Consider the following 55,313-nt stretch of genomic DNA (forward strand, 5'->3'; position numbering starts at 1 on the left):
GCGAATACTAGCACAGCCACCCGCCTCGCCAAACACACGGGTGTTACCCGGGTTGGATAGACGTGTGCCCCACAGCCGGAACGAAGCGTGCGGCATCCCGTTTTGCACTATCGAGGAGGCAGCGATGGCAACCACCACGCTTATTGGCGCCCTGCTTGTGGCCGCCGGTCTGATTTATATGGCATTGGCGGCGATCTTTCGCGGTCGGATGACTGACCCGCACGCCTCCGCCAACGACCCCGCCGGTCGGACACTGGAGCCGCGCCGCCGTGGCATGGGCTTTCTTGGCCTCAAGGCCAATTGGCCGGGCCTGCTCATCGCCGCGATCGGCGTGATCTTACTGCTCGCCCCGGCTTTTTCGGGCTAAGCCTTCTTCTGGCACACCGGACAAAAGAACGTGGATCGCCCCGATTGGACGATGCGCTGGATCGTGCCCGTACAGAGCGGGGTGGGGCAGGGTTCGCCTTCCCGGTCATAGACGGCAAAGCGGTGCTGGAAATAGCCGGAGCCGCCTTCGGCATTGCGGAAATCGCGCAGGGTGGAGCCGCCCACTTCGATGGCTTCGATCAGCACCTGGCGGACGGCATGGGCGAGGTCTTCCAGCACCGGCTTGGGCTTGCCCTTGGCGGTGACCAGGGTGCCGGCGAGCACCGTGGGCAGGATATGGGCGCGGTGCAGGGCTTCGGCGACATAGATATTGCCTAGCCCCGCCACGACGCGCTGATCGAGCAGGGCCGCCTTGATCGGGGTCTTTTTGCCGGTGAATTTCTCGGCCATTTCATCGGCGTTGAAATCATTGCCCAAGGGCTCTGGCCCCAGACCCTTAAGATAGGGGCTGTCCTCGACGTGATCATAGAGATCGACAAAGCCGAAGCGGCGGGGGTCGGCATAGATGAGGTGGGATTTGCCATGCTTGGGGTGGGAAATGTCCCAGACCATATGGTCGTGCTTGGGCGTGGGTTCGACTTCATAATAGCGCGGCGGCTTGTCGATGCCGTGTTCGGCAAAGCGATAGCTGCCGGTCATGCCCAGATGGCTGAGCACTGTCTTGCCATTGGACAGCCCGATCAGCAGATATTTGGCGCGGCGACCCACCGAGACTATTTTTTGCCCCTCAAGGGCCGACTGCAAATCCTTGGGGAAGGGGAAGCGCAGGTCGGGGCGGTTGAGCGTGACCTTGTCGATGGTGGCGCCCTCGATCCAGGGCTCAAGACCACGCCGGACAGTTTCGACCTCGGGCAGTTCGGGCATCTCAACCTCGTGTCCACTGTGCCGCTTTGCGCAATTGGCAAAGCATGGAACGCTTCTATATGGTGCGCGCGAAACGCAAAAGAGAAGCGAGCAATGCCATGAATGGTGCGCGTGAAACCACCCATTTCGGCGAACAGACCGTGGCGCTCGAAGACAAGCAGGGCCTGGTCAACAAGGTCTTTCACGACGTGGCCGACCGCTACGACCTGATGAACGACCTGATGAGCGGGGGCATTCACCGCATCTGGAAGGATGCCATGGTGGCTGATCTCGCCCCGCCCAAGACCGGTTCGCGCCCCTATAAGGTGCTCGATATGGCCGGCGGCACGGGGGACGTGGCCGAACGCATCATCAATGCCTCGGTGGGCTATGCCGAGGTCGTGGTCTCCGACATCAATTCGGATATGCTGCGGGTCGGCGCCGAGCGGGCCAAGGCCTGGCGCTTTCCGGCGCAGGCCAGTTTCGTCGAAGCCAATGCGGAGGAATTGCCGTTCCCGGACAACAGCTTTGACGCCTATACGATCGCGTTCGGCATCCGCAATGTGCCGCGTATCCAGCAGGCTTTGGGCGAGGCGCATCGCGTGCTCAAGCGCGGCGGGCGCATCCTGGTGCTCGAATTTTCCCAGGTCGACGTGCCCGGGCTCGATAGCCTCTACAATGCCTTTTCCGACCGGGTGATCCCGCCCATGGGCAAGATGGTGACCGGGGACGGCCAGCCCTATCAGTATCTCGTCGAATCGATCCGCAAATTCCCCAGCCCGCCAATATTCTCGGGCATGCTGGCCGAAGCGGGGTTCAAGCGGGTCAAGCACACGCCCTATACCGGCAATATCGCGGCGCTGTTTTCGGGGTGGAAGATTTGAGCTCGATGCTGCAACGCGCCTCGGCCGTTCCCACCCAAGCCCCTCACCGCCACAATGTCATCCCCGCGCAAGCGGGGACCTCTGTTTGCTTGGGGAGCCCGGTTAACGGAGGTTCCCGCTTTCGCGGGAATGACACTGTGATTGTATTGGCGAAAAACGCATGCTGATCTCCGCCTATTACCGGCTGGCGCGGGCCGGCTATGTGCTGGCGCGCGAGGGGGCGCTGTCGATTGTTTCGGCCAAGGACCTGCCGGGGCCGCTCAAGCTCGGGATCTGGCTGGGGCGGTTGATCGAGCGGCCCAGCGTGCGCAAGACCGGGCATGTCGAACGGCTGAACAAGGCGCTCAACCTGCTGGGGCCGACCTATGTCAAATTCGGCCAGACGCTGGCCACCCGGCCCGATGTGGTGGGGCCGCAGATCGCCAACGATCTGGCGGGCCTGCAGGACAAGATGGACCCGTTCGATGCCACGCTGGTGCCGGCCATCCTCAGCGAGGCGCTGGAAAGCAAGGCGGCGGAGCTGACTGAACTCAGCCCGCCCATTGCCGCGGCCTCGATTGCCCAGGTGCACAAGGCGCGGCTGGTGCCGGCCAATGGGCTGCCCAGGACCGTGGCGGTCAAGATCCTGCGGCCCGGCGTGGCGCAGCGCTTCATGGCCGATATCGAAAGCTATTATGCCGGCGCGGCTCTGGCCGAACGCTTCGTGCTCTCCACCAAGCGGCTCAAGCCGACCCAGGTGGTGGAAACGCTGGACCGCTCGGCGCGGCTGGAACTCGACCTGCGGCTCGAAGCCGCCGCCATTTCGGAAATGGCCGAGAATATCAAGGACGATACCGGCTTCGTCATCCCGACCGTCAGCTGGGACCATGTGGCGCAGAATGTGCTGACCACGACCTGGGTTGATGGCATTCCGATCCGCGATCATGCCGCGCTCGATGCGGCCGGGGTGGACCGCAAGGCGCTGGCGGCCAAGGTGCTGCAGAGCTTTTTGCGCCATGCCATTCGCGACGGCTTTTTCCATGCCGACATGCATCCGGGCAACCTGTTTGCCGATCCGCGCACCGGGAACGTGATCGCGGTGGATTTCGGCATTATGGGCCGCATCAATCGCCGGGAACGCCGGTTCCTCGCCGATATCCTTTACGGCTTCATCACCCGCAATTATCGCCTGGTGGCCGAACGCCATTTCGATATCGGCTATGTGCCCAAGGACCAGTCGGTCGACGATTTTGCCCTCGCCATCCGCTCCATCGGCGAGCCGCTGCATGGCCGCACCGCGCAGGACATTTCCATGGCGCGGGTGCTCGGACAACTCTTTGTCATCACCGACCTGTTCAACATGCAGACCCGGCCCGAACTGGTGCTGCTGCAGAAATCCATGGTGCTGGTGGAGGGCGTCGCGCGGGCGCTCGACCCGTCGCTGGACATCTGGACCGTGGCCGAGCCGGTGGTGGGCGATTGGCTGCGCAAGGAGGAAGGCCCGCTCGGCCGGGTGCAGGATATCAGGGATCAGCTCAGCATTTTTGCCGAGGCGGCGCAGCGCGTGCCGGTCATTCTGGGGCAGGCCGAACTGGCGCTGAACGATTATCACGCCAATAAGCGCCCGCCCGACCGGCTGACGCGCTGGGCGCTGCTGCTGGTGGCGGCGGCGGGCACGATTTTCTTTGCCGTGGCCACGGTGCGCGTGCTGCTCTCGACCTCCTGACTTGCCCTCCCCGATAGCGGTCCCTAGATTGCCGGCACTTTTCAAGAGGACGATCATGGCCGCCCAAATGCTTGCCAAGCTCGCCGCCATGGTCGGGCTGGGCCTGATGCTCACCGGCTGTATCGACGCCAAGGTGGATATCGCGCTGACCAGCCCGACCACGGCCAAGGCCAGCCTCACCCAGGTCATGGCGGCCGATTTCTATGCCATGCTCAAGATGAATTCGGGCCCCGCCGGCAGCAAGGACGATGACCGTTTCTGCACCCGCGGCAAGCTCACCGAAAACCCGGATGGCAGCGCCACCTGTCTGGTCGATCAGGAAGGGCGCTTTGCCAGCCTCGACCTCGGCGAAGTGGAAGCGCCGGTGCATTTCCGCAGCGCCGGACGCGGGCTGGTGCGGATCTCGGTTTCAACCACCGAGATGAAGACCGAAGTGGATATGGGCGAGGAGCTGGATGCCGAGACCAAGCAGATGCTCGATGCTTTCTTTGCCAAGCGCACCATCACCCTGCGCTTTTCCGGCCTTTCCGTCACCGAGACCAATATGAAACGCTCCCCCGATGGCTCGTCCGCCGAAATGGTCATCCCGATTCTCGACCTGATCGATGGCACCGCCGTGCTGCCCGACGAGATCTATGCCGTGGTGCGCGCGCCATGAATGTCCGGATTGGCTTGCGCTTTTTCAAGGACGGAGTGCAGTGATGGCTGAGGCCCCATTTTCCATCGGTCTGGTCTGGCTTGCCCATGGCGAGGGCCTGCCCTTGCCGGCGCGGCAAAGCGCGGGGGCGGCGGGGATGGACCTTGTCGCGGCCTTGCCCCAAGGCGACACTCTGGTGCTGGCGCCCGGCAAGCGGGCCTTGGTGCCCTGCGGCTTTGCCATGGCCCTGCCCGAGGGCTACGAGGCGCAGGTGCGGCCGCGCTCCGGCCTCGCGGTCAAGTTTGGCATTACCGTGCTCAATGCGCCCGGGACGATCGACGCCGATTATCGCGGTGAGGTCATGGTACCCCTGATCAACCTGGGCGAAGATGATTTCGCGGTGCGGCGCGGCGACCGCATCGCCCAGATGGTGGTCGCGCCGGTCAGTGACGTGCGGTTCAGGCTTGAGGAGACGCTGGATGAAACGGAACGCGGCGCCAATGGATTTGGCTCGACTGGCCGTAGCCTGGGCTAGCGCCCTGCTGATGCTGCTGGCCGTGCCCGCCTGGGCCGGTGATCGGGCGGGCATCGACTTCATCGGCTTTTCCGAGGATGGCGGTTTTTTTGCCTTTGAGGAATTCGGCATCCAGGATGGCTCGGGCTTTGCCTATGCCAATCTCTATGTGATCGACATGGCGCGCGACGCTTGGGTCAAGGATACCCCAGTCCGCATCCGAGTGGACGACGAGACCATTAGCCTGGCCGAAGTCCGCAAACGGGCGCAACGCCAGGCCAAGCCGGTGCTGGATCGGCTGGGGATCGATGGGGCGGTCGAAGTGCTGGCGCTCAATGGCGATGGTGCGCTGGACAGCAATCCGGGTGAGTTGAATTTCGGCCTGCCCGGCTATGGCCGCGACGAGCCGCGCGGCGATTATCGGCTCAGCCTGGCCAGCCATATCGTCACCTCCCCGCTGCCCTGCGCCGACTGGTTCAGCATGCCGCCCATGGGCTATCAGCTGACATTGAGCGAGGGTGAGAACGCGCGCCTGGTGCATGACGAGGACAGCATCCCCGAATCGCGCGGCTGTGCGCAGGAATATCGGCTCTATGCGGTGCTGCAGCCCTTCTGGGCGCAGGAGATCGACAAGGCCGTGGCCATTGTCGCTGTCTATCCCGGCGGCTTTGAGGGGCCCGACCGGCGCTTCATCGCCGTGCCGCTGGGCGACTAGCATGGTGTTTTCGCCCGAGGAAAGCCGCCGCTATGCCCGCCACCTGGTGCTCAAGGGCATGGGCGGGGGCGGCCAGCAGGCACTGCAACGCGCCCGCGTGCTGGTAGTGGGCGCCGGCGGGCTGGGCAGCCCGGTCATCGCCTATCTCGCGGGAGCGGGCGTGGGGGCGCTGGGTATTGTCGATCACGACAGCGTCTCGCTCTCCAACCTGCAGCGGCAGGTGATCCACACTACGGCGGGCATCGGCACCGGCAAGGTGGTGAGCGCCGCCGCCTTTGCCCAGGGGCTCAATCCCCATGCCGGCATCGTGCCCCATGCCGAGCGGCTGGATGCCAGCAATGTCGATCGGCTGGTGGAGGCTTATGACCTGGTGCTCGACGGCACCGATAATCTGGTTACTCGCCGCATCGTGGCGGCAGCAGCCGAGCGCCTGGGCAAGCCGCTGGTCTCCGGCGCCGTCTCGATGTTTGACGGCCAGGTCACGGTCTTCGCGCCGGGTGGACCCGGCTTTGCCGCGCTCTATCCCGAGGACGCCAGCGATGATGACCTGCCAAGCTGCGAGGCCACCGGCATATTGGGGCCGCTGACCGGGGTGATCGGCACGCTGATGGCCATGGAAGCCATCAAGCTCATCACCGGCATCGGCACGCCACTGATCGGGCGGGTGTTGACCTATGATGGCAAGGATGCCCGGTTTTCGGAGTTTTCGTATTAGGCCGGTGCTTGCGGAAGCATCGCACCCCTCACCCTGTAATTTCTTCTGGACGAAGAAATCACTGTCCCTCTCCCACAAGGGGCGAGGGTTGGCTCCGCGTTCAGCCTAACCACCAAGCCCCCTTCTCCCCTCGTGGGAGAAGGTGCCCGAAGGGCGGATGAGGGGGCCCACTTCTAGTGCCTCGCGGGTAGACTAAGCATCAATATGCTTGAACACCAGCGCGGCATTGGTGCCGCCAAAGCCGAATGAATTGCTCAACACCACACCCAGATCCACATCGTCGCGGCGCTGGCGCAGGATGGGCATGTCTTCAAAGGCCGGGTCGAGATTTTCGATATTGGCGCTGGCCGCGATGAAACGATGCTTCATCATCAGGATCGAATAGATCGCTTCATGCACGCCGGTGGCGCCCTGGCTGTGCCCGGTCAGCGATTTGGTGGCCGAAATGGGCGGGCATTTGCCGGCATCGCCGAAGACCGCGCGGATGGCCTCGATTTCCTTGAGGTCGCCCACCGGGGTCGAGGTGGCGTGCGGATTGATATAGTCGACCTTGGGGCCGACATTTTTCAGCGCCATCTGCATGCAGCGCGCCGCGCCCTCGCCTGAGGGGGCGACCATGTCGAGGCCGTCCGAGGTCGCGCCATAGCCGACCAGTTCCGCCCAGATCCTGGCGCCGCGCGCCTTGGCGTGTTCGTATTCCTCGAGTACCAGAACGCCCGCGCCGCCCGAGATGACAAAGCCGTCGCGTGCCACGTCATAGCAGCGCGAGGCCTTTTCCGGCGTGTCGTTGAAATTGGAGCTCATGGCGCCCATGGCGTCGAACAGGTTGGACAGCGTCCAGTCGAGATCTTCATGGCCACCGGCAAACACCACGTCCTGCTTGCCCAGCATAATCTGTTCCATGCCATTGCCGATGCAATGCTTGGAGGTCGCACAGGCGGCAGTGATGGAATAATTGACGCCCTTGATGCCGAACGCGGTGGCCAATGTGGCCGAGGCGGTCGAGCCCATGGCCTTGGGCACGGCGAGCGGCCCGATGCGCTTGGGGCTGGTATTCTTGCGGGTCGTGTCGGCCGCTTCGACAATGGTGCGGGTGGAGGAGCCGCCCGAGCCCATGACAATGCCGGTCATGGGGTTGGAAATGTCGCTCTCTTCGAGCCCTGCATCGGCAATGGCCTGCTGCATGGCCAGGTAATTCCAGGCGGCGCCACGGCCCATGAAGCGGGTGACACGGCGGTCGAGCAATTCGAACGGATCGAGGTGCGGATCGCCCTTGACCTGGCTGCGGAAGCCCAGTTCGGCCTGGTCCTCGGCAAACACAATGCCGGGCTTGGCGGCCTTTAGGCTGGCGGTGACCTCGTCCAGGCTATTGCCGATCGAGGAAATGATACCCATGCCGGTGACGACAACTCGTCTCATTGCAACCTCGCTCCGTCAAGTTCGGGGCGCCCTTAAGCTGGGCGCTTCGTATCGGTTTTCAAGTGAGGCGGATTGTCCGCCCCAAGCCATCAGGCGCCCTTCTGGTCCTTGAGCTGGCTATCGCTGAACAGGCCCACCCGCAGGTCCTTGGCCTCATAGATCACCTTGCCGTCGGCCTTGACCCAGCCATCGGCAATGCCCAGCGTCAGACGAGAGCGCATGACGCGCTTGATGTCGATACCGTACTCGACCAATTTGACATCATCGGTCACTTGACCGGTAAACTTAATTTCACCGCCAAGGGCGCGGCCCTTGCCGGGCTGGCCGATCCAGCCGAGGAAAAAGCCGGTCATCTGCCACACCGCGTCGAGCCCCAGGCATCCCGGCATCACCGGATCGCCGATGAAATGGCATTTGAAGAACCACAGGTCCGGATTGACGTCGAGCTCGGCCCGCACCTGGCCCTTGCCATAGGCGCCCCCGGTCTCGTCGATCTGGGTGATGCGGTCGAACATCAGCATGGGCGGGGCGGGCAGGCGGGCATCCATCTGGCCCGGCAATTCGCCGCGGCCATGCGCCAAAAGCTCTTCATACCCAAATGCACTCTGCCGATCGGCCATCAAAAGTCCCTCGGTTAACCCTAGGGCACGTCTCGTATAGAGGGCGGCCCGGAGGGTCAATAGAGCCGCCATACCGCCTTTGGCCGCACCATTGCCCCTGCGGCGCCTGTGACGCTTGTGCGAAAAAGCCGCCATAGCTATAAGGAGCTTAGGTTTTCCGGCCCTTTGGTGAAGTAAAAGGACCCAATGTCAGATCGTACCCAGACCGCCCGGTCCGTTCCCTCGCGCAAGCCCTGCCTTACGGCCGTGTTGCGCATGGCCGGTCTCCGTCCGACCCGGCAGCGCGTGGCGCTGGCCGAATTGCTGTTCGGCGGCCCGCACCGCCATGTCAGCGCCGAGCAATTGCATGACGAGGCGAGCCAGTCGCGCGTCAATGTTTCGCTCGCCACCATCTACAATACGCTGCACCAGTTCCACGAAGCGGGCCTGTTGCGCGAGGTGGCGGTGGATGCCTCGCGCTCCTATTTCGATACCGACACCTCCGACCACCACCACTTCTATGTGGAAGACGAGCAGCGGATGATCGACATCCCCGCCAGCTCCGTCGAATTCGCCGCCCTCCCCGACGCCCCCAAGGGCATGAAGGTGAGCCATGTCGACGTGGTCATCCGGGTGCGCAAGGCGCAGTAGGGGCTGGGCGCTGCCCTCCTCCGGGAGGGGCCTCTCTTCCCACAGGGTCATTCCCGCGAAAGCGGGAACCTCTATTTTATCCAGCAATTTCAAACGGAGGTCCCCGCTTTCGCCGGGATGACACCGTGGCAGGCGCTTCGCTTTCGATAGATTTCGGCCGGCTTGACGCTCGAACCAGTCATGTAACATTATAAGTTACATTTAATGTCGAGTGGAGTCATGCGTATGAAGCCGAACGCCTTTGATGGCCACGCCACCAGCGCCTATGCCGAGGGCCCACCGCGGCAGGTGCCGGGTTTTGCGAGCCTGCATCGCATGGTGGCGCTGCTGCTGGCGGAACGAGTGCCGGCAGATGGGCGCGTGCTGGTGCTGGGCGCAGGCGGCGGGTTGGAGCTCAAGGCACTGGCCGAGGCGCAGCCAGGCTGGTCCTTCCTGGGCGTCGATCCCTCGGCCGATATGCTGGCCTTGGCCAAACAGGCCATCGAGCCGCATGCCGGCCGCATGCAATTGCATCATGGCTATATCGAGGGCGCCCCGGATGGAGAATGCGACGGCGCCACGTGTCTCCTCACCTTCCATTTTATTCCGCGCGCAGAGCGGCTGGAGACGCTCCGCCAGATCCGCCGCCGCCTGAAGCCCGGCGCGCCTCTCCTGCTGGTCCATATCAGCTTTCCCCAGAGCGAGCCGGAGCGCAGCCAGTGGATCGCCCGCCACGTCGCCTATTCGGCCGCTCCAGGGACGGACCCGGCCCAGCTCGAAGCATCCCGGCAGGCCATCGGCAGCCGGCTCACCATTCTGGCGCCCGATGAAGAAGAAGCCATGCTGCGTGAAGCGGGATTTTCGGGTGTCAGCCTGTTCTATGCCGGGCTCAGTTTCAAAGGCTGGGTGGCCTATGCCGGCTGACCCACCCTATTTCCGCAGGGTCTTGGCATAGGATTCCAGCACCGCGTTCATGCGGGTCTGGTAGCCCTTGCCGGTGGCCTTATAGGCCTCGAGAACTGACTTCTTGACGCGCAATGTCACCTGCTGCGTGCCGTCCGGCTCGACCAATTGGGCATTGGCCCAAAATTGTTCGTCCAGTTCGGGGATGTCGCTATAGTCGATCTGCTCGTCGCGGCGCTTGGCCAGTTCGGCCAGACGTTTATCGGAGATGGTCGTCATAAATCGTCCTTTCCCGCTGGTTGGCCAGTCGCGCTGAGATGATGCGAGTGGTGCCATTACGGTCGGTATGCACCACCGTGACCGCCACGATTCCGCTTATCAGGCCGATGCTCACAATTCTGGTCTCGCCATAGTCGAGACGGGTATCGACCCAGGAAAAGACCGGACCGGCGAAAATCAGTTGCGCTTCCTCAAAGCTGATACCGTGCTTGAGCCGGTTGGCGCGGTTCTTGGCCTCGTCCCATTCATATGGCATGAAATGTACCTACTATTGTAGTTACAATCAAGGTCGGGCGCATTATTTACCTGCGTTTGAAAACAATAGCAATGCCATGGCTGGGGCAGGAAAGCCTGCGAGCCAGAGTGACAAAGCCCACCTTCATCGCCCATATTGCGCCGGCGACGGAAACAGCCTCAAGGGTGGCCGATGAGCCAAAAGGTCAATCTCAACGCCTATTTCGAGCGAATCGGATTTGCCGGATCGATTGCGCCCAGCCTGGCGACACTGGAATTGCTGCATGCGTTGCATCCTGCCGCCATCCCGTTTGAAAATCTGAGCCCCCTGCTCGGCCTGCCGGTGGCTTTGGACCAGCAGAGCCTGGAGAAGAAGCTGCTCGGCGAAAAGCGGGGCGGCTATTGCTTCGAGCACAATATGCTGCTCAAGCGCATGCTGGCCGAGCTCGATTATCCCGTGCGCGGGCTGGCCGCCAAGGTGCTGTGGAATGACCCTGAGGCGATCAAGGAGCGGCCCGACCATATGCTGGTCGCGGTCGATATCAATGCGGCCACCTATATTGCCGATGTCGGCTTTGGCGGACTAACGCTGACCGCGCCGCTGCGCCTGCGCGCCGATGTGGAGCAACAGACCCCGCACGAAACCTATCGCCTCACCGGGGGCGATCCAGAATGGCGGCTCGAGGTGAAGCTGGGGGACGAATGGCGCGTGCTCTATAGCTTCACCACGCAGGAACGGGCCGACGCCGATTACGAACCGCTCAACGCAGTGCTCGCGGGCGATCCGGCTTCGCCCTTCACCAGGCAATTGCGGGTGGCATTGTCGCCCAAGGGGCAGCGCATCAGCCTGTTGAACAACCGCCTGACCATTGAACCGCTCGAGGGCGAGCCCGAGCAGCGATTGCTGACCAGTGTCGTGGAAATGCGCGAAGTGCTGAGCGATATTTTTGGCATCGCCCTGCCGGTGGCCGATCTGCTCGACCCCAGGCTCGAAGTCATCCTGGCTGATGCCGGCGTGGCGGAGGTCTAGATGGCGCCCGTCGTCGTCCATCCCGACCGCGTCAAGGAATTTGCCGATTTCGACGCCTTCTATGACTGGCTCAAGGCCAATCATGACAGCGCCGAGGAAGTGTGGATCCGCATTTTCAAAAAGGCCAGCGGCATCCCGACCATCAGTCCGGTCGAGGCGATCGACGCGGTGCTGTGCTGGGGCTGGATCGATGGCATCCGCAAGAGCTGGGACGATGTCTCCTTCGTGCAGCGCTATTGCCCGCGCCGCGGCAAGAGCGTGTGGAGCCAGATCAATCGCGACAATGTTGCCCGCATGATCGCCGCCGGGAAGATGACCGAACATGGCCTGGCCCAGGTCGAAAAAGCCAAGGCCGACGGGCGCTGGGACGCCGCCTATACGATGAGCATGGAGCCGCCCGCCGAGCTGCTGGCCGCCATCGCCGCCAGCCCCAAGGCGCAGGCGGCCTATCAGACGCTGTCGGCGCAGAACCGGTTCGCGCTGACCTTTCGCACCCACAATATGAAGACCCCGGCCGGGCGCGCCAAAAAGATTGCCGATCTCGTCGCCATGCTGGAGCGGGGCGAGACGGTCTATCCGCAAAAGGGAAAGCCGTGAGCCGCCACGTGGCGCTGCTGCGCGGCGTCAATCTGGGCAAACGGCAGGTCAAATCAGCGGACCTTGTCACAGCGTTCGAAGCGATGGGTTTTGCCAATGTCAAAACCCTGCTGGCCAGCGGCAATGTGCTGTTCGATGGCGAGGCGCCTGAACGCGACAGAATCGAGGCGGCACTGGAACGCCATTTCGGCTTCGAGATCGGCACCGTGCTGCGCAGCCAGGAGGAGATGCGGGCGCTGGTGGCGCGCGATCCGTTCAAGGGCCGCCTCGAGGATGCCGATACCAAGCTTTATGTGACGTTCCTGGCCGAGCCCGATGCGCGCACCCTGCCCATGCCCTGCGGCATTGCCGGCGATTTCGAAGTGGTCGACCTGACCGAGCGGGAAGTGTTCATGCTGGCCTTTCGCCTACCCAATGGGCGGTTTGGCCTCGGCATGGATCAGGTCAGCAAACATTTTGGCAGCAAGCGGCTCTGGACCTCGCGCAATTTCAATACCGTGCTAAAAGCCGCCGCATAATGCGCCAGGGAGGCCCCATATGATCACCGTTTTCGGCTCAACAAATCTGGATCAGGTCGGCACGGTCAGCCGCCTGCCCAAGCCGGGCGAGACGGTTGCCGGCGGCACCTTCTCGATGGCGGCCGGCGGCAAGGGGGCCAATCAGGCCCTGGCGGCGCGGCGGGCTGGCGCCGAAGTGCGGCATTTTTCAGCAGTGGGCGCCGACGCCTTTGCCGAAATGGCGCTCGAATTGCTCAAGGCGGATGGCGTCGATCTCAGCGATCTCAAAATTTCCAGCGGCCCGACCGGCATTGCCATGATCTTTGTCGACAGCCATGGCGAAAATGTCATCGCCGTGCTGCCCGGCGCCAATGGCACGCTGACCCCGGCCGATGCCGACAAGGCGCTGGCCGGATTGGGCGATGGCGCGGTGTTGCTGCTGCAGCAGGAAATCCCCCAGGACGCGACCGAGCGGGCGCTGGACCTGGCGCGGGCGCAGAATGTCACCTCAATTCTCAACACCGCGCCCTTCCTCGACAGCACCAAGGCCATCGCGCCCAAGGCCGCCATCCTGGTCGCCAACGAGACCGAATTTGGCCTGCTGACCGGTACGGGGATCGACCTGCTCGATGCCGCCATGCTGGAATGGTCGACCAGGCATGACCAGACGGTGATCGTGACGCTTGGCCCCGATGGGGCGAAAGCGGCAACGCGGACCGGCTTCATCCATGTGCCGGCCATGAAGGTCAAGCCGGTCGATACGGTGGGCGCCGGCGACACGTTCTGCGGCTATCTGGCGGCGGGGCTCGATAGCGGCCTGGATCTCGAAGCGGCCATGAAGCGCGCGGCGGTGGCGGCGAGTCTCGCCTGTCTCAAGCCCGGCGCACAGCCCGCCATTCCCTATGCGAGGGATGTCGCGGCGGCGCTGGGTTAGCCCACCGCATCTCCCACACCGGCCCAAAGGGTCAAAAAAGAAAAAAGGCAGGCCCCTTGGGACCTGCCTTTTTGCATTAGCTTGGCCGAGCGCTCACTTGGGCGCCAGCACCATGACCATCTGGCGGCCTTCGGAACGGGGCTGGCTTTCGACCTTGGCCACGGGCTCCATCATGTCCTTGACCTTGATCAACAGCTGCATGCCCAGTTCCTGGTGCGCCATTTCGCGGCCACGGAAGCGCATGGTCACCTTGACCCGGTCGCCATCGTCGAGGAAGCGCTGGACGGCCTTCATCTTGGTCTCGTAGTCGTGCGTATCGATATTGGGACGCAGCTGGACTTCCTTGACCTCGATCACCTTCTGCTTCTTGCGCGCCTCGGCAGCTTTTTTCTGCGCGGCATATTTGAAGCGGCCAAGATCGAGCATCTTGGCGACGGGGGGCTGGGCGTTCGGAGAAATCAGGACAAGGTCAAGGCCCTGCTCCTGCGCTTCTGCAAGAGCCGCACGGGTGTTGACGATCCCGCGGTTTTCACCCTCGGCATCGATCAGCTGTACGTCGGGGCTGGCAATATCCTCGTTCGAGAGCGGCCCATCTTTCTGGGGCGCGACGGGTCTCATGGGACGGCGAATGGCAGGGATCCTTGTATTGTTAAGCCAAGTGGTGAAATCGGCCATAAAATCGTGTTAGCGGGAACATAAGTCAACTGGCAAACGGGGTATATTGCGCCCTGTTGCGTTGTTGAAACGCTTCCGCCCAGTCAATCGCAGAGTGCCGGCCTTATGTCCACCATCAACGCTTTCTCCCTTGCAGTCGGTTCGGATGCTGCGCGCCGCGATATTGCGGTCGAACAGCGCCCCGGAACGGGTCCGGGCCTGTTCTGGCTGGGCGGTTTCCGCTCCGACATGACGGGCAGCAAGGCGATGGCGCTGGATGGTCTGGGCGCACAAAAGGGCCTTTGCGTGACGCGGTTCGATTATTCCGGCCACGGCGCCTCGGGCGGCGACTTCGACCACGGCACGATCAGCCGCTGGCTCGAAGAGGCCGAAGCGGTGTTTGCCACCACCAGTGGGCCGCAGATTATCGTTGGCTCATCCATGGGCGGCTGGCTGGCTTTGCTATTGGTGCAGGCCCTACGGCGCCGCGGCGACAATCGCTGCACGGGTCTGGTGCTGATTGCCCCGGCCGTGGACATGACGCGCGAATTGATGCTGCCCGGCTTTACCCCGGCCGAGCATGAAAGCCTGCAGAACCATGGCCATATCGACCAGCCCAGCCAATATTCCGACACTCCCTACCGCATCACCCGCGCGCTGATCGAAGATGGGCAAAAGCACCTGCTATTCGGCAGCGTGATCGAAACGGGCTGTCCGGTGACCATATTGCAGGGCGGGCAGGACCCCGACGTGCCCCAGGCCCAGGCGATCAAGCTGGTGACCCATATCCTGCACGATCCGGTGACGCTGACCCTGATCCCCGATGGGGATCACCGGCTGAGCCGGGACGAGGATTTGGCACGGCTGCGGGATGCGGTAATGCATCTGGTGGAGGGGATTTAGGCCCCGCGGATCGCACAATCCCATCCCACCCACGATGTCATCCCGGCGCAGGCCGGGATCCATGCTGAAGGTTCGCCGCACCAACTGAGTTCACAGCATGGATTCCGGCCTGCGCCGGAATGACCCTGTGGAGGTGGTGGGAGCGAAGCAAACTACCGCGTCTGCAGCTTGCTCTTCTGCATCCCATCGGCGTCAAAATTGTCCGGGCTCAGCCAGCGCTCATATTCGGCTCGCAGGGCCGGCCATTCATCGTCGATCATGGAATACCAATCCGTGTCGCGGCTCTGGCCCTTGAAGATACGGTCTTTGCGGAACCGCCCCTCATATTGAAAGCCGAAGCGCTCGGCTGCCGCCTTCGAAGGCAGGTTGAGCGCGTTGCATTTCCATTCGAAGCGCCGATAGCCCAGATCGTCGAAGGCGTGGCGGGCGAACAGGAACAGCGCTTCGGTGGCCACCCGCGAACGGGCCATGGCCAGCCCCCAATAGACGCCGCCGATTTCGATGGAGGCATGCTCGGGGAAAATGCGCAGCCAGGCGTGTCGGCCAACGGCCCGCCCACTGCTCCGGTCGATCACCGCCACCCAGGCCTGGTCGTCCAGCAGAAGCACGCGATCGATCCAGGCTTCGACATCAGCCTGGCTCTGCGGCGGATATTCAAACAGCCAGCGATAGCGCTCGGGCGCGCCCTCGCCGATCGAGGCAGCAAACAGATCGGCGGTGTGGTGCAGATCAAGCGGCTCGAGCCTGGTATAACGGCCTTCAAGCACAATGCGTTCGGGCGCCGATTTCGCGGGCTGGGGCGCGCTCATGGTTGTTCACTCTCCAGAATTGCGGCAAGGCCGGTGCGATAATTGGGATAGAGCAGCTCGATTCCCAAAGCCCGCTTGATCGCGGCATTGGAGACGCGCTTATTGTCGGCGTAAAAGCTGCGCTGCATGGGGGTGAGGTCGGCCGTGTCGAAATCGATCGCGGGCGGCGGCTCCACGCCGAACAGCTTGGCCGCGTGGGTTACCAGGTCCTGCGGCGCCGCGGGTTCGTCATCGGCGAGATTAAAGGTACCATCGAGGCGCTGCCGGGCGGCCAAGGCAGTGACCCGGCCGATATCGGCGACATGAATGCGGTTGAACACCTGATCGGGTTTGACGATGCGATGGGCAGTGCCGTCGCGCAGCTTGTCGAAAGCCGAGCGGCCGGGGCCGTAAATGCCGGCCAGCCGCAGGATGGTCAGCGGCACGCCGCGCCGTGCGGCATAATTGCGCCAGGCCTGTTCGGCCGACAGGCGGCGATCGCTGCGCTGATTGCGCGGCACGAGCGGGGCGGTTTCATCGATCCAATTACCGCCAAAATCGCCATAGACCCCGACCGTGGAATAATAGCAGAGCCATTGCAGGTTCTGTGCCGCTTCGAGATCAGCCCGGTGCTGCAGCAGCGCCGGATCGCCATCCGTACCGGGGGCGATGGAGAGGATGAGGTGGCTGGCCTGCTGCAGGTCCGGACCCAGGGTAGGGCCGGGAGCCGTGCCGTCGAAGAGGTGGACATGATCGGCCGAGGCGGCGAGGGCATCAGCTTTTTCGGGCGTGCGCACAGTGCCTGAAATACTGATCCCGGGTTCGGCCGTCTTGAGGGCCAAAGCCGCTGCCTGGGAGGAAAAGCCCAAGCCGAAAAAGAAGGCGCGCATTCACATATCCCCGGTCCATTCCGCTTGCACGCTCTTGTCGCTTTCGGCGGGCAAATAGTCCAGCCGCAAGCGCTCGCTCCGCTCCGGATCGAGTTTTCGCAGCGCCCAGATGGCAGCCCCGCGCACCAGCGGGTCCTCGGCATCGAGCCGCGCCTGGGCCAACGGCACCAGCGACAGATCGCCCGAATTGCCGATGGCGATCAGCACATTGCGCAGGAAGCGGCCATGGCCGATCCGTTTGACCGGGGAGCCAGCGAATAGAGCGCGGAACTGGGCATCGTCGAGCGCCGCGAGATCCGCCAGGGCGGGACGTTCAAGGTCTTCGCGGGCGCGCAGCTTGGCCTCGCGGCTGACGCTGGCAAATTTGTTCCAGGGGCAGACGGCCAGGCAATCATCGCACCCATAGATGCGGTTGCCCATCGGCGCGCGGAACTCGACCGGAATGGGGCCCTTATGCTCGACCGAGAGATAGGCGAGGCACCGCCGCGAATCGAGTTGGAACGGCGCAGGAAACGCCTTGGTCGGGCAGATATCGAGGCAGCGCGTGCAGGAGCCGCAGCTTTCGGCATGTGGCTTGTCTGCCGGCAATTCGGCCGCGGTGAAAATAGCCCCCAAAAACAGCCAGGAGCCGAATTCGCGGCTGACCAGAACCGTATGCTTGCCCTGCCAGCCCAGCCCCGCCGCCTCGGCCAAGGGCTTTTCCATGACGGGAGCGGTATCGACGAACACCTTCACATCGGCCCCGGCGCGGCGGGCAAGCAGGCCCGCCAGCTCCTTGAGCTTGCCCTTGATCAGCTCGTGATAATCGCGATTGCGGGCATAGACGGAAATGGAGCCGAGCGATTTTTCGCCCAGAATGGCGAGTGGGTCACTTTCGGGGCCATAATTCACGCCAAGCAGAATGATCGAGCGCACCTCAGGCCAGAGTTCGCTGGGGCTGGCGCGGCGAATGGCGGTCTCGGCCATCCAGTCCATATCGCCATGCCAGCCAGCCTCCAGCGCCGCCTGCAGCTTTTGCGGCAAGTCGGGCCGCGCACTCGCCGGGGCGATGCCAAAGCTGTCAAAGCCCAACGCCGTGGCGCGGGCGCGCAGCTCGGCGATCAGTTTTTCGGCTGGCAATGTCGTTGCAGCACCCAATGAGACCTCATGGTGAGCTTGTCGAACCACGAGGTCGGGTCCTCCGATCTCGCCACGACCTCGTCCTTCGACGGGCTCAGGATGAGGTCTACTGCATTATCGCACCCGGCGGCAAAGACTCAGAAATCCAGATCCGCATAGCCCTTTTGCGGGGGCATGGAGACGACCCGGTCGTTGAGCAGGGTGCGGAAGGCGGGGCGGGATTTGATGCGGGAATACCAGTCGCGGGTTTCTCCCGCCTTGCCCCAATCGATATCGCCCAGATAATCGAGCGTGGACAGATGCGCCGCCAGAGCAAAATCGGCCAGGGTCATGATGTCGCCGGCCAGCCATGAGCGGGTGGCGAACAGCCAGTTGAAATAAAGCATGTGCTCGTTGAGGTTCGCCTTGGCCACCCGCAGCACGGCGGGGTCGGGGGTGGCGCCGCGCTGGTCGCGCTTGAAGATTTTTTCCTCGAGCACATAGCGGGTCACTTCGTCATTGAGCTTGAAAATGACCCATTCGATCAGCCGCCACATTTCGGCGCGCGAGCCCGGATCGGGCGGGATCAGTCCGGCCACGATGGCGGGGGTATAGAGGTCTTCGATGGTGTGGATATTGGCCAGGATGCCGATCACCGCAATGTCATCTTCCCCCATGAAGATGGGCAGCGTCGCGGCCGGATTGAGTTCGAGCAGTTCGGGCGTGCGCAGCCAGGGCTTGATCTCTTCCATATCGAGCGGAACGCCATATTCGGCGCACATCAGACGGATAATGCGGGAAGACGGATCCAGGGGATGATGGAGCAATGTCGGCATGGGCAATTGCGCTCTTGTTGTTTTGGAGCCGTGTGTCCCGCCGCGGCTTGGCGCATGACGCGAACAGCGCTAGAGCTTTGCCGAGGGAGAGGCCCGTCGGAATGACTTAGGAGATCAAATGAACGTCGATCAAGGTCTTTTTGTGCCGCTGATCCTTGGAATCCTCGAAGGCCTTACAGAATTCCTGCCTGTCAGTTCCACCGGCCACCTGCTGCTGGCCGGTCATTTTTTTGGCCTGAGCCAGCCGGCCACCTTCATCGTGCTGATCCAGCTGGGGGCAATCCTGGCCGTCATCACCGTCTATTTCGCCAAATTGGGCTTGTTGATCCGCGATGCGCTGACCGGCAAGGCCTATGCCTGGCGCTTTGCCATCGGGGTGATCCTGGCCTGTCTGCCCGCCATTATCGTGGGCGTGCTGGCGCGCGAATACATTCAGCAGGTGATCTATGAATCCCCGATCACCATCTGCATCAGCCTGCTCATCGGCGGCATTGTCCTGCTCATTGTCGATCGCATGCCCAAGCAGGAAAAATACGACGATATCTACCAGTTTCCCTGGCATCTGGCGCTGATTGTCGGGCTGTTCCAGATGCTCAGCCTCATTCCGGGCGTGTCGCGCTCGGGCTCCACCGTAGTGGGCGCCATGCTGTTTGGCGCGACCAAGCGCAGCGCGGCCGAATTCACCTTCTTCATCGCCCTGCCGATCATGGTGGGTGCCTTCGGCTATGACCTCTACAAGAGCCGCGAACTGATCGACATGAGCCTGGGGCTCAACATCGCCATCGGCTTTGCCGCCTCGTTCGTCGTGGGCACCATCGTGGTCAAATACCTGCTCGGCTTTGTCACCAAGCACGGCTTTGCCCCCTTCGCCTGGTGGCGCATTGCCGTCGGCGCCGCAGGCCTGGTGGCAATCCTGGCGTTCGGGCGGTAGCGGCTGGCACGGTCGGCGCCCTCCCCCTCGAGGGGGAGGGAGGCGCAGAATGCTGCCATGTTGTAGGCGGCAAGCTCACCATGAGGTCTACTCGTAATGTACGGCCCAACAGTAGGCCGCCGCATCCTAAGCCTGTCAAAGGACGAGGTCGTGCCACTGGGCCTACCACCTACCCCCATAAGCCATCAACTGCCGTCCATGCGCCTTGAGCCACGCCCGGCCCCGCTCCATGTCGGGCAGCGTCCGCTTGACCGTCGCCCAGAACGCCGCCGAATGGTTCATTTCCACCAGATGGGCCACTTCATGGGCGGCCACGTAATCCAGCACGAAGGGCGGCGCCAGGATCAGGCGCCAATTGTAATTGATGTTCCCGCTCGATGAGCACGAGCCCCAGCGGCTCTTCTGTTCGCGCAGCTTGACCGCCTTGACCACGACGCCCAGCCGGGCGGCATGTATGGCGCTCTGGCGCACCAGATCGGCCTCCGCCTCGCTTTTGAGCCAGTCGGTCAGCCGCCGCGCCTGATGGGCCGCATCCCCCGGCACCAGCACAGCCGGCGCGCCGTCGATTTCGGCCAGTTCCACCCGCCCGCGCAGCTTGCCGGTCGCCACGATCCGGTGCTCCACCCCGCGCAGCGTCACCACTTCGCCATCGGTAAACGGCGTCGCCTCGGGCGCCCGCTTCAGCCGGGCCGCCAGCCAATTGTGCTGTCGGTGCAGGAAATTCTCGGCCTCGACCCATTTGCCATGCGGCGGCAGCGTCAACACCGGCCCGCCATTATGGGGAATCGACAGCCGATAGCTGCGCGCCCGCGCATGCACGCGGACGGTGACAATCACCGCCTGCCCGTCGATCTCGATCACGGTCGATGCCGGGATTTTCGGCTTTGACTTGAAAAAGAGGTTCATGGTCATCCGGGAATCAGCAGAGCTGAGTATATCACGCCACAAAAAAAGCGCCCCAAAGCGGGGCGCCAGTTGCCGTGTCGTTGGGAAACGACTGGCCTCAGGAGGGAGCTGTCGGCTGGGGATTAGCCGTTATTGTTGCCCCAGCCATTGTTCGGATCATTGTTGGTCGGCTTGTTGTCGTCGGTATAGCCCTGGCGATTGCCGCGGCGTTCGTTCATGAAGCGGTCGAATTCTTCACGATCCTTGGCCTTGTTCAGGTTCGCCATATATTCGTGGAAGGCATCGATTTCGGCGTCGAGGCGGGCGCGTTCTTCTTCCAGGCGGCGCAGCTGTTCGGCACGATAGTCGTCAAAGGCGGCATTGCCGCTCGAATGGGCCGTGGAGGCAAAGCCATGGCGGCGGAACTGGCCCTTGTTGGACGAGCACCAGCTGCGGCCCTTGTTCCAATAGGCCTGGGCCTTTTCCGGCGAGCCGCCGAATTTTTCGCCCCAGATGATATAGGCGAGGACGGCGAGGCCCAGCGGCCAGAAGGCGATAAAGCCCACAACCATGAGTGCGATGGTCAGGGGCGAGAATTGCGGTTTGATGATTGCTGTGGTCATTTCGGTTTCATTCTCCCAGTCACGATGAGCATAACGTGGCCCCTCGAGGGACAGGATCAAGCATGTGCCTGCCGATTTTTGCCCTTGAAATGGAATTTGTGATCACCATAAAGCCGCGGTTTCCCCGGTCCGAAAGGCTGAAAACATGAGCTTGACCCAGGCCGATGGCCTGCCTTTGCCCTCCACCTGGCGTCCGCTGCGCCAGCAAAGCCTGGTTCTGCTGCGCTGGCTGGCGGTGATCGGGCAGACCATTGGCGTGTTGTTTGTCGATTTTGGCCTGGGCTTTCCCCTGCCTTTGCTGCAATGCCTGCTGCTGATCGGCGCGTCCGTCGCGCTCAATATCTGGCTGGTCGTGCGCTTCGGCGCTGCCCACCGCCCCTCCTCGCTGTTCACCGCCGGCCAGATCGCCTTTGACCTCTGCCAACTCGGGTGCCTCTTGGCGCTGACCGGCGGCCTGCACAATCCCTTCGCGCTGCTGCTGCTGGCCCCCGTCTCGGTCTCGGCCACCACGCTGCCCCAGCGCGCCAGCACGATCATTGCGATCCTCGCCGCTGCCATCGCCTCGCTCTTGGCCGTCTGGCACCTGCCCCTCCCCTGGACGCCGGGCGAGGAACTGGTGTTCAACCGCATCTATGTCATCGGCATCTGGGTCTCGATCGTCTGCGGCGTGGTGTTCATCTCCGCCTATACCAGCCGCGTCGCCCACGACGCCCGCCAGATGGCCGACGCCCTCGCCGCCACCGAATTGGCCCTCTCGCACAAGGAACAGCTCTCCGCCCTCGATGGCTTGGCCGCTGCTGCCGCCCATGAGCTCGGCACGCCGCTCTCCACCATTGCGCTCGCCGCCAAGGAAATGCGCGCCGATGCCGTGCCGGGCACCGATCTGGCCGCCGATGTCGAATTGATCATCGAACAGGCCGCCCGCTGCCGCGCCATCCTGGCCAAGCTGCGCAATCTGGGCAATGAAGCCGGCGACCCCTTCGCCGCCGTGCCGCTCACCGACCTGCTCGCCGAAGTCGCCCGCCCCCATGACGGACGCGGCAAGGCGATCCTGTTCGACGCCGCTAACACCGCCGGCCCGCCCCCGGTCTTCACCCGCAGTGTCGGGCTGCTCTATGGGCTGGGGAATCTGATCGAAAACGCCGCAGATTTCGCCATCAGCACGGTGCGCATCGAAGCCGCCTGGGACGCCACCGCCGTTTCGGTTTCCATCACCGATGACGGCCCCGGCTTTGCCCCCGAGCTGATCGCGCGCCTCGGCGAACCCTATCTCACCAGCCGCCCCCGCGACGCCCAGGGCGCCGACGCCCACAAGCCGGGGGGCCTGGGCCTCGGCATCTTCATCGCCAAAACCCTCCTCGAACGCACCGGCGCGCGCCTCGCCTTCCAGAACATTGCGCCCAATGGCCACGCCCAGGTGCGGATCGTCTGGCCACGGAGCGCGGTGGAGTAGGGGCGCCCCGCCCCATATCGCCGCACCCCCTGCCATATTTTGACCTTTTCTGCCGGAACGCCTATGTCAATGCCATGAGCACGATCGAAGACCTTCTGGCCACCGACCCCAGCCTGCTGCTCGTCGATGACGATGTGGCATTCCTGCAGCGCCTTGAGCGCGCCATGGCGCGCCGGGGCTTTGATGTCCGCAGCGCCTCGAGCGTGGCCGATGGCCTGGCCGCCGTCGCCAGCAAGCCCCCCGCCTATGCCGTCGTCGATCTGCGCCTCGAAGACGGCAATGGCCTGCAGGTCGTATCCGCCCTGCATCAGGCCCGCCCCGATGCCCGCGCCGTGGTGCTGACCGGCTATGGCAATATCGCCACCGCCGTCACCGCGGTCAAACTCGGCGCCATCGATTACCTGAGCAAGCCCGCCGACGCCGACGACGTCATCAATGCGCTGCTCGCCACCGGCGAAGACAAGCCCGAGCCGCCGGAAAACCCGATGTCGGCCGATCGCGTACGCTGGGAACATATCCAGCGCGTCTATGAGCTGTGCGACCGCAACGTCTCGGAAACCGCCCGCCGCCTCAACATGCACCGCCGCACCCTGCAGCGCATTTTGGCCAAGCGCGCGCCGAAGTAAGAGAGCCACGATCTGCCTCCCTCCCCCTTGAGGGGAGGGATTGAGGGTGGGGGTGCTGAGGCCCCCACGCGCATTGAGCAATTGGTGATCGCAGCGCCCCCACCCAAGCCCTCCCCTCAAGGGGGAGGGGAACGCTCCACTCCCGGAACGGGATCGCGGCCCCAACCAGCGGCGGCCAAGAGGGGGTATCCCCCTCCAACACAAACAAACTTCCGCCGTCATCAAATCGCGTTACTCTGTGCTCCAAATAGCCATCAGGCGAGGAGCCCAGCATGACCGTCACCCTGCATTTCCATGGCGCCTCCGGCACGGTGACCGGCTCCTGCTATCGGGTGGTTCACCCCGCCGGTCAATTCCTCGTCGATTGCGGCCTGTTCCAGGGCAATAAATCGGTCCGCGATCTCAATCTCAAACCCACCCCCTTTGATCCCCGCGCGGTGGATTTCCTGCTCCTCACCCACGCCCATATCGATCACGCCGGCCTCCTGCCAAAACTTTATCGCGAACGCTGGCGCGGCCCGATGTGGATGACCGAGCCCACTGCGGGCCTGCTCGAATATCTTCTGCCCGACAGCGCCGGCATTCAGGAAAGCGAAGCCGAGCGCGAAACCAAAAAGCGCGGCCGCCGTGGCGACGAACCCGCTGCCCCGCTCTACACCATGGCCGATGCCGAAGAGGCGCTCAAACACCGCAAGACCTGCAATTACGGCGAATGGATCAATCCCGGCCCCGGCGTGCGCGCCCGCTATTGGAATGCCGGCCACATTATCGGCTCGGCCTCCATCGAGGTGGAAGTGGCCAATGGCGATGGCAAGCCCGTCCGCCTGATGTTCTCGGGCGATATCGGGCCCGACGAAAAGGTCTTCTACAACGAGCCCGAAGGTCCGGCCGGTTTCGATTACATCCTGTGCGAATCCACCTATGGCGGCCGCGAACGCGTCGATTACACGCTGGTACAGCGCCGCGAAGCCCTCAAAGCCGAGATCAACACCGCCCTGGCGCGGGGCGGCAATCTGGTCATCCCCGCCTTTGCCGTCGAGCGCAGCCAGGAATTGCTGCACGATATCGGCTATCTCATCAAAACCGGCGAGATCGATCCGCGCCTGGTGTTTCTGGATTCCCCGCTCGCCAGCAAGGTCACCGGCGTCTATCGCAAATATGCGAAAATGTTCGACGATGTCGAACTGGGCGCCGATGAGCTGTTCAACGATCCCCGCTTCCGCATCATCGAGGCGGTGGAGGACAGCAAGGCCATCAACACCATTCGCGGCGGCGCCATCATAATGTCCGCCTCCGGCATGGCCGATGCCGGCCGCATCAAGCATCACCTGCGCAACAATCTGATCCGCGCCAATGCGACGGTGCTGTTTGTCGGCTACCAGGCCCCCGGCACTTTGGGCCAGATCATCCTTTCCGGCGCCAAGGAAGTGCGTATCCATGGCACTTTGGTGCCGGTCCGCGCCACCATCCGCTCCATGGGCAATTACTCCGCCCATGCCGATCATTCCGAACTCATGGCCTGGATCAAGGCCCGCCTGCCCGCCCATGGCGCGATCTTCCTGACCCATGGTGAAGATGAAGAACGCACGGCTCTCCGCGCCGCCCTCATGGCCACGGGCCTCTCCGGCGACCAGATCATCCTGCCCCAGCTAGACGATTATTTCGAACTCACCGCCACCGGCATATCTGCCAAGGCCCGTCCCACGACGCCCCGCATCGACCCGGCCCAGCTGCCGTCCGATTGGCACAACGCCTTTGCCGATTTCACCATCCGCCTCAGCCAGGCCCTCCAGACTGGCAGCGACGCGGAAAAACTCGCGCTCATGCGGAGCCTGCAATCGCAGCTCTCAAGCCTGGGCGCTGCGCCCTCGCCGGGGCATGTGCCCAGCCCGATCACCCCGGTCGAGACCCAGGGATTTGACGAATAGGGGCTCCCATACCCCACCTACCCTCCCCCTGATAGGGGGAGGGACCGCGCGGTGGTTGCGCGACGCTCGATCCATTCCCACCCACAATGTCATTCCGGCGCAGGCCGGAATCCATGTCCGTGGTCAGTCGCTACATCCAGCGCCGGGATGGCCTTCAGCATGGATTCCGGCCTCCGCCGGAATGACACCGTGGTTGATGAAGTATCGGTGGCCCACCCAACTCTCCCCACCCACCGCATCTCCCTCGGGCTCGACCCGAGGGCCCCTCTCAACCCGGCACAAACGGCGTGCGGCCCCGGGGTCAAGCCCGAGGGAAAGCGATTGTGGCGTTCTGGAATGGTGCGCACCCGTTGAGAGGAAAGTGGCCCCGCCTCACCCCCGCGACTGATACACATATCCCCGCACCGAAGCCGGTACCTCCGCCTCCAGCCACTCGCGAAACAACCGCGTCTTGCGCGGTTCCCGCCGCCCCTTGGCGATGGCCAGCCAATAGCCATGCGGCCCGCTCACCGGCAGCTCGAACGGCCGCACCAGCCGGCCGTCGCTCACCGGATCGGCGCTCATCATATCCACCGCCATCAGCACGCCCTGCTCGGAAATGGCTGCGTCAAAGGCCAGGGACGGATCGGAATAGGTCGGCCCCGGGGGCAAGCCATCGCGTGCCAGCCCCGCCGCATCCAGCCACAGGTCCCAACTCAGCATCGTGGTCTGGTCGCGGATCATCGGCACATGCAGTAAATCGGCCGGCGTCTTGAGCTGCTGCGCCACGGGAGGCGCACAGACCGGCTGAAACGCCTGCCCGCCAATCATCGTTGCCGTCACCCCCGGCCATTTGCCCAGCCCAAAGCGAATGCCGCAATCCATGTCCGGCCGGCTGAGGTCGATCATCTGCGCCGTCACGGTCAGCCGCACTTCGATATCAGGATGCAGACTGGTGAATTTGTTGATCCGCCAGATCAGCCAGCGGCTGGCGAACACGCCGCCCACGGTCAGGTTCAGCACGCCCTCGTCACTGCCCTTGAGCGTGGTCAGCCCATCCTGCAGCGCCGCAAACCCGGCCGTCAGCTGCGGCAATGCCTGTTTGAGCGCCGGCAAGGGCACGAGCCCGCTCGGCGTGCGCTCGAACAATTCCATGCCCAGCCGCTCCTCGGCCCGCCGCACATGCTGGCTGACCGCGCCCATGGTCACGCCCAATTCCTCGGCCGCCGGGGCGAGCGAGCCGCGTCGCGCCACGATTTCGATGGCCCGCAAGGCATTGAGGGGGATAGAAAACAGCGCACTCATATAGATTTTCTATAGGAGAGCCCAGCTCTTGTCCATTGTGGCAGCCTGACAGAAGGCGCATTGGTTTCGGTATCAAATAGATACTGACCGAAAGGAGGTCACAAAATGTCAAACCTGCTTGCAATGCTCCGTCACCTGCTTTCCTGGCTTACCCCGCGCGATGGCATCAAAACCCATCCCGACCAGATGAGCCTGCAGGAATGGGCCGATTTGCCGCCTTATCACCCGATCGCCGACCGGGCGCCGTGCTGAGGCCATAATCAGGCGCTTGAAGGGGAGGGAACCAGCCCGCATGGGCGCCCGCCTTCAAGGAGATCTCTGATGATCCGCACCTTCACCGCGCTGACCCTGCTGCTGGCCGGCACCGCTGCGCTCGCCGCCCAGGAAGCCGCCCCTGCGGCGCCCGCCACCCCGCCGGCCGCCAATATCGTGGTCGATCCGCTGGCGCCGATCGACAATACGCCCAAAAATGCCAACCTGCTGACCGGTCTTTACGCCACCAAGGCGGTGATCGAATTGTGCAGCGTCACCGTCGATCCCGCCGTGCTCACGCGCATGACCAATGACCAGAAGCGCTTCGAAGCCGGCATGGGCATGGACGAAGCCACCGGCCAAAAGGCCTATACCCAGGTCAAGGGCGACGTCGAAAAGACGACGCCCGACTGCGCCGAAGGCAGCACCGACCGCCAGAGCGTCGACGCCGTCGTCTCCATCTACGCCACCCAAGGCGCCGCTGCGGCTGCCCCGGCAACAGCGCCTGCCTCGTCAACGCCCGCGGCTCCGGCCACGCCAGCAGCACCCGCTGAGACAACACCTTCGGCTCCCCCGGCGCAGTAAAGCCCCCTTATCCCAACCGAATTTGTCTTCGCGAATTCGGTGGCCCTGCGGGCACCTTCTCCCACAGGGGGAGAAGGCGGCTCCGGGGCATGCGAAGCACAATGCCAACCCTCGCCCCTTGTGGGAGAGGGACAGCAATTTCTGCGTTCAGCAGAAATTGCAGGGTGAGGGGTGCGATCTCCCCGCAACCACTGCACCCCACTCCTACTCACAAATCCGCGCCGTACACGTCTTCCCATGGCACCCCAGATCGAGGTGCAAATGATCATGGTGCTCGGCATTGGCCTCCGGCCCGAGCACCGTGGTAAATCCCGTACACCCCGCATCATGGGCAAACCGCAGCAACCGCCCCTCCGGCGCCGCTGCCGGCATCCAGTCCCCCTCGACCCCGATGCTGCGCCCATCCTCCAGCGTAAAACCCGTCACATCCACCGCATTGGCAAAGCCATGCTCGGAGGTGAACCCGTTCTCCGCCCCATTCCGCTTGCGGCACATGTAGCTGGTCCCCGTCACCACCTCAGCCAGCGGGCTATCCAGCGCCGATGTCGCATACCCATCCACCGCCGCCACCCAGCCGGGCAGAGCGCTCGCCATTTCGCAATTGGTGATCACGGGCGAAGACAGCGGCACCATCCGCCCATTGGCCAAAACAGCCGTCACCGTCAGCGGCGAGCGCTCCCCGCACATATCCTCGCTCAGCGGTGGATTCGCCTGCGCCTCCACCAGCCCCAGCAACACCGCCGGGCAGGCCGTCTGATACACCCGATCCGTCACCACATCTTCGGCGGGCTTGGCTTCAGGCGCTGCACTCTCCTCCACGACCGGCGCGTCGTGTTCCTCCGGCCGCTTCTGCGGCAAAGGCGGCGGTGCCTCGCCTTCCGCCGCTTCCGGTCGTGGTCGCGGCGCCACCGGCTCAGCCTCCGCAGCCTGCGGCGGCGGCTCTGTCAGCCCCTCCACCATATCCTGCAGCGGCTTGAATACATCCTGCGCGGCCACCGGCATGGCAAGGCTCAGGACGGCGGCGAAGGCGACGGCGCGGGGCAAATGCATGCTCTCCCAACGCCCGGCGCCGCCACCCGTTGCAAAAAGCCCCGGTTAACCCCGCTTAAACCATCTTTGCGGGTCCTGCGGCATCTGCTATCAGCGGCCCATGACAACGCCGCTCTCCCATATCCGCAATTTCTCCATCGTCGCCCATATCGACCATGGCAAATCCACCCTGGCCGATCGCCTGATCCAGACCACGGGTGGTCTCGATCTGCGCGAGATGAAGGAGCAGGTGCTCGATTCGATGGATATCGAACGCGAGCGCGGCATTACCATCAAGGCGCAAACCGTCCGGCTGACCTATAAGGCCAATGACGGGGAGACCTATATTCTCAACCTCATCGACACGCCCGGCCACGTCGACTTCGCCTATGAAGTCAGCCGCTCCATGGCCGCGGTCGAAGGCAGCCTGCTGGTCGTTGACGCCTCCCAGGGCGTCGAGGCGCAGACGCTGGCCAATGTCTACCACGCGCTCGACGCCAATCACGAGATCGTGCCGGTCCTCAACAAGGTCGATCTGCCCGCAGCGGACATTCCGCGCGTCAAGCAACAGATCGAGGACGTTATCGGCATCGATGCCTCCGAGGCCGTCGAAATCTCCGCCAAAACCGGCCTTAATATCGAGGGCGTGCTCGAAGCCATCGTCACCCGCCTGCCTGCGCCCAAGGGCGACATCAATGCCCCGCTCAAGGCGCTGCTGGTCGATTCCTGGTACGACACTTATCTCGGCGTCGTCGTCCTCGTCCGCATCATTGATGGCGTGATGAAAAAGGGCCAGCGCATCCGCATGATGGCCTCCGGCGCCGTCTATGAGCTGGATCGCGTCGCCGTCAACACGCCCAAACTGGTCGAGGTCAAGGAACTGACCCCCGGCGAGCTCGGCGTCTTCACCGCCTCGATCAAGGAAGTGGCCGATACCAATGTCGGCGACACCATCACCGACGACAAAAAGCCCACCGCCCATGCCCTGCCGGACTTCCGCCCGGCCCAACCCGTGGTGTTCTGCGGCCTCTTCCCGGTCGATGCCAGCGATTTCGACGAGCTGCGCGCCGCCATGGGCAAGCTGCGGCTCAACGACGCCAGCTTCTCCTTCGAAATGGAAACTTCGGCCGCGCTGGGTTTTGGCTTCCGCTGCGGGTTCCTCGGGCTGCTGCATCTGGAAATCATCCAGGAGCGCCTAAGCCGCGAATTCGATCTCGATCTGATCGCTACCGCCCCCTCGGTGGTCTATGAAATCGTCATGCGCGATGGCGAAACGCTTCAGCTGCACAATCCGGCCGATCTGCCCGACGTGATGCAGATCGAGGAAATCCGCGAGCCCTGGATCAAGGCCACCATTCTCACCCCCGACGAATATCTCGGCAGCATCCTCAAACTCTGCCAGGATCGCCGTGGCATCCAGTCGAACCTGAGCTATGTCGGCAATCGCGCCATGGTCGAATATGACCTGCCGCTCAATGAAGTCGTGTTCGATTTCTACGATCGCCTGAAGTCCATTTCCAAGGGCTATGCCAGCTTCGACTACAAGCTCGATACCCACCGCCCCGGCGATCTGGTCAAGCTGACCATCCTGGTCAATGCCGAGCCCGTCGACGCGCTAAGCATGCTGGTGCACCGCTCCGTTGCCGAAACCCGCGGCCGCGTCATGTGCGAAAAGCTCAAGGAACTGATCCCCCCGCATCTGTTCGTCATCCCGATCCAGGCTGCCATCGGCGGCAAGATCATCGCCCGCGAAACCGTCCGCGCCATGCGCAAGGACGTGACGGCCAAATGCTATGGCGGCGACGCGACGCGCAAGCGCAAGCTGCTCGACAAGCAGAAAAAAGGCAAAGCCAAGATGCGCCAATACGGCAGCGTCAACATCCCACAAGAGGCGTTTATCAAGGCGTTGAAGATGGGTGATGATTAGTCTGAAACGGATTTAAGTGATTGCGACTAACGTGCTGAAAGTTGCAATTGGCTGAGGAGTCGATGACCGACAGGGACGACATTGTCGCACGTTACTTAGCAGGGGATCTCCCTCAACTGCTCGTGGAACGCGCGCGTCGACATCTTACGTCTGAGGACGGCAGGGCATTTCGCGCAGCGCTTGAGGAACTCCACAATGACGGCACGATAGACCTACTGGAGATCGCAAACACGATTTCTAGCTCTACGATAGGCCAGCATGACTTTTTCATTGTCATGCACCTTTATTGCGATCTCATTCCAAACCTAGACGCCGAGGTACCTGTGATGCTTGGCGCGGTAAAGGCTCTTGTCGCGCGCGCTGGCAATGACCTCATGTCCAGCATGCCCAACGGCGTATATCGAACTTGGGCGGAACTAGGCGATCGAGCGCGGTTAACTCTTATTGAGATCGACGAGAACGATCCCGAAGACTCGGCCTACGTCTTCCTTAGCCTCCAGGCGCTCGCCAAAAATTCGCCCGATGAAGCTCTTACGAAGGCGATCTCCTACGTTGAAGGTGCAGCGGCGCCAGCGCGCTCCGCCGGAGCCAAGGCGATTGGCACGATGGCACTAGAAACGCCCGTAGCACGAGAACGTGTGGCCGACGCGCTCGCTACGGCTAGCGGCAAAGCCGATGATAACTCCCTAGGTCACATCCTTGTCGCCATATGCGAGATCGCACGTTCAAATAACGATATGCAGCCCTCGGCTGTCGCGTTGATCCGTACTGCGACGCCAAACGTTGGCGACCACGCGATTCATCAGCTTTCGCTTGAGCTCATGTTCCATGGCGAGGAACTGCCGGCTGGTATCGTGGCAGGCCTGACGGCGGTCATGCACAAGGTCGCCATCACCAATTCTGCAACGCTGGATAATATCGATTCCGCTGGCGTGAAACTACTCACGAACGGACGGATGAGCGAAGCGCTCGCACTAATCACGCCACTGATTGCAAGGCATGATGAGCTCGCCTCACTTGAGGCGCTCGATGGCTTTTCCTATGCTTTGCGCCAACTTGCACCAAACGTACTGGGCGAGGTGATTGTTAGTTGGCTCCTCTCATCCGAGTTCAATCTAGGTCACGCGGCTCTGTCGCTGGTCGGAAATCATAATGGCGATGCTCCTCTGGTCCTAGAGGTCGCCCGCGCCACCCTCGGATTAGCAGACAGCGACAAAGTCCTGCTCGCCCATCGCGCGATCGGCTATCTCTTCATCCACCCCATTACAGCCGCTTCACTGGTGCTTGGAATTATTCCTGGCGTCACCGAGACCTCGCGCAAGGTGATAGTGGAAATTCTCTTCGACCCGCTGCTAGTAAATTATTCGGGCGAACTCGCGAGTTGGCTGACCGAACGTGCCCAGACTGCGAGCGCCCCTCTTCAGCCCATTTTGAGAGAACTGCTTGCTCAGCTTGAAGTTTATCTCGAAGGCCTTGGGAAGGTCGGTTGGCTCAAGGAACTGCGCCCGTCAGAACGCGAGCGCCTAATCGAAAACCACCGCCAGCATGAGTCCGCGCGTCAGGTACACAAGCAGGCCGAAAAACGGTCCATACTCTTCTCACTCGTGAGCCGGTCAGTCATCCTCTATGGCAATGGCTCCATTAGCTACTACAAGGGGCCAGACGGAGAAAATCAGCGCAACGAGATGAAGCTGCACAGCTTCAGTCATAGCTTCGAAGCGCCACGCCTCGATATTCTGGAACCGTTTGACCTAGATTACAAATTGCGAGTCTTTCGAACGATGACCCTGTCGAAATCATGAAACTTGTCATCCGCGAATATGTCGCCTCTTTGCGAGAGCGCGGTGAGCTTGACGCGGTACTGCCTGATTTACTGACTGAGCTTGGGTTTACCGTCTATTCGCGCCCAGCGCGGGGCACACGCCAATACGGCGTGGATGTTGCTGCGGTAGGCATGGGGCGTGATGGCGTTCGGCGTGTTCATCTGTTCTCGGTCAAATCGGGGGACCTTAACCGCACCGAGTGGAATACAGCCTCGCCGCAGAGTCTCAGGCCATCGCTCGATGAGATTCTAGATCATTATATATCGAGCCGAATCCCGCCCGAGTATGCCGCACTCCCGATCGCAATCTGCCTCACGTTCGGCGGTGCGATAGACGAGCAGGTCCGTGCCGAAGTGACCGGCTATATGAACCGCAACACGACAGAGCGCATCAGCTATGAGGAGTGGAATGGTGACCGGCTCGCAGACGTAATCCTCGACGGCATCCTACGCGAAGACTTACTACCGTCGCCATTCCGAAGTCACTTGCGTAAGAGTGTTGCGATGGTCGAAGAACCCGACATTTCGCTTGACCATTTTTCAAGGCTACTGCGCGCTTTGGGCGACGCGCCCGGGACGACCCCAGCAGCGAGGCTATCCCAAGCACGGATGATCAATATCTGCTTGTGGATCATGTTTGTATGGGCACGTGAGGCAAACAATGTGGAAGCTCCTTATCGAGCTAGTGAACACGTGCAGCTCGAAGTTTGGCACCTTCTAAAGGCCGACGTTGCGCGCTCAGGCGCGGCTGCTGAGGCCGCGGGATACGTCATCAACGAAATGTTTGAGTTGCATTTTGCAATCTGGGAAGAGCTGTTCGGGGGCAAAATACTGCCACATGCCGGTGTTCGGCACGCGCTGTCCTCAGCGGTCAGGTCGCATTCTGCAGTCGACGTAAACCTCAAGTTATTCGAGGTTGTTGGGCGCTTAGCATTACGTGGACTATGGTTGGTTTGGGAGCTCGCCCCGTCTAGTGGACCCACTGTCCTTACGGACGACTACCTCCGCGCGCACCCGGCGGCTCCCGCTGAGATCACAAGGGCAACTATCGACCGCATCGACGCTCTTTGTTCGCAGCTGGCGCAGATTGTCAGTAACAATCGGGCGCTACTTTCCCCAATCGGCGATTGGCAAGCGATCGACATTGGACTGGCATTCACGCTTCTAGCTTGCCGCCCTGCTAGCCATGGCGCATTGAACGATTGGTGCGAGGAGTTAGCGAGACGGAGTATCTTTGCCTTCAAAGTGCATGGTCGCTATCCGATAGTAAGTCACTCCTATTGGGATGTGGTCGCCCACCCGACTGAACGCACGGAGGAGCATCGAAAGAGTTTGACCGAAGGCAGCATACTGTACCCCATGCTGGCACTCTGGGCCGCGTCGGGAGGCAAACAGCGATTGTTCGACGAGCTGGCAGTGTTCAAAGCCGAGTCGCTCGACCATTGCACTTTCCAAACTTGGCTGCCAGACGAGGATAGTGAAAACGAACTCTATCTTGGCCGCGAAGTGCACGGCGCAGCACTGACCGGCATTCCAGTTACTGAAGGCACACAAGATACGCTAGACTACGTTCTGCAAGAAACCGCCAACAACCCACATTATGACGCCCTTTCGGCCGTCCGCTTGGGGCATTGGCCGATAGTGCTCACCGCATGTCGCTGCCATCGACTGCCAGTTCCGCCGCAAGTCTGGCGCGACCTTTTATCCCAGAGCCATGGATCGTCAGGTGACTGAGAGGGAAAGCACGCGGAACTAGAGTTGGGGAATGCCGTGGTCCCTACTTGGCGGCCAAAAAACTAATCCCCGCCCCTCCACCCCGCCTTACCCTCTCCTGTCCGGCATCCCGCCGCTTCAGGAGTTTCCACCTTGCCCCAGCCCAAAAAACTGCCCCGTGTCACCCATGCCCTGGCTGCGCGCCATGAGGCGCTTTGGTTGCGGCTGACGGCGTTGCATGCCCAGATTGCCACCGTGGCGGCGCGGCGGCCGCAGGCGCCGGTTTCGGGGCAGACGATCAGCGTGGCCGAGGTGCTGTTGCGTGATGCGCAGGTCTTTCTCGCCCAGGGCGACAGCCTGCCCATGGCGGCGCCCGATCATGGGGGGCTGCTGACCCAGCTTGGCCAGGCGCTGGCCGGGCTCGATGCCTGGGAGGCGGTCAATGCCGAGTGGCGCGGGGAGCTCAATGCCTTTGTCTGGAAAGTGGTGGGCGATCCGGTTCTGCCGGTGCAGCGACTGCGGCCCAAACTGGTCGCCGCCGCGGCGCCGCATGCCGATCCCGCTTATGCCGCCTATAAGGCCAAAATGGCCGATCTGCGCGACAAGCTCGCCCTGCGCATCGACCAGTTCCGCAACCGATAAGGCAAAACTTATCCCGCTTATGCCCGGCCGCGCAAATCGCGGCTAGAATGCTGCCCAGCTTTCGGGATACGGGCGGCGCTGCAGCGACCGGTGTCCGAAGGCCAGCCGGGGAAGGGCGGGTCGCGCCGCCTTTCGGGTCGAGCGGGGGTGACTTTCGGGCGGGGCGCTACGGCAAGCCGCTGGGGTTGCGATCGCGCCGTCCGATAAAGTCCCGGCGCCCCGAGGCGGCGCTCGTCTCACTATTAAAATTACCAGAGGCGACACCGCCTCGGGGCCCGCTCGTCAAAATCTCCCCGGAGGCGCCGCGCCGGCCGGCGCCTTGGCGCGCCTTCTCGCGCCGCGCGCGAACCGCTATGCTGGCAGCCGACTCGTTCCCGGATATTTCGATGACCCAGCTCGCCGATTTCACCCTTCCTTTGCTCGATGGCACGCCCCAGCCGCTTGCCGCCTATGCCGGCCAGCCCGTGCTGATCGTCAATACCGCCAGCAAATGCGGGCTGACCCCGCAATATGAGGGGCTGGAGGCGCTCTATCGGCACTACAAGGACCAGGGCCTCGTGATCCTGGGCTTCCCCTGCAACCAGTTCATGGGGCAGGAGCCGGGCACGGCCGCAGAGATCGCCGAATTCTGCTCGCTGACCTATGACGTGAGCTTCCCGCTCTTTGCCAAGCTCGAGGTCAATGGATCAGGCGAAAGCCCGCTCTACACCTGGCTCAAGGAAGAGCATCCCGGCGATATCGAGTGGAATTTTGCCAAATTCCTCATCGGCCGCGATGGAAAGGTGGCCGCGCGCTTCGCCCCCGCTGTGCTGCCCGCCGATCTCGTGCCGGAGGTGGAAAAGCAGCTCTAGCGCGCCGCCAGGTGCTGGCCGGTCAGCGAATGGCCGGCCTTGACCAGATCGGCGGGCACGCCCTCGAATTGCACCCGGCCGCCATCCTGGCCGGCGCCGGGACCCAGGTCGATCACCCAATCGGCGCGGGAAATGACATCCAGATTGTGCTCGATGACGATCACGGTCGAGCCGGCATCGACCAGCCGATCGAAGAGGCCGATCAGGGTATCGACATCGTGCATATGCAGGCCCGTCGTGGGCTCGTCGAGCACATAGATATTGCCCTTTTTGCCCAGCTCGGCCGCGAGCTTGAGCCGCTGGCGTTCCCCGCCCGACAGGGTCGACAGCGGCTGGCCCAGCGTCAGATAGCCCAGCCCCACATCGTCAAGGCCCCCCAGGATCTTGGCAATGGCCGGCTCGGTGAAAAACCCTACTGCGTCGCTGACGCTCATCTCATAGACCTCGGCAATGGATTTGCCGCGCAGATGATGGGCCAGCACTTCAGGCAGGAAGCGCTTGCCCTCGCAGGTCTCGCAGGTCGTGACCATCGGGTCCAGATGCGCCAGATCGGTATAGATCACCCCCAGCCCGTTGCAATCGGGACAAGCGCCCTTGGAATTGGCCGAGAACAGCGCGGCCTCCACCGCATTGGCCTTGGCAAAGGCTTTGCGCACCGCATCGAGAATGCCGGTATAGGTCGCCGTATTGGAGCGGCGCGAACCCCGCGCCAGGTTCTGGTCGATGATGATGGTATCGGGATAGGCCAGCGGCAGGCAGCCCTGGATCAATGATGACTTGCCGGAGCCGGCGACGCCGGCCACGGTCGTCAGCACGCCGCGAGGGATGCTCACCGAGACATCCCTGAGATTGTTCAGCCGGGCATGGGCGATGGTGAGCTCGCCGCTGGGCTTGCGCACCGTGTCCTTGATGGGCTGGTGTTTCTTGATGTGATTGCCAGTGAGCGTGCCCGACGTCAGCAGGCCGGCAAAATCACCCTCGTAGACGATTTCCCCACCCTTGCTGCCGGCGAAGGGGCCCATATCCACCACATGATCGGCAATGGCGATCATGTCGGGTTTGTGCTCGACGATGAGCACGGTATTGCCCTTGTCGCGCAGCTGCTGCATCAGCCCGGCCAAGCGTCCGACATCGTGCGGATGCAGGCCCACCGAGGGCTCGTCGAACACATAGGTGATGTCGGTCAGCGAGGAGCCGAGATGGCGCACCATCTTGACGCGCTGGCTTTCGCCGCCCGACAGGGTCGAGCTTTCGCGGTCAAGGCTGAGATAGCCCAGCCCGATGGTGACCAGATTCTCCAGCCGCAGCGCCAGCGCTTGCAGCATTGGCCCGACCTGCGGCGCGTCCATGCTGCGCACCAGCTTGGCGAGCTCACTCACCTGCATGGCCGAAAGCTCGGCAATATTGTGCCCCATGACCGTGCTGGCCAGAGCCGGCGCATTGAGCCGGGCGCCGTGGCAGGCGGGACAGGTCTGGCGGGTGAAAATCTTCTCATATTCGAGGCGAACATGGGGCTGCAGGCTTTCGGGGTCCTTGGCGCCCAGCCCCTTCTTGAGCTTGGCCACCACGCCCTCATAGGTCAGCCCGATCTTGCCGACTTTGATCTTGCGGCCATCATCGAGATGGAACAGGTTTTCGCGCTCCTCGGCGCTGAATTGAGCGATGGGCTTGTCCATGTCGAACAGGCCGGAATTGGCGTAGATTTCCCACCACCAGCTATCGACGGCAAAGTCCTTGGGCAGCAGCGCGCCCTGATTGAGCGATTTGCTCTCGTCGATCACTGCCGCCATATCCATGGCCGCCACCTGCCCGATCCCCTCGCATTCGGGGCACATGCCGCGCGGATCATTGTATGAATAGAGCGAGGGCGGCCCGAGCCGGGGTTCGCCCAACCGCGAGAACAGCACACGCAGCATCTGCGCCGCGTCGGTCACTGTGGCCACGGTGGAACGCGAATTGCCGCCCAGCCTTTGCTGATCGACGATGATGGCGGCCGAGATATTTTCCAGCTGATCGGCATCGGGCTGGCCATAGCGCGGCATGAATTGCTGCACGAAGCTGGGATAGGTCTCGTTGATCAGCCGCTGGCTTTCCGCCGCAATGGTGCCGAAGACCAGCGAGGATTTGCCCGAGCCCGACACGCCGGTAAACACCGTGATCTGGCGCTTGGGAATGTCGAGCGAGACGGATTTGAGATTATTCTCGCGGGCGCCGCGGATGATGATCGAACCGTAGTCAGCAGGGGTCACGGGTTATCCTCATGATGGGTGACGCGAGCTTGCCGCATCCTGCTGACATGACGCGTCAGCAGGCCGGTTTTCGACATGGGTCGCAACTTTTTGGTCAGCCGACGGCCTTTTTGATCAGCGCGGCAAGCTTGTCCTCGTCGGCCGGGGTCAGCTTGGTGATGGCGAATGCGGTCGGCCACATCGTGCCATCATCGAGCTTGGCGGCCTCGTTGAAGCCGAAGCTGGCATAGCGGCTGTCGAATTTGCCGGCGGCGGTGAAAAAGCACACCACCTTGCCCGCACTATTGGCCCAGGCCGGCATGCCATACCAGGTTTTGGGCAACAGCTCGGGCCCGTTCTGCTTGACCAGGGCATGCAGGCGCTCGGCGATGGCGCGGTCGCTGTCGCCCATTTCGGCGACCTTGGCCAGAAGGTCCGCCTCGCCATCGGCTTTCTTGCCCTTCTTGCGCTCGACCTTGGCGTCCTGCATCGCCTCAAGTTCGGCCTCCGAAAAGACCTTCTTTTTGCTGGTGGCCATAGGCGTTCTCCTTGGGTTTTGGGGTCAATCGAGCCGCGCCAGCAGCGCGTCGAGCCGGGTCGCGAATTGCTTCCAGGCCGCCTGTGCGCCCTTGAACGCCAGGTCCTGATCCGGCCGGAAACCGGTTTGCTCCATGCGCAGCCGCGTGCCGGAAGCAGTGGGCTCCAGCGTGAAGGTCACGACGCTTTCCAGCCCGAACGCGTCCCAGCTATAAGACAGGGTCTTGTGCGGCTCGATCGCCCGCACCTGGCAATCGATGACCACGCTGACATCGGGCCGGGGCTGGTTGCGCAGAGTGAATTTCCGGCCTTCGACCGGCTCAAAATCGGTCTGCATCAGCCATTCCTCCAGCAGATGGGGCTGGGTCAGCGCGCGCCAGATTTTCTCCGGCGTCGTGGTGAATTCGCGTTCCAGCACGACGGTGCGAATGGGGGGCGCGGTCATTGGTCCATCCTGTCGAGCAGGTTTTCGAGCGCATCGAACCGGCCGTCCCAAAAGCTGGCCATTTCGCTGGTCCAGTCGATCAGCGGCGCCAATGCGCCCGGCAGGGCCCGGTAATGGGTCTGCCGACCTTCATGGCGATCACGCACCAGCCCGGCTTGTTTCAGCACGCCCAGATGCCGGGACACCACCGGCTGCGACACGCCCGCCTGGGCGGTCAGCGCCCCCACCGTGATCTCGCCTTCCCGGCACAGCCGCTCAAACAGCGCCCGCCGCGTCGGATCGGCAAGCGTCCTGAAGATCACGTCTGGCGCCGGTGCCAATTGGGACAAATCCATACCTCATAGGCTATGGATTTACGTATAGCTGGAGAGGTATGAATGAGTCAAGGGTGGGACTACGGAGGCAATCGGGTCCCGAGGAGAACTCATGGTGAGCCCCACGAACCACGCGGTGGGGTGAGTGGAGGCAAGGTGGCACGACCTCGTCCTTCGACAAGCTCAGGATGATGTCTGTTGGGGTTTCTCAATCAGACGGAGAGCCACGATACGCCTCCCTCCCCCTTGAGGGGAGGGATTGAGGGTGGGGTCGACGAGCTTTAGCGCAGGAGCCGCAGCGACCCCCACCCCAGCCCTCCCCTCAAGGGGGAGGGAGGGCGAGAGCCGATGCGTCTAGCTGCGGATGAAGGCGTTTAAGACAAGTCGAACACTCTCCTCACGGAGAGCCGGATAGCCCCACTACCCCAGGATCACATTGCCCTGCGCATCGAACAGATGAATGCGCGAGGGATCGGCGTGCACCGTCACCGTCGAACCCAGCTCGACCTGGCGCTGGCCTTCGAGCACGATGGTCATGGATTGCTTGTCGGCCGTGGTGGCGTAGACAACGGTCTGGCCGCCCAGGCTTTCCACCAGGTCCACCTTGACTTCGGCCAGCTTGATGCCTGAGCCTTCGGTGAGGGTGATGTGTTCGGGGCGGATGCCCAGCGTCGTTGCGCCGGCGATATTGCGCGGCAGGGCCACGCTATTGCCGGCGGTGTTGAGGCCACTGCCTTCGGCCTTGGCGGCCAAAAAGTTCATCTTGGGCGAGCCGATAAAGCCGGCGACGAACAGGTTGCGTGGGTTGTTATAGAGCTCGAGCGGGGCGCCGGCCTGTTCGATGACGCCATTGCGCAGCACGACGATCTTGTCGGCCATGGTCATGGCCTCGACCTGATCGTGGGTCACGTAGATCATGGTGTTACCCAGATCATTGTGCAGCTTGGCGATCTCGACGCGCATCTGCACCCGCAGTTCGGCATCGAGATTGGACAGCGGCTCGTCGAACAGGAAGATCTTGGGCTCGCGCACAATGGCGCGGCCAATGGCGACGCGCTGACGCTGGCCGCCCGAAAGCTGCTTGGGCTTGCGCTGCAGCAGCGGCACGATCTGCAGGATTTCGGCGGCGCGCTGCACGCGTTCCTTGATCTCGGCCTTGGGAGTCTTGGCGGTTTCGAGCCCAAAAGCCAGGTTCTGGTAGACATTCATATGCGGGTAAAGCGCATAGGACTGGAATACCATGGCAATGCCACGCCGGGCGGCGGGGACTTCGTTCATGCGCTGGCCGTCGATCAACAGGTCGCCCCCGGTGATCGGTTCGAGGCCCGCGATCATGCGCAGCAGGGTGGATTTACCGCAGCCGGAGGGACCGACGAACACGGTGAAATCACCCGGATTGATGGTGAGGTCGATCCCGTGGATCACCTCGATATCGCCATAGGCTTTGACGAGTTTGCGCAGCTCGATATTTGTCGACATGACTTGTCTCCTCAGGCGGCGCGGAACTGGGGCGGAACCCAGCTCTGGTAACGCGGATGGTCGGACGCGATGGGCAGGGCCACATCTTCGTGGGTGGTCGAGGAATGATAGAAGGCAGTAACGAGTTCGAGCGCCCGGCGCGAATCCGCCGAGGTCACCGGCATCGGCGCTTCACCCAAGAGAGCCGCGTGGAAGCGGGCCATCTGCGTCTCGAACCGCGAGGGCACATGCTTCCAGTCCTTGAGCAAGGCGTCAATCCTGGCCGCCGTCTCGGGATTGCGCGGCTGGATGCGCCACGGCTTGGCGCCGGGATTATAGGCCTCGTAATCGCTTTCGAAGGTGACATTCTCGAAGGTCAGGAACAGGCGGGTGATTTCCTCAGCCGCGCCCAGCGTGGCGGTGAAACTGCCCAGGGCGCCGTTTTCGAGCTCCAGGCTGGCAGTGACGCAGTCTTCCACTTCAATGGCATTGACGCGGGTGGCGACCCGGCCGAACAGGCGTTTCACGTCACCCATGAGATAGGTGAACAGGTCATGCTGGTGGATGGCGTGGGTCATCAGCACGCCGCCCAATTCGGTGGCCCATTTGCCGCGCCAGGGCACAGCATAATAATCGGGGCCACGGCGCCACATGGTTTCCACCGTGCCAACGAAGGGCTTGCCGGCAATGCCGGCATCGATAATGGCCTTGGCCTGCTCGATGCCATCGCCGAAGCGATATTGGAACACCGGCATCAGCTTGCCCTTGGAAATCTTCTCCTGGGCAATCACCTCGTCGACCTGGGCCAGCGAGCCGACCAGCGGCTTTTCGCAAATCACATGCTTGCCGGCCTTCAGCGCCGCCATGACCATGGGATAGTGCAGGCCGGGCGGGGTGCAGATATCGATGATGTCGATATCGTCCATGGCGAGGATTTCGTCGAAATTGGTGATGCGGCGCTCGACGTTGAATTCATCGGCGATCGGCGTCATGCGCTCGACATTGAGGTCGCAGAGCGCCAGCACCTTGTATTTATCGGCATTGGGCACATAGCCCTCGACCAGATGGCTGCGGCCGATGCCGACGCCGACGATGGCGACGTTGAAAACCCGGCTCATTGTGCCCACTCCGTGCCGCGTTCGGCCAATTGCTGGGCGGTCAGCGCCAGTTTCATGGCGTTGAAGCACCGCTCCTGCGGCATGGCGGTTTCCGTACGATTGCGCACGTCATCGAGGAATTGCCGGCCGAAGGGAAGGTCGGTGCTCGAGCAATCGATATGGCGGGGGCCATCCTTGTTGACGATGAACAGGTGATCGGTGCCGGGGCGGCCGGCAATGTCGATATATTTGCGCAGCTCGATATAGCCTTCTGTGCCGAGAATCGTCAGGCGCCCGTCGCCCCAGGTGGGCAGGCCTTCGGGGGTGAACCAGTCGACGCGGATATAACCCGAGGTGCCCTCGGCCTTGAGATGCACATCGCCCACATCCTGCAGACCCGGCTTGTCCGGATGGCCGCGATTGGCGACGCTGGCGGAGACCACTTCGGCATCCATGGCGCCCGAGAAGAACAGGAATTGCTCGAACTGATGGCTGGCAATATCGGTGAGGATGCCGCCATAGCGATTGCGGGTGAAGAACCATTCGGGGCGATTGTTGAGTCGCAGTGAATGGGGGCCCAGGCCCACCGTATTGATCACCTTGCCGATGGCGCCCTGGGCAACGAGGTTCCCCGCTTCGACGGTGGCCTTGACCTCGAAATGCTCGGAATAGAGCACGCCATAAATACGGCCGGTCTCTTTCTGCACCTGCTTGATTTCTTCAAGCTGGGCAAAGGTGGTCATGCCGGGCTTGTCAGAAAGCACATCCTTGCCGTGGCGCATGGCGGCCAGGGAAATGGCGGCGCGGTCGGCGGGAATGGCGGCCGTGGTGATCACGGCGATCGAAGCGTCCTCAAGGATTTCCTTGGGGTCGGCAACGCGCTTCGCCTCGGGGAATTTTTCCGAAAAAGTAGCGGCCAGATCGTCTTCCACCGCATGGAAGGCCACGAATTGGCCGCCCGCGCGCTTGAGGCATTCCACCTGGCCGTAGATATGGGCGTGATTGATGCCGATGGCGGCAAATTTGATGTCAGTCATGGGCCTAGCGTTTCATACCGGTGGTGGCGATGCCTTCGATGAGCAGTCGCTGGAAGAAGAGGAAGAACAGGAAGATCGGCACAAGGGAGAGCGCCGACATGGCGAACAGGCCCCCGTAATCGCTTTCCCCGGTCGAGTCGGTGAAGGTGCGCAGACCCAGCATGACCGTATATTGGCGCATTTCGCCCAGATAGATCAGCGGCCCGAAGAAATCGTCCCAGGTCCAGATGAAGGTGAAGATGGCGGCAGTCGCCAAAACCGGCATGGAGAGCGGGATGATGATGCGCCAATAGATGCGCCAGGGCGAGCAGCCGTCCATCTGTGCCGCCTCATCCAGCTCCTTTGGCAGGCCGCGGAAGAACTGCACCATGAGGAAGATGAAGAAGCCGTCGGCCGCCAGGAATTTGGGCACGACCAGCGGCAGGAAGGTGTTCACCCAGCCAAGCTGGCGGAACAGCACATATTGGGGGATGAGCGTCACCTGATAGGGCAGCATCAGGGTCATCAGCATCATGGCGAACCAGAAGTTCTTGTATTTGAAATCCAGCCGCGCAAAGGCGAAGGCCGCCATGGAACAGGCCAGCACATTGCCGATCACCGACAGGCCCGAAATGATGAAGCTGTTGAGATAGAAGGTGCCAAAGCCGGTGCGCAAGCCATTCCAGCCGCGGAAATAGGCATCCAGACTCCAGGACGACGGCCAGATGCTGGCCGAGGTGAAGATCTCGTTTTCCGGCCGGAACGAGGCGGCCAGCAGCCAGAGCAGCGGATAGAGCATCAGGATGGATGCGCCGATCAGCAGGACATGCACGATGATCGAGGTGGTGCGGCGGCGCAGCGGCGAGGGCATGCCCTCGGTCACCACGGTCAATTTGGCGGGGGCATTAATCGTCATAGTGCACCCAGTATTTGGAGGTGAGGAAGGAGAACGCCGTGAACAGCCCGACCAGCGCCAGCAGCACCCAGGCCAATGCCGAGGCATAGCCCATGCGGAAGAAGCCGAAGGCCTCCTGGTAGAGATAGAGCGTGTAGAACAGCGTCGAATTGATCGGATTGCCGGTGCCGCCCGAGATGATGAAGGCGGGGGTGAAGCTCTTGAACGCCTCGATGGTCTGGATGATGGCGTTGAAGAACACCACCGGGGTCAGCAGCGGCAGCGTGATCTTGACGAATTGCCGCCATTTGCTGGCGCCATCAAGGCTCGCCGCCTCATACATGTCCTGCGGAATCTGGCGCAGGCCGGCGAGGAAAATGATCATCGGCGAGCCGAACTGCCAGATGGAGAGGATAATCAGCGTCCACAGCGAATAATTGGGATTGGAAATCCAGCTGGGGCCGATAATGCCGAACATGGCGAGGAGCTTGTTGACCAGGCCGTCGCCGGCAAAGATCTGCCGCCACAGGATGGCGATGGCCACCGAAGCGCCGAGCAGGCTCGGTAAATAGAACAAAGCCCGATACATGGGCAGGCCCTTGATGCCGCGATTGAGCAGCATGGCCACGGCCAAAGCAAAGGCCAGCTTGAGCGGCACCGAAAAGACCACGAAGAACAAGGTCACCCGCATCGAGGCCGAGAATTTGGGATCGGCGGTGAACATGCGGATGTAATTGTTGGCGCCCACCCATTGGGGCGCCTGCAACAGGTCGAAATTGGTGAAGCTGAGATAGAATGAGGTGATCATCGGCCCGATGGTGAGGCCGAAAAAGCCGATGAACCAGGGCAAGAGGAACAGATAGCCGGGCGCATCATTCTGCCAGATGCGCGACCAGACCGAGGGGCGCTGCGCCTGCCCGGCCGGTGTAGCGATTGCTGTTTGAACCGCCATGATCAGGCTGCCCGCGCTAGGGTGGCGACGACTTCGTCGAAAAAGGCGGGGCCGGCGTCTTCAGGCGATTGCATGCCGAAACCCACTTCCTGGCTCTTGGTCTTGAGCGCCACTTCGATTTCGCCGGCGGCTGCCGGCGGGGTCGGCGGCACGGGGCCGGCAATGGCGCCCAATTGGTCGATATAGCGTACCGCCTGCTGGCTGCGTTCGTCCAGCGATGGCGCCAGCGCCGCCCGCATGGCGGAGGACGCCGGCACGCCGCGCTCGACGCCGAGCAGGGCTGCGGCCTCGGGCGAATTGACGAAGAAATTGATGAATTCCACCGCCTGTTCGGGCGCCGCCGAGCCAGCCGAAATGGCAAAATATTGCGAGGAATTGCGATAATGCCCACCGGTCGAGCCGGTCGTGGTCGCCGGATAGATGGCAATCCCCAGTGGATCGGGCACCAGCGTCTGATAGGCAACGAGCTGGTTGGAAGTGGTGAAATTCATCGCCGCCTTGCCGCGCACGAGAGGCGAGGTTTCGAGCTTGCCCACATCGATGGCCTGCTCGTCGGGGCTGACAATGGCGCGCGCCTCGCGCAGTTCGGCCCAAAGCTTGAACCAGGCGGTCACGTCTTCGGCGGCAAAGGCCGGCTGGCCTTCGGCGGTATAGAGCGCCTTGCCCTGCTGGCGCAGCCAGTTCTCGAACAATAGCTCGATGCCGCTGCCATCGGGCGCCAGGGCCACAGCGCCGCCGGTGCTTTCGGCAAAGGCCGCGCCCTTGGTCTTGAGGTCGTCATAGGTCCAGCCCATGGGATCGATCTCGATCCCCGCATCGGCCAGCGCCTTGGCATTGTAGACGGCAGCGCCCGCAGCAACGCCCAGGCTAATGCCGATCAGCTTGCCGTCAATGGTGCCGTTATGCAGCTGGTCTTCGTCGATCGAAGCGATATCGAGCCCGGCGCCGACATATTGGTCGAGCGGGGCCAGGGTGCCGCGACGGGCATATTCCCCGATATAGCGGTAATCCATCTGCATGATGTCGGGGGCATTGCCGCCCGCGGTCTGGGTGGCGAGCTTGGGCCAATAATCGGCCCAGCCGAGGAATTCGCCTTCGATGGCAAGGCCGGGATGCTCCCCGGTATAAAGATCGGTCACCCCATAGGTGCGGTCGGCGCGGGCCTGGCTACCCCAGAACACCAGCCGGAGCCGGGTATCCTGGGCAAAGGCGGGCAGTCCGCCCAGACCGCTTGCCGCCACAAGGGCCGAACCGGCCAAGAGAAATTGCCGTCTGTTGGCGACCGATACCATGCTGAAACTCCATAGGCTTATAAAAATGCCGCGCGCCAAACTGGCGCGCGGCGAAACCGGTTATCAGGACCGGCTGAGAATGGCGTTGGCGCCGCTGATCAGCTCAGGGCCAGCCTGCTCGGGCGTCTTGGCGCCAAAGCCGACTTCCTGGCCCAGGGTGCGGATCAGCGAAGCGTCGATTTCACCAGCCGAAGCCGGCGGGGGTGGCGGCAGCGGGCCAAGCAGGTCGCCCAGATTGGCCACGAAGTTCAGGGCCAGCTGGTTCTGCTCGTCCAGCGTCGGCGCCACGACATCACGGGTTGCCGCAATGCAGGGAATGCCGCGCTCGACGCCCAGCAGCTTGGCAGCTTCGGGGTCATTGACGAAATAGCTGAGGAAAGCGGAAGCCGCTTCCTTGTTGGCCGAGCTGCCGGAAACCGAGAAGAACATGGACGGCTTGCGGTAGTGACCGCCGCCGACGCCAGCCGCGATACGCGGATAGCCGTTCATGCCCAGCTTGTCTTTCATGATGGCCTGGAAGCCGACCAGCTGGTTGGAGTTGGACGGCATGATGGCCGCCTTGCCCAGCACCAGCATGGTGGTTTCCACTGCGCCGGTATCGATGGCCTGGTCTTCTGCCGAGACGCAGACGCCGGCATCGCGCAGCTTGTTCCACAGCGTATACCATTCAATGGCGTCGGCTTCCTCGAAACCAAGCTTGCCATCGGCGGTGTAGAGGGCCTTGCCGCGCTGGCGCAGCCAGTTATCGAGCATGGGCTCGGAATAGGAACCGTCGGCAATCACCTTCATGCCGCCACGGATATTGGCCGATTTGAAGGCCTCGCCCATGGTCATCAGGTCGTCATAGGTCCAGGCATTGGTCGGCACTTCCACGCCGGCTTCTTCGAAGGCCACGGTATTGACCAGAGCGGCCACCGAATTGGCGCCCAGCGAAATGCCGTAGAGCTTGCCATCGACCTTGCCGCCTTCGAGCTGGTCTTCGTCAAAGCCGTCCAGCTTCAGCGCGCCGCCGACAAATTCGTCGAGCGGGGCGATGGCGTTGCGCTTGGCATATTCAACGATGTAGCGATAATCCATCTGGATGATATCGGGCGCATTGCCGCCGGCGGTCTGGGTGGCCAGCTTGGGCCAGTAATCGTTCCAGGCCAGGAATTCGCCTTCAATCGTGGTGCCGGGATTGGCCGCCTCATAAAGGTCGGTCACCCCATAGGTGCGGTCGGCGCGGGCCTGGCCGCCCCAGAAGGTCAGGCGCAGATTGGCCGCCTGGGCCCAGGCCGGCATTACGCCGACGGCGCCAGCTGCGACCAGTGCGGAGCTGCCGAGCAGAAACTGCCGTCTATCGAATCGAAGTGTCATGTTTTTTCCTCCCATGATGCAGATATCGCCCGGCCTGCGGGCGAAACGTCGCTAGCGACCTCCCCGTCGCTAAATAACCAACTAGTTACAACACTGTGTCAGTCTCGGTCCGAAGTCAAGTCACACCGCGCCGTTCTTGTATGGAAGAATAAAGCGGATGAAAGGTCAAGGAAATAGCGCATTTGCGCAATGTTTCGTGAGCCGGCCGCCGCCGCTACGGCAAATAATTTGCGGGAATTTGCGGCCGCTTCGGGTCAGCTGGGTTGGGTGCGCAGATAGTCGAGCACCATCTGCACGGCCTGCGCTTCGCGCTCCTGCAGCATGGCCACCCCGCCCAGGTCGCGGGCGAAGATCACCGACAGCGTCGCCATGTTCGACACATAGAAAAAACCCAGCGCTGCGATAGAGATATAGAGCTGCACCGCATCCACATCGCGGCGGAAAATCCCCGCCTCGGCGCCGCGCTGCAGGATGGTGGTGATCTGCCCGACCAAGGGGGAATGCAGCGCCTGAATATCCGGCAAAGTCTTGAGAAACCGGGCATTCTCGATATTTTCCGTGCCCAGTAGGCGCGGAAACCAAGGGTTGGCGAGGAAATGGCGGAAGGTGAACCGCACCAGTCGGTCCATGGCGTCGACCGGCCCGAATTGGTCCAGGCTCAGCGCCCGTTCGCCGCGCCGGATCTCCTGATAGGCGTCGAGCAACACCGCCCGGTAGAGATCTTCCTTGTTGCCGAAATAATGGTAGAGCAGCCGCTTATTGGCCCCGGCCCGCTCGGCAATGGCATCGACCCGCGCACCCTCAAAGCCGCGCTCGGCAAATTCGGCGCGCCCCGCGACCAGGATATCGGCCTTGGTCTTGCTCGAATTGCGCGCCCGCTTGGCTGGCGGCGCCGGCTGTGTCAGCCGCTGATCCATGGAGCCTCGCTGTGTGAACGGACCGGTTACCCCGGCTGGCCTTGCTCTCATCAGATAGCAGCGCCAGCGCCTGGGGTAAAGGCCGGGCCCAGCGGCCCATACCGCGGATACAGCTTCGCAATCGCATAATGCCATCTTGACGGCATGCCAGCGCCCCGTGTACCTAAGTAACTAAACAGTTACACAGAATGCCTGATTGGGAGGATTTTCGGATGGCGGAACAACGGCTTGGACTGATCATGCACGGCGTGACCGGCCGCATGGGGTATAATCAGCACCTGGTGCGCTCGATCCTTGCCATTCGCGACCAGGGCGGCATTGCGCTGTCCAATGGCGACCGGCTGATTGTCGACCCCATCATTGTTGGCCGCGATGCCGACAAGATCGAGCGGCTGGCCAAAAAGCACAATATCGCCCGCTGGAGCAGCGATCTCGACGCAGCCCTGGCCAACCCCGAAGACAGTGTCTTCTTTGACGCCGGCACCACGCTGATGCGCGCCAGCCTGATCGAAAAGGCCCTGGCCGCCGGCAAGCACGTCTATTGCGAAAAGCCGACCAGCGATTCCCTCGACATCGCCGTCAACCTCGCCAAGACCGCCCGCGCCTCCGGCCTCAAGCATGGCGTGGTGCAGGACAAGCTGTTTTTGCCTGGCCTAATGAAGCTCAAGATGCTCCGGGATTCCGGGTTCTTCGGCGACATTCTCTCGGTGCGCGGCGAGTTCGGCTATTGGGTGTTCGAGGGCGATTGGCAGCCCGCCCAGCGCCCGAGCTGGAATTACCGCAAGGCCGATGGCGGCGGCATCATCCTCGATATGCTGTGCCACTGGCGCTATGTGCTCGATAATCTGTTCGGCGAGGTCAAGGCCGTCTCGTGCCTGGGCGCCACGCATATTCCCGAACGCGTCGACGAGAAGGGCAATCGCTACAAGGCCGATACCGATGACGCAGCCTATGCCACGTTCGAACTCGAAGGCGGGGTGATCGCCCAGATCAATTCGAGCTGGACCACCCGCGTCCGCCGCGATGATCTCGTCACCTTCCATGTCGATGGCACGCATGGCTCGGCTGTGGCGGGCCTTCACAAATGCTGGAGCCAGCATCGCGTCAACACGCCCAAGCCGGTGTGGAATCCCGACCAACCCCAGACCATGAACTTCTTCAACGATTGGGAAGAAGTGCCGGACAATTGGCCGGCCCAGAATGGCTTCAAGGCGCAGTGGGAAATGTTCCTCCGCCATGTCGCCGAAGACGCGCCATGGGACTATGGCCTCGAAGCCGGCGCCAAGGGCGTACAGCTGGCCGAACTGGGCCTCAAAAGCTGGGCCGAACGCCGCTGGCTCGACGTGCCGAAGCTGGAATTCTAAGAGGGGCCAAAGGCCCCCTCACCCGGCCCCTCCCCACCCCCGATGTCATTCCGGCGTAGGCCGGAATCCATGCTGAAGACCAGCAGCGACATCGAATGCTGGGAGGGAACACAGCATGGACCCCGGCCTGCGCCGGGGTGACACCGCGTTTGTTGAGGCTTTGAGGAAAATATGACCAGCATCAACCTGCCCAATCCAGACCGTTCCATCACGCCTTACACGCTCACCGGAGAGCCCATCCCCTTCGTCAAGCACAAGGCATCCGACTTCAATCGCATCGCCTATGCCGCCGCCCATGTGGTGGCCGATCCGCTGGCGAACAACGATCCCTGGCTGACCCCGGCGATCGATTGGGACACCACCCTCAAATTCCGCCATCGCCTCTGGGACCTCGGTCTCGGCGTCGCCGAAGCCATGGACACCGCCCAGCGCGGCATGGGCCTGACCTGGACGGACGCGCAGGAACTGATCCGCCGCGCCCAGGCCGAAGCCCGCACGCGCGACGACGCACTCATCGCCTATGGCGCGGGCACCGACCATCTCGCGCCCGGCCCCGATGTCACCATCGACCAAATTATCGCCGCCTATGAAGAACAGGTCGGCTTTGTCGAAGCCGAAGGCGGCCGCGTCATCCTGATGGCGAGCCGCGCGCTGGCCGCCGCGGCCAAGTCACCCGACGATTACGCCAAAGTCTATAGCCGCATTCTGAGCCAGGTGAAGCAGCCGGTGATCATGCATTGGCTGGGCGAAATGTTCGATCCGGCCTTGGCCGGCTATTGGGGCAATGTCGACCATGACGGCGCCATGGATGTCTGTCTGGACGTGATCGCCGCCAATGCATCCAAGGTCGACGGCATCAAGATTTCGCTGCTCTCGGCAGAAAAAGAAATCGCCATGCGCCGCCGCCTGCCCGCTTCGGTCAAAATGTATACCGGCGACGATTTCAACTATGCCGAACTGATTGCCGGCGACGATGCTGGCTATTCCCACGCCCTGCTCGGCATTTTCGACGCCATCGCTCCCGCCGCCTCGGCGGGCCTCGCAGCGCTCGGCCGTGGCAATACCAATGAATTCTTTGACCTGCTCGAACCCACCGTGCCGCTCAGCCGGCATATCTTTGCCGCCCCCACCCGCTTCTACAAAACCGGCGTGGTCTTCCTCGCCTATCTCAATGGGCTGCAGGACCATTTCCAGATGATCGGCGGGCAGCAATCGACCCGCTCCGTCCAGCATCTAAGTGAGCTGTTCCGCCTCGCCGACAAGGCGCGGGTTTTGAGTGACCCGGAATTGGCCGTAAAGCGCATGACTGCGGTGCTCAACGTTAACAGTGTGTTAGCATAATGACCCAGCGTGCTATCTCTTTGAACCTGGCCACCACCCGCCAGGTCTGGGGCTTCGAGGAAGCCGTGGACGGGTGCCTCAAGGCCGGAATCACCGCCATTTCCCCCTGGCGCGACCAGATCGCCGCCATTGGTCTGGACGAAGCCGCCCGCATCGTTCGCGACAACAAGATCCAGGTCACCGGCGTCTGCCGCGGCGGCATGTTCCCCGCTGAAACCGCCGCCGGACGGCAGGCCAATATCGATGATAATCTGCGCGCCATTGACGAAGCCGCGGCGCTCAATGCCGATTGCCTCGTGCTGGTCGTCGGCGGATTGCCGGGGAGTTCCAAGGACTTAGTGGGCGCCCGCCAGATGGTCAGCGACGGCATCGCCGCCATGCTGCCCCATGCCAAAGCCTCGGGCGTCAAGATCGCCATCGAGCCGCTGCACCCCATGTATGCCGCCGACCGCGCCTGCGTGAACACCATCGATCAGGCGCTCGATATCTGCGAGACGCTGGGCGAAACCGTCGGCGTCGCCATCGACGTCTATCACGTCTGGTGGGACCCAAGGCTGGCCCAGGCCATTGCCCGCGCCGGCCGGATGAACCGGATTTTTGCCCACCATATCTGCGATTGGTTGGTGCCCACCAAGGACATGCTGCTCGATCGCGGCATGATGGGTGATGGCGTCATCGACCTGCCCGGCATCCGCCAAATGATTGAAGATGCCGGGTTTTTTGGGCCGCAGGAAGTGGAAATCTTCTCCGCCGATAATTGGTGGAAGCGCCCCGGCGACGAGGTCCTCGCCGTGATCAAGGACCGCGTCGCTACCGTCTGCTAGACTCTATTATAGGCCAGCGTCTGGCACAAAATGCCGGCGCGGCAACCCTGGATTTCGATCGTATCCGGGCCGGTCTGGGTAATGGTGGCGTCAGCCGTCATCCCGCCGGCGCTCAGCGAACCCTTCCATTCATTGGGAGCGGTTTGCTGGGCCTGCATCACCTGCTTGCCGACAAAGGCCAGGTTTTCCTCGGTCGCCGATTCACCCTCGAGATTGGTCAGCACGCCGCAAAGATCAGTGCCGCTTTCCCCGCACAGGGTGAAGCTGAACGAGGTGCCGTATTCATCGACGAAGTCACCGCTGGGATCGGCCGCAAGGGCTGCCTCGCCTTGGGCAGCGGGCGCTGCATCCTGGGCGAAAGCGGGGATGGACGTGGCCAAGAGCAGGCCGGCGAGAAGGCTAGTTTTCAGAAATTGCATGGGTTTGCTCCATTCACAACAACGCCCGCCCCACGCAGTCGCTTGTTTGCTTGATGGGTTTCCCAACGCAGTCCCGTGGCAAGGGTTGCGCCCGCCGGGACAATGTGATGATCAGCGGCGGAAGGTCGCCGCGATTTCGATGTGGGTGGATTGGGTGAACTGGTCCACCGCCACCAGATCGCTCATGGCATAGCCGGCGCCCACCAAGATCGCAGCATCACGAGCAACGGTTCTGCTATCGCAGGCGACCATCACCACGGTTTTCACCTTGGACTTGGCCAATTCGCGCACCTGCGCCTCGGCGCCGGCACGGGGCGGATCAAGTACCACTGCCTCATAAGGCAGTTCGAACTGGGTGAGCGGATCGCGGAACAGATCGCGCGGCTTGGCAGTGATTTCGCGCAGACCCTTGGTGAAGCGGCGGGCCTTGTCGAGCGCCAGAATGCCAGCCTTGTCGCTGTCGAAGGCCGAAACCGGCCGTTGTTCGGCCAGCCGCAGGGCAAAGGGGCCGATGCCGCAGAACAGGTCGGCCACGCTTTTGGCTTTGCCGACGGCATTGAGGACGTAGTCGGACAGGATGGTTTCGGCGGCTTCGGTGGCTTGCAAAAAGCTGCCAATGGGCAGCTCGACCTGAGCGCGGCCCATGGCGATGATGGGGGCCTGGGCTTGCAGGATCATTTCGCCATTGAGCGCCAGTCGCGCCAGCCGGAAGCGGCCGACCAGCGGCTGCAGCCGATCGGCGCGGGCCTGCTTTTTCTCGGTGCGGACAGCGACATCGAGGCCGGTCACACTTGCAGTAAAGCTCACATCGGCCTCGCCCACAGCCGCCATAACCGCACGGGCAATGTCGGGGGCACGGGCCAATTCCGGCGCCAGGATCGGGCAGGCGTCGAGATCATGCACCTGATGACTGCGCAGCCGCATATAGCCGGCGCCTTCCTTGCGGGCATGCAGCGTCGCGCGGCGGCGGCCATTGCCGGCGGCGTCGATAAACTTTGTGACCTGGTGATCGAGCCCGGCAAAGCGCAGCGGGGTTTCGATGAGCCCAGTCTTGAAGGCCTCGTAGCTGGCCCGATCCATATGCTGGAGCTGGCAGCCGCCACAGGCGCCGAAATGCGGGCAGAATGGGGTGATGCGGTTGGCCGCCGGCTCGAGCACCGAGACCAGCGTGCCGCGATCGCCATCGGCGGTGATCTCCACCATTTCGCCGGGCAGGGTCAGCGGCACGAAGATCTTGAAACCGTCGATCTCGGTGACACCCTCGCCCTTATGGCCGAGGCTGGTAATGTGTGTGGTGATGGTCATGAACGTCCGGGGCTTGCTGACGGGTTCAGTAGCCTTTTGCGGGCGGCGTGTGAAGGGCGGGGGTTTTGAGCCCCCTCCCCGGCTTAATGCAGCGGCCGGCTCGCCCATTCGAGCAGGCTCGCCAAGCCGACAAACGGAACGCCCGCATGTTCGCTGAGTCCTGAGGCGCAGGTGGAGACTGTCGAGACGCCTAGCGTGCAGCCTGGCGGTATGTCGTTTTTGGCGAAGCGGGTGGCGTGCTGGTTGAGTTCGGGGAAGAACAGTCCCTTGTCGCCGGCATAGCCGCAGCAGGTGACGGAACTGAGCACCGCAATAGCCTCGGCACAGGCGCGGGCGATGGCCTCGGTGGAGGGTTGCTCCTTGAGGCGCTGGGCCGAACAATTGTGATGGACCGCGACCGTCGGCAGCTTCTGCGTGATGGTCAGGCGCGGCAGCACATGCGTGACGAGGAATTGCGCCGAATCGAGCACGGGCGCATCGCCGGGAAATTCCTTGAGATGCTTGGCGCAGGTAGAAGCGTCGGTGACGACCGATATCGCGCCGCCATCGCTGAGGGCGGAGAGTTCGCGCTTGAGCGCGCCGCCCACTTCAGCGGCCTGCTCGGGAAAGCCCTTGGACTGGAAGGGCTGGCCGCAGCATTGACCATTCAGATGCTCGGGCATGCTGACATCGAACCCGGCCCGATCGAGCAAAGCCAGCATGGCGTCAGTAACCGGCAGCAGATTTTTATCCGTTTGTGGCGTTCCAAACATGCGGCTGGCGCAGGAGGGAAAATAGACGATTCTTTGGCGGTCGCCTTGCGCGGTGGGTACGGGGAAGCCGGTGTCGCGCGGATCATCGCGTGAGATTTTTGCTGGTGCCTTGGGCGCGCCGGGGCCGTGGCGCAGGGCGCGGGAGAGGCGCGGAATGCGGTTGCCACTGGCGCGGCGGGCGGTTTCGCTGATGGCCTCCAGGGCTGGTGCCGGGATGATGGTGCGCGCGACATCGGCCAAGGCAACGCCACCGCGCATGAAGGCTTCGACGCTACCGGTGTGATCGGCGGCAAAGCCGGCGACCGAACGGGCTGTGCTGCCGCGCCGCTGGCCGCGCTGGCCGATGATCATGGTGCCGGTTTCGATGCCGACGGGGCAGCGCAGGGAACAGAGGTTACAGGCCGCGCAAGTATCTAGGCCCGGATATTGGAAATCGCGATCAAATGTCGCCAGCCGCTCGGGGTCTTCGCCAGTAGCGCGCAGGCGTTCGCGTTCGCGGGTGACGGCGATGCGCTGGCGGGGCGAGAGCGTCATCTGGTGGCTGGGGCAGGCCGGTTCGCAGAAGCCGCATTCGATGCACATGTCGACCAGCTCGTCGGCCAGCGGCATGACCTTGAGGTTCTTGATGTGCACCTTGGCATCGGCGTTGAGCAGCACGCCGGGATTGAGCAGGTTTTCGGGATCGAATAGCGCCTTGATCTGGTGCATCAGGCCGTAGGCCTTGGAGCCCCATTCGGCTTCGACAAAGGGGGCGATGGCGCGGCCGGTACCGTGCTCGGCCTTGAGCGAGCCGCCGAACTGGATCGAGACCAGATCGGACAGGGCCTTGGAAAACATATCGAATTTTTCCGCTGCGCCGGGTGCTGCGAAATCGTCGCTCATCTGGAAATGCAGGTTTCCCGCCAGGGCGTGGCCGAAAATGATAGCGTCTTCATAGCCGTGGTCGTCGAGCAGGTTGCGCATGGCGATGACGAATTCGGCCAGCCGCTCGATGGGTGCGGCAACGTCTTCGGTGAGCATGGAGGTGCCCTTGGGACGGGCAGCGCCGCCCGAGGCGAAGAAGCCCTTGCGAATGTCCCAAAGGGCGTGGGAGCGGGCTTCGTCGGTCGAAAAATCGATATGGGTCGCGCCATTGGCCGAGAGGATGGCGGCGGCCTTTTCGACTTCCGTTTCAAGCTCTTGCGCGGTGGGTGCGGTGACGTCGATGAGCACGGCGGGCGAGTTGTCGGTGAGCCAGGGTAGCAGCGGCGCCATGGGCGCGAGATGCTCGACCGTGGCCAAGGCGCGGCGCTCGATATATTCGGCGGCGGTGACACCAGTTGTCACCTGCACCCCGTTATTGGCTAACACACTGATAGCACTGGCAGCAGCATAAGGGTCCGGAAAGGGCACCAACGCGGTCGATTTGAAGGGATGTTCGGGGACAGTATTGTAGGTCACTTCGGAAACGAAGCCGAGCGTGCCTTCCGAGCCCACCATGAGGTGGATCAGGATATCGAGCGGGTCGTGATAATCGACCAGCGCATTGAGCGAATAGCCGACCGTGTTCTTGATGCGGT

Annotated in this window: 57 protein-coding genes (1 of these 57 running past the window's edge); 28 read left to right on the plus strand and 29 right to left on the minus strand. The window is 62.6% G+C overall.

The features are described from left to right. The first annotated feature begins 124 nt into the window (after positions 1 to 124). Entirely contained in the window at positions 125 to 367 is a 243-nt protein-coding gene (locus tag N8A98_RS08465; RefSeq protein ID WP_262170629.1) for a hypothetical protein, read from the plus strand. Here the strand turns inward: N8A98_RS08465 and mutM are convergent. Further along, positions 364 to 1,251 carry a bifunctional DNA-formamidopyrimidine glycosylase/DNA-(apurinic or apyrimidinic site) lyase gene (gene mutM, locus N8A98_RS08470; protein ID WP_113121927.1) on the minus strand — a complete coding sequence of 296 codons (888 nt, stop codon included), beginning with the start codon at positions 1,249 to 1,251 and terminating at the stop codon, positions 364 to 366. The two genes, N8A98_RS08465 and mutM, sit on opposite strands and share 4 nt — an antisense overlap. Positions 1,252 to 1,310: 59 nt before the next feature. Between mutM and ubiE the strand changes: the two genes are divergently transcribed. The 6 genes from ubiE (at position 1,311) to N8A98_RS08500 (ending at position 6,400) form a co-directional block, all read left to right on the plus strand. Next, on the plus strand, positions 1,311 to 2,114 hold the full coding sequence (gene ubiE, locus N8A98_RS08475; RefSeq protein ID WP_390888815.1) for a bifunctional demethylmenaquinone methyltransferase/2-methoxy-6-polyprenyl-1,4-benzoquinol methylase UbiE: 804 nt from the start codon (positions 1,311 to 1,313) through the stop codon (positions 2,112 to 2,114). 160 nt (positions 2,115 to 2,274) lie between these two features. Beyond that, entirely contained in the window at positions 2,275 to 3,819 is a 1,545-nt protein-coding gene (gene ubiB, locus N8A98_RS08480; RefSeq protein WP_262170633.1) for a 2-polyprenylphenol 6-hydroxylase, read from the plus strand. A gap of 55 nt (positions 3,820 to 3,874) precedes the next feature. After that, complete coding sequence (locus N8A98_RS08485) at positions 3,875 to 4,477, plus strand: hypothetical protein (protein ID WP_262170634.1); 603 nt, start codon at positions 3,875 to 3,877, stop codon at positions 4,475 to 4,477. 43 nt (positions 4,478 to 4,520) lie between these two features. Next, the gene (dut, locus tag N8A98_RS08490; RefSeq protein WP_262170636.1) at positions 4,521 to 4,991 is read left to right on the plus strand and encodes a dUTP diphosphatase; all 471 of its coding nucleotides are present in this window, start codon (positions 4,521 to 4,523) and stop codon (positions 4,989 to 4,991) included. Then, positions 4,957 to 5,685, plus strand: a complete 729-nt coding sequence (locus N8A98_RS08495) for a DUF2259 domain-containing protein (protein WP_262170637.1) — start codon at positions 4,957 to 4,959, stop codon at positions 5,683 to 5,685. The genes dut and N8A98_RS08495 overlap by 35 nt, the downstream gene beginning before the upstream one ends. A 1-nt stretch (position 5,686) precedes the next feature. Further along, positions 5,687 to 6,400 carry a HesA/MoeB/ThiF family protein gene (locus N8A98_RS08500; RefSeq protein WP_262170639.1) on the plus strand — a complete coding sequence of 238 codons (714 nt, stop codon included), beginning with the start codon at positions 5,687 to 5,689 and terminating at the stop codon, positions 6,398 to 6,400. Between the two features lie 192 nt (positions 6,401 to 6,592). Here the strand turns inward: N8A98_RS08500 and fabB are convergent, their stop codons facing one another. Next, the gene (gene fabB, locus N8A98_RS08505; RefSeq protein WP_262170640.1) at positions 6,593 to 7,819 is read right to left on the minus strand and encodes a beta-ketoacyl-ACP synthase I; all 1,227 of its coding nucleotides are present in this window, start codon (positions 7,817 to 7,819) and stop codon (positions 6,593 to 6,595) included. An 89-nt stretch (positions 7,820 to 7,908) separates the two neighbouring features. Beyond that, positions 7,909 to 8,439 (minus strand): 3-hydroxyacyl-[acyl-carrier-protein] dehydratase FabA, encoded by a 531-nt coding sequence (gene fabA, locus N8A98_RS08510; RefSeq protein ID WP_113121920.1) that lies wholly within the window; start codon positions 8,437 to 8,439, stop codon positions 7,909 to 7,911. 255 nt (positions 8,440 to 8,694) lie between these two features. Here fabA and irrA point away from each other — a divergent pair, with 255 nt between their 5' ends. Then, the gene (irrA, locus tag N8A98_RS08515; RefSeq protein ID WP_262171925.1) at positions 8,695 to 9,069 is read left to right on the plus strand and encodes an iron response transcriptional regulator IrrA; all 375 of its coding nucleotides are present in this window, start codon (positions 8,695 to 8,697) and stop codon (positions 9,067 to 9,069) included. Positions 9,070 to 9,294: 225 nt separating this feature from the next. After that, positions 9,295 to 9,972: a class I SAM-dependent methyltransferase gene (locus tag N8A98_RS08520; protein ID WP_262171926.1), complete on the plus strand. Its 678-nt coding sequence runs from the start codon at positions 9,295 to 9,297 to the stop codon at positions 9,970 to 9,972. A gap of 6 nt (positions 9,973 to 9,978) precedes the next feature. Here N8A98_RS08520 and N8A98_RS08525 read toward each other — a convergent pair whose 3' ends face one another. Together N8A98_RS08525 and N8A98_RS08530 are read right to left on the minus strand one after the other, a co-directional pair. Then, positions 9,979 to 10,230, minus strand: a complete 252-nt coding sequence (locus tag N8A98_RS08525) for a BrnA antitoxin family protein (RefSeq protein ID WP_262170642.1) — start codon at positions 10,228 to 10,230, stop codon at positions 9,979 to 9,981. After that, positions 10,211 to 10,486 carry a BrnT family toxin gene (locus tag N8A98_RS08530; RefSeq protein ID WP_262170644.1) on the minus strand — a complete coding sequence of 92 codons (276 nt, stop codon included), beginning with the start codon at positions 10,484 to 10,486 and terminating at the stop codon, positions 10,211 to 10,213. Before N8A98_RS08530 ends, N8A98_RS08525 begins: the two co-directional genes overlap by 20 nt. A gap of 171 nt (positions 10,487 to 10,657) precedes the next feature. Here N8A98_RS08530 and N8A98_RS08535 point away from each other — a divergent pair, with 171 nt between their 5' ends. Genes N8A98_RS08535 through N8A98_RS08550 form a run of 4 tightly spaced genes read left to right on the plus strand, consistent with a single transcriptional unit; the run spans position 10,658 to position 13,522 of the window. After that, on the plus strand, positions 10,658 to 11,494 hold the full coding sequence (locus N8A98_RS08535) for an arylamine N-acetyltransferase family protein (protein WP_262170645.1): 837 nt from the start codon (positions 10,658 to 10,660) through the stop codon (positions 11,492 to 11,494). Next, the gene (locus tag N8A98_RS08540; RefSeq protein WP_262170647.1) at positions 11,495 to 12,091 is read left to right on the plus strand and encodes a YdeI/OmpD-associated family protein; all 597 of its coding nucleotides are present in this window, start codon (positions 11,495 to 11,497) and stop codon (positions 12,089 to 12,091) included. Continuing rightward, positions 12,088 to 12,609, plus strand: coding sequence for a DUF1697 domain-containing protein (locus tag N8A98_RS08545; protein ID WP_262170648.1), 522 nt, complete (start codon positions 12,088 to 12,090; stop codon positions 12,607 to 12,609). The genes N8A98_RS08540 and N8A98_RS08545 overlap by 4 nt, the downstream gene beginning before the upstream one ends. Before the next feature lie 19 nt (positions 12,610 to 12,628). After that, positions 12,629 to 13,522 carry a ribokinase gene (locus N8A98_RS08550; RefSeq protein ID WP_262170649.1) on the plus strand — a complete coding sequence of 298 codons (894 nt, stop codon included), beginning with the start codon at positions 12,629 to 12,631 and terminating at the stop codon, positions 13,520 to 13,522. A gap of 93 nt (positions 13,523 to 13,615) precedes the next feature. Here N8A98_RS08550 and infC read toward each other — a convergent pair whose 3' ends face one another. Next, complete coding sequence (gene infC, locus N8A98_RS08555; RefSeq protein WP_262171927.1) at positions 13,616 to 14,152, minus strand: translation initiation factor IF-3; 537 nt, start codon at positions 14,150 to 14,152, stop codon at positions 13,616 to 13,618. A 150-nt stretch (positions 14,153 to 14,302) separates the two neighbouring features. Here infC and N8A98_RS08560 point away from each other — a divergent pair, with 150 nt between their 5' ends. After that, the gene (locus N8A98_RS08560) at positions 14,303 to 15,079 is read left to right on the plus strand and encodes an alpha/beta hydrolase (protein ID WP_262170650.1); all 777 of its coding nucleotides are present in this window, start codon (positions 14,303 to 14,305) and stop codon (positions 15,077 to 15,079) included. A gap of 152 nt (positions 15,080 to 15,231) precedes the next feature. On the opposite strand, the gene N8A98_RS08565 is transcribed toward N8A98_RS08560, so the two are convergent. From N8A98_RS08565 to N8A98_RS08580, 4 genes are all read right to left on the minus strand, one after another. Continuing rightward, positions 15,232 to 15,888 carry a GNAT family N-acetyltransferase gene (locus N8A98_RS08565; RefSeq protein WP_262170651.1) on the minus strand — a complete coding sequence of 219 codons (657 nt, stop codon included), beginning with the start codon at positions 15,886 to 15,888 and terminating at the stop codon, positions 15,232 to 15,234. After that, complete coding sequence (locus N8A98_RS08570) at positions 15,885 to 16,757, minus strand: SDR family oxidoreductase (RefSeq protein WP_262170652.1); 873 nt, start codon at positions 16,755 to 16,757, stop codon at positions 15,885 to 15,887. Before N8A98_RS08570 ends, N8A98_RS08565 begins: the two co-directional genes overlap by 4 nt. Continuing rightward, entirely contained in the window at positions 16,758 to 17,894 is a 1,137-nt protein-coding gene (gene queG / locus N8A98_RS08575) for a tRNA epoxyqueuosine(34) reductase QueG (protein WP_390888817.1), read from the minus strand. A gap of 119 nt (positions 17,895 to 18,013) precedes the next feature. Further along, a complete protein-coding gene (locus N8A98_RS08580) occupies positions 18,014 to 18,691 on the minus strand; it encodes a glutathione S-transferase family protein (RefSeq protein WP_113121910.1) in 678 nt (225 codons plus the stop codon). A gap of 118 nt (positions 18,692 to 18,809) precedes the next feature. On the opposite strand from N8A98_RS08580, the gene N8A98_RS08585 reads away from it, so the two are divergent. Next, positions 18,810 to 19,622, plus strand: coding sequence for an undecaprenyl-diphosphate phosphatase (locus N8A98_RS08585; RefSeq protein WP_262170654.1), 813 nt, complete (start codon positions 18,810 to 18,812; stop codon positions 19,620 to 19,622). A 162-nt stretch (positions 19,623 to 19,784) separates the two neighbouring features. Here N8A98_RS08585 and N8A98_RS08590 read toward each other — a convergent pair whose 3' ends face one another. Both N8A98_RS08590 and N8A98_RS08595 read right to left on the minus strand, forming a co-directional pair. Continuing rightward, a complete protein-coding gene (locus N8A98_RS08590; RefSeq protein ID WP_262170655.1) occupies positions 19,785 to 20,534 on the minus strand; it encodes a M48 family metallopeptidase in 750 nt (249 codons plus the stop codon). Between the two features lie 116 nt (positions 20,535 to 20,650). After that, positions 20,651 to 21,130 carry a DUF2852 domain-containing protein gene (locus N8A98_RS08595; RefSeq protein WP_262170657.1) on the minus strand — a complete coding sequence of 160 codons (480 nt, stop codon included), beginning with the start codon at positions 21,128 to 21,130 and terminating at the stop codon, positions 20,651 to 20,653. A 145-nt stretch (positions 21,131 to 21,275) separates the two neighbouring features. Here N8A98_RS08595 and N8A98_RS08600 point away from each other — a divergent pair, with 145 nt between their 5' ends. From N8A98_RS08600 to N8A98_RS08610, 3 genes are all read left to right on the plus strand, one after another. After that, complete coding sequence (locus N8A98_RS08600) at positions 21,276 to 22,583, plus strand: ActS/PrrB/RegB family redox-sensitive histidine kinase (RefSeq protein WP_262170659.1); 1,308 nt, start codon at positions 21,276 to 21,278, stop codon at positions 22,581 to 22,583. A gap of 74 nt (positions 22,584 to 22,657) precedes the next feature. Beyond that, positions 22,658 to 23,209, plus strand: a complete 552-nt coding sequence (locus tag N8A98_RS08605; protein WP_113121943.1) for an ActR/PrrA/RegA family redox response regulator transcription factor — start codon at positions 22,658 to 22,660, stop codon at positions 23,207 to 23,209. A 272-nt stretch (positions 23,210 to 23,481) separates the two neighbouring features. Beyond that, entirely contained in the window at positions 23,482 to 25,137 is a 1,656-nt protein-coding gene (locus N8A98_RS08610; protein WP_262170661.1) for an MBL fold metallo-hydrolase RNA specificity domain-containing protein, read from the plus strand. A gap of 372 nt (positions 25,138 to 25,509) precedes the next feature. Here the strand turns inward: N8A98_RS08610 and N8A98_RS08615 are convergent, their stop codons facing one another. Continuing rightward, a complete protein-coding gene (locus N8A98_RS08615; protein ID WP_262170663.1) occupies positions 25,510 to 26,421 on the minus strand; it encodes a LysR substrate-binding domain-containing protein in 912 nt (303 codons plus the stop codon). Positions 26,422 to 26,526: 105 nt separating this feature from the next. Between N8A98_RS08615 and N8A98_RS08620 the strand changes: the two genes are divergently transcribed. Continuing rightward, entirely contained in the window at positions 26,527 to 26,673 is a 147-nt protein-coding gene (locus tag N8A98_RS08620; RefSeq protein WP_262170664.1) for a hypothetical protein, read from the plus strand. 69 nt (positions 26,674 to 26,742) lie between these two features. Beyond that, positions 26,743 to 27,258, plus strand: coding sequence for a hypothetical protein (locus N8A98_RS08625; protein WP_262170666.1), 516 nt, complete (start codon positions 26,743 to 26,745; stop codon positions 27,256 to 27,258). A gap of 204 nt (positions 27,259 to 27,462) precedes the next feature. On the opposite strand, the gene N8A98_RS08630 is transcribed toward N8A98_RS08625, so the two are convergent. Beyond that, a complete protein-coding gene (locus tag N8A98_RS08630; protein WP_262170667.1) occupies positions 27,463 to 28,308 on the minus strand; it encodes an extensin-like domain-containing protein in 846 nt (281 codons plus the stop codon). 100 nt (positions 28,309 to 28,408) lie between these two features. Between N8A98_RS08630 and lepA the strand changes: the two genes are divergently transcribed. The 5 genes from lepA to N8A98_RS08655 all read left to right on the plus strand — a co-directional run bounded on the left by lepA (position 28,409) and on the right by N8A98_RS08655 (position 35,242). Further along, entirely contained in the window at positions 28,409 to 30,214 is a 1,806-nt protein-coding gene (gene lepA / locus N8A98_RS08635; protein WP_262170669.1) for a translation elongation factor 4, read from the plus strand. A gap of 62 nt (positions 30,215 to 30,276) precedes the next feature. Beyond that, entirely contained in the window at positions 30,277 to 32,016 is a 1,740-nt protein-coding gene (locus N8A98_RS08640; protein ID WP_262170670.1) for a hypothetical protein, read from the plus strand. After that, entirely contained in the window at positions 32,013 to 33,770 is a 1,758-nt protein-coding gene (locus N8A98_RS08645; protein ID WP_262170672.1) for a hypothetical protein, read from the plus strand. The genes N8A98_RS08640 and N8A98_RS08645 overlap by 4 nt, the downstream gene beginning before the upstream one ends. Positions 33,771 to 33,902: 132 nt before the next feature. Then, on the plus strand, positions 33,903 to 34,391 hold the full coding sequence (locus N8A98_RS08650; RefSeq protein WP_262170673.1) for a hypothetical protein: 489 nt from the start codon (positions 33,903 to 33,905) through the stop codon (positions 34,389 to 34,391). 386 nt (positions 34,392 to 34,777) lie between these two features. Then, on the plus strand, positions 34,778 to 35,242 hold the full coding sequence (locus N8A98_RS08655) for a glutathione peroxidase (protein ID WP_262170675.1): 465 nt from the start codon (positions 34,778 to 34,780) through the stop codon (positions 35,240 to 35,242). On the opposite strand, the gene N8A98_RS08660 is transcribed toward N8A98_RS08655, so the two are convergent. From N8A98_RS08660 to N8A98_RS08715, 12 genes are all read right to left on the minus strand, one after another. Continuing rightward, positions 35,239 to 37,491 carry an ATP-binding cassette domain-containing protein gene (locus N8A98_RS08660; RefSeq protein WP_262170676.1) on the minus strand — a complete coding sequence of 751 codons (2,253 nt, stop codon included), beginning with the start codon at positions 37,489 to 37,491 and terminating at the stop codon, positions 35,239 to 35,241. The two genes, N8A98_RS08655 and N8A98_RS08660, sit on opposite strands and share 4 nt — an antisense overlap. Positions 37,492 to 37,585: 94 nt before the next feature. Continuing rightward, entirely contained in the window at positions 37,586 to 38,008 is a 423-nt protein-coding gene (locus tag N8A98_RS08665) for an iron chaperone (RefSeq protein WP_262170678.1), read from the minus strand. Positions 38,009 to 38,032: 24 nt separating this feature from the next. Further along, on the minus strand, positions 38,033 to 38,452 hold the full coding sequence (locus N8A98_RS08670; RefSeq protein WP_262170680.1) for an SRPBCC family protein: 420 nt from the start codon (positions 38,450 to 38,452) through the stop codon (positions 38,033 to 38,035). Continuing rightward, entirely contained in the window at positions 38,449 to 38,772 is a 324-nt protein-coding gene (locus tag N8A98_RS08675; RefSeq protein ID WP_262171930.1) for an ArsR/SmtB family transcription factor, read from the minus strand. The genes N8A98_RS08670 and N8A98_RS08675 overlap by 4 nt, the downstream gene beginning before the upstream one ends. Positions 38,773 to 39,186: 414 nt before the next feature. After that, a complete protein-coding gene (locus N8A98_RS08680) occupies positions 39,187 to 40,245 on the minus strand; it encodes an ABC transporter ATP-binding protein (protein WP_113123571.1) in 1,059 nt (352 codons plus the stop codon). Between the two features lie 11 nt (positions 40,246 to 40,256). Next, a complete protein-coding gene (locus tag N8A98_RS08685; RefSeq protein ID WP_262170682.1) occupies positions 40,257 to 41,342 on the minus strand; it encodes a Gfo/Idh/MocA family protein in 1,086 nt (361 codons plus the stop codon). Then, a complete protein-coding gene (locus tag N8A98_RS08690; RefSeq protein WP_262170683.1) occupies positions 41,339 to 42,358 on the minus strand; it encodes a Gfo/Idh/MocA family protein in 1,020 nt (339 codons plus the stop codon). Before N8A98_RS08690 ends, N8A98_RS08685 begins: the two co-directional genes overlap by 4 nt. 4 nt (positions 42,359 to 42,362) lie before the next feature. Then, a complete protein-coding gene (locus tag N8A98_RS08695; RefSeq protein WP_113123585.1) occupies positions 42,363 to 43,208 on the minus strand; it encodes a carbohydrate ABC transporter permease in 846 nt (281 codons plus the stop codon). A 34-nt stretch (positions 43,209 to 43,242) separates the two neighbouring features. Further along, positions 43,243 to 44,184 carry a carbohydrate ABC transporter permease gene (locus tag N8A98_RS08700; protein WP_262170685.1) on the minus strand — a complete coding sequence of 314 codons (942 nt, stop codon included), beginning with the start codon at positions 44,182 to 44,184 and terminating at the stop codon, positions 43,243 to 43,245. Between the two features lie 2 nt (positions 44,185 to 44,186). Beyond that, positions 44,187 to 45,476, minus strand: coding sequence for an ABC transporter substrate-binding protein (locus N8A98_RS08705; RefSeq protein WP_262170687.1), 1,290 nt, complete (start codon positions 45,474 to 45,476; stop codon positions 44,187 to 44,189). Positions 45,477 to 45,539: 63 nt separating this feature from the next. After that, the gene (locus N8A98_RS08710) at positions 45,540 to 46,832 is read right to left on the minus strand and encodes an ABC transporter substrate-binding protein (protein ID WP_262170689.1); all 1,293 of its coding nucleotides are present in this window, start codon (positions 46,830 to 46,832) and stop codon (positions 45,540 to 45,542) included. A 254-nt stretch (positions 46,833 to 47,086) separates the two neighbouring features. Beyond that, positions 47,087 to 47,749 (minus strand): TetR/AcrR family transcriptional regulator, encoded by a 663-nt coding sequence (locus N8A98_RS08715; protein ID WP_162740454.1) that lies wholly within the window; start codon positions 47,747 to 47,749, stop codon positions 47,087 to 47,089. A gap of 212 nt (positions 47,750 to 47,961) precedes the next feature. On the opposite strand from N8A98_RS08715, the gene N8A98_RS08720 reads away from it, so the two are divergent. The 3 genes from N8A98_RS08720 to N8A98_RS08730 all read left to right on the plus strand — a co-directional run bounded on the left by N8A98_RS08720 (position 47,962) and on the right by N8A98_RS08730 (position 51,278). Continuing rightward, positions 47,962 to 49,113 carry a Gfo/Idh/MocA family protein gene (locus N8A98_RS08720; protein WP_262170691.1) on the plus strand — a complete coding sequence of 384 codons (1,152 nt, stop codon included), beginning with the start codon at positions 47,962 to 47,964 and terminating at the stop codon, positions 49,111 to 49,113. A 171-nt stretch (positions 49,114 to 49,284) separates the two neighbouring features. Next, positions 49,285 to 50,454, plus strand: a complete 1,170-nt coding sequence (locus N8A98_RS08725) for a dihydrodipicolinate synthase family protein (RefSeq protein WP_262170693.1) — start codon at positions 49,285 to 49,287, stop codon at positions 50,452 to 50,454. Then, on the plus strand, positions 50,454 to 51,278 hold the full coding sequence (locus N8A98_RS08730; protein WP_262170694.1) for a sugar phosphate isomerase/epimerase family protein: 825 nt from the start codon (positions 50,454 to 50,456) through the stop codon (positions 51,276 to 51,278). Before N8A98_RS08725 ends, N8A98_RS08730 begins: the two co-directional genes overlap by 1 nt. Here the strand turns inward: N8A98_RS08730 and N8A98_RS08735 are convergent. The 3 genes from N8A98_RS08735 to N8A98_RS08745 all read right to left on the minus strand — a co-directional run. Continuing rightward, positions 51,275 to 51,697: a hypothetical protein gene (locus tag N8A98_RS08735; protein WP_262170696.1), complete on the minus strand. Its 423-nt coding sequence runs from the start codon at positions 51,695 to 51,697 to the stop codon at positions 51,275 to 51,277. The genes N8A98_RS08730 and N8A98_RS08735 overlap by 4 nt on opposite strands. A 111-nt stretch (positions 51,698 to 51,808) precedes the next feature. Beyond that, positions 51,809 to 53,002, minus strand: coding sequence for a class I SAM-dependent RNA methyltransferase (locus N8A98_RS08740; RefSeq protein WP_262170697.1), 1,194 nt, complete (start codon positions 53,000 to 53,002; stop codon positions 51,809 to 51,811). 83 nt (positions 53,003 to 53,085) lie between these two features. Continuing rightward, a protein-coding gene (locus N8A98_RS08745) for an FAD-binding and (Fe-S)-binding domain-containing protein (protein ID WP_262170699.1) crosses the window boundary here: on the minus strand, positions 53,086 to 55,313 show its 3' portion. 703 nt of this gene lie beyond the right edge of the window; only the last 2,228 of its 2,931 coding nucleotides appear in the window; its start codon lies off the right edge, out of view — the gene reads right to left on this strand; it ends in the stop codon at positions 53,086 to 53,088.

Source organism: Devosia neptuniae, assembly GCF_025452235.1.
In the GTDB taxonomy this organism is placed as follows: Bacteria; Pseudomonadota; Alphaproteobacteria; order Rhizobiales; family Devosiaceae; genus Devosia.

Coding starts and splice junctions, on each gene's coding strand:
- N8A98_RS08465 (WP_262170629.1), top strand. CDS start 125: ATGGCAACCACCACGCTTATTGGCGCCCTGCTTGTGGCCGCCGGTCTG.
- mutM (WP_113121927.1), bottom strand. CDS start 1,251: ATGCCCGAACTGCCCGAGGTCGAAACTGTCCGGCGTGGTCTTGAGCCC.
- ubiE (WP_390888815.1), top strand. CDS start 1,311: ATGGTGCGCGCGAAACGCAAAAGAGAAGCGAGCAATGCCATGAATGGT.
- ubiB (WP_262170633.1), top strand. CDS start 2,275: ATGCTGATCTCCGCCTATTACCGGCTGGCGCGGGCCGGCTATGTGCTG.
- N8A98_RS08485 (WP_262170634.1), top strand. CDS start 3,875: ATGGCCGCCCAAATGCTTGCCAAGCTCGCCGCCATGGTCGGGCTGGGC.
- dut (WP_262170636.1), top strand. CDS start 4,521: ATGGCTGAGGCCCCATTTTCCATCGGTCTGGTCTGGCTTGCCCATGGC.
- N8A98_RS08495 (WP_262170637.1), top strand. CDS start 4,957: ATGGATTTGGCTCGACTGGCCGTAGCCTGGGCTAGCGCCCTGCTGATG.
- N8A98_RS08500 (WP_262170639.1), top strand. CDS start 5,687: ATGGTGTTTTCGCCCGAGGAAAGCCGCCGCTATGCCCGCCACCTGGTG.
- fabB (WP_262170640.1), bottom strand. CDS start 7,819: ATGAGACGAGTTGTCGTCACCGGCATGGGTATCATTTCCTCGATCGGC.
- fabA (WP_113121920.1), bottom strand. CDS start 8,439: ATGGCCGATCGGCAGAGTGCATTTGGGTATGAAGAGCTTTTGGCGCAT.
- irrA (WP_262171925.1), top strand. CDS start 8,695: ATGGCCGGTCTCCGTCCGACCCGGCAGCGCGTGGCGCTGGCCGAATTG.
- N8A98_RS08520 (WP_262171926.1), top strand. CDS start 9,295: ATGAAGCCGAACGCCTTTGATGGCCACGCCACCAGCGCCTATGCCGAG.
- N8A98_RS08525 (WP_262170642.1), bottom strand. CDS start 10,230: ATGACGACCATCTCCGATAAACGTCTGGCCGAACTGGCCAAGCGCCGC.
- N8A98_RS08530 (WP_262170644.1), bottom strand. CDS start 10,486: ATGCCATATGAATGGGACGAGGCCAAGAACCGCGCCAACCGGCTCAAG.
- N8A98_RS08535 (WP_262170645.1), top strand. CDS start 10,658: ATGAGCCAAAAGGTCAATCTCAACGCCTATTTCGAGCGAATCGGATTT.
- N8A98_RS08540 (WP_262170647.1), top strand. CDS start 11,495: ATGGCGCCCGTCGTCGTCCATCCCGACCGCGTCAAGGAATTTGCCGAT.
- N8A98_RS08550 (WP_262170649.1), top strand. CDS start 12,629: ATGATCACCGTTTTCGGCTCAACAAATCTGGATCAGGTCGGCACGGTC.
- N8A98_RS08560 (WP_262170650.1), top strand. CDS start 14,303: ATGTCCACCATCAACGCTTTCTCCCTTGCAGTCGGTTCGGATGCTGCG.
- N8A98_RS08565 (WP_262170651.1), bottom strand. CDS start 15,888: ATGAGCGCGCCCCAGCCCGCGAAATCGGCGCCCGAACGCATTGTGCTT.
- N8A98_RS08570 (WP_262170652.1), bottom strand. CDS start 16,757: ATGCGCGCCTTCTTTTTCGGCTTGGGCTTTTCCTCCCAGGCAGCGGCT.
- N8A98_RS08580 (WP_113121910.1), bottom strand. CDS start 18,691: ATGCCGACATTGCTCCATCATCCCCTGGATCCGTCTTCCCGCATTATC.
- N8A98_RS08585 (WP_262170654.1), top strand. CDS start 18,810: ATGAACGTCGATCAAGGTCTTTTTGTGCCGCTGATCCTTGGAATCCTC.
- N8A98_RS08590 (WP_262170655.1), bottom strand. CDS start 20,534: ATGACCATGAACCTCTTTTTCAAGTCAAAGCCGAAAATCCCGGCATCG.
- N8A98_RS08595 (WP_262170657.1), bottom strand. CDS start 21,130: ATGACCACAGCAATCATCAAACCGCAATTCTCGCCCCTGACCATCGCA.
- N8A98_RS08600 (WP_262170659.1), top strand. CDS start 21,276: ATGAGCTTGACCCAGGCCGATGGCCTGCCTTTGCCCTCCACCTGGCGT.
- N8A98_RS08605 (WP_113121943.1), top strand. CDS start 22,658: ATGAGCACGATCGAAGACCTTCTGGCCACCGACCCCAGCCTGCTGCTC.
- N8A98_RS08610 (WP_262170661.1), top strand. CDS start 23,482: ATGACCGTCACCCTGCATTTCCATGGCGCCTCCGGCACGGTGACCGGC.
- N8A98_RS08615 (WP_262170663.1), bottom strand. CDS start 26,421: ATGAGTGCGCTGTTTTCTATCCCCCTCAATGCCTTGCGGGCCATCGAA.
- N8A98_RS08620 (WP_262170664.1), top strand. CDS start 26,527: ATGTCAAACCTGCTTGCAATGCTCCGTCACCTGCTTTCCTGGCTTACC.
- N8A98_RS08625 (WP_262170666.1), top strand. CDS start 26,743: ATGATCCGCACCTTCACCGCGCTGACCCTGCTGCTGGCCGGCACCGCT.
- N8A98_RS08630 (WP_262170667.1), bottom strand. CDS start 28,308: ATGCATTTGCCCCGCGCCGTCGCCTTCGCCGCCGTCCTGAGCCTTGCC.
- lepA (WP_262170669.1), top strand. CDS start 28,409: ATGACAACGCCGCTCTCCCATATCCGCAATTTCTCCATCGTCGCCCAT.
- N8A98_RS08640 (WP_262170670.1), top strand. CDS start 30,277: ATGACCGACAGGGACGACATTGTCGCACGTTACTTAGCAGGGGATCTC.
- N8A98_RS08645 (WP_262170672.1), top strand. CDS start 32,013: ATGAAACTTGTCATCCGCGAATATGTCGCCTCTTTGCGAGAGCGCGGT.
- N8A98_RS08655 (WP_262170675.1), top strand. CDS start 34,778: ATGACCCAGCTCGCCGATTTCACCCTTCCTTTGCTCGATGGCACGCCC.
- N8A98_RS08665 (WP_262170678.1), bottom strand. CDS start 38,008: ATGGCCACCAGCAAAAAGAAGGTCTTTTCGGAGGCCGAACTTGAGGCG.
- N8A98_RS08670 (WP_262170680.1), bottom strand. CDS start 38,452: ATGACCGCGCCCCCCATTCGCACCGTCGTGCTGGAACGCGAATTCACC.
- N8A98_RS08680 (WP_113123571.1), bottom strand. CDS start 40,245: ATGTCGACAAATATCGAGCTGCGCAAACTCGTCAAAGCCTATGGCGAT.
- N8A98_RS08685 (WP_262170682.1), bottom strand. CDS start 41,342: ATGAGCCGGGTTTTCAACGTCGCCATCGTCGGCGTCGGCATCGGCCGC.
- N8A98_RS08690 (WP_262170683.1), bottom strand. CDS start 42,358: ATGACTGACATCAAATTTGCCGCCATCGGCATCAATCACGCCCATATC.
- N8A98_RS08695 (WP_113123585.1), bottom strand. CDS start 43,208: ATGCCCTCGCCGCTGCGCCGCCGCACCACCTCGATCATCGTGCATGTC.
- N8A98_RS08700 (WP_262170685.1), bottom strand. CDS start 44,184: ATGGCGGTTCAAACAGCAATCGCTACACCGGCCGGGCAGGCGCAGCGC.
- N8A98_RS08705 (WP_262170687.1), bottom strand. CDS start 45,476: ATGGTATCGGTCGCCAACAGACGGCAATTTCTCTTGGCCGGTTCGGCC.
- N8A98_RS08710 (WP_262170689.1), bottom strand. CDS start 46,832: ATGACACTTCGATTCGATAGACGGCAGTTTCTGCTCGGCAGCTCCGCA.
- N8A98_RS08715 (WP_162740454.1), bottom strand. CDS start 47,749: ATGGATCAGCGGCTGACACAGCCGGCGCCGCCAGCCAAGCGGGCGCGC.
- N8A98_RS08720 (WP_262170691.1), top strand. CDS start 47,962: ATGGCGGAACAACGGCTTGGACTGATCATGCACGGCGTGACCGGCCGC.
- N8A98_RS08725 (WP_262170693.1), top strand. CDS start 49,285: ATGACCAGCATCAACCTGCCCAATCCAGACCGTTCCATCACGCCTTAC.
- N8A98_RS08730 (WP_262170694.1), top strand. CDS start 50,454: ATGACCCAGCGTGCTATCTCTTTGAACCTGGCCACCACCCGCCAGGTC.
- N8A98_RS08735 (WP_262170696.1), bottom strand. CDS start 51,697: ATGCAATTTCTGAAAACTAGCCTTCTCGCCGGCCTGCTCTTGGCCACG.
- N8A98_RS08740 (WP_262170697.1), bottom strand. CDS start 53,002: ATGACCATCACCACACACATTACCAGCCTCGGCCATAAGGGCGAGGGT.